The 53,851-nt window shown below is 29.8% G+C and carries 38 protein-coding genes, 1 rRNA gene and 1 other annotated feature; of the genes, 34 read left to right on the forward strand and 5 right to left on the reverse strand.

Annotated elements, in window-relative coordinates; genetic code table 11:
* Positions 1–14: 14 nt before the first annotated feature.
* From rrf to ftsZ, 13 genes are all read left to right on the forward strand, one after another.
* Positions 15–129 (forward strand): 5S ribosomal RNA (rrf, locus tag ACWOBP_RS06535).
* A gap of 118 nt (positions 130–247) precedes the next feature.
* Complete coding sequence (locus ACWOBP_RS06540) at positions 248–1,243, forward strand: hypothetical protein (RefSeq protein ID WP_455337997.1); 996 nt, start codon at positions 248–250, stop codon at positions 1,241–1,243.
* Positions 1,236–2,603, forward strand: a complete 1,368-nt coding sequence (locus tag ACWOBP_RS06545) for a replication initiation and membrane attachment family protein (RefSeq protein WP_455337998.1) — start codon at positions 1,236–1,238, stop codon at positions 2,601–2,603. The genes ACWOBP_RS06540 and ACWOBP_RS06545 overlap by 8 nt, the downstream gene beginning before the upstream one ends.
* Positions 2,603–3,487 carry a primosomal protein DnaI gene (dnaI, locus tag ACWOBP_RS06550; protein WP_455337999.1) on the forward strand — a complete coding sequence of 295 codons (885 nt, stop codon included), beginning with the start codon at positions 2,603–2,605 and terminating at the stop codon, positions 3,485–3,487. The genes ACWOBP_RS06545 and dnaI overlap by 1 nt, the downstream gene beginning before the upstream one ends.
* Before the next feature lie 146 nt (positions 3,488–3,633).
* Complete coding sequence (mraZ, locus tag ACWOBP_RS06555; protein WP_455338000.1) at positions 3,634–4,065, forward strand: division/cell wall cluster transcriptional repressor MraZ; 432 nt, start codon at positions 3,634–3,636, stop codon at positions 4,063–4,065.
* An 11-nt stretch (positions 4,066–4,076) separates the two neighbouring features.
* Entirely contained in the window at positions 4,077–5,012 is a 936-nt protein-coding gene (gene rsmH, locus ACWOBP_RS06560) for a 16S rRNA (cytosine(1402)-N(4))-methyltransferase RsmH (RefSeq protein ID WP_455338001.1), read from the forward strand.
* 15 nt (positions 5,013–5,027) lie between these two features.
* Entirely contained in the window at positions 5,028–5,354 is a 327-nt protein-coding gene (locus ACWOBP_RS06565) for a cell division protein FtsL (protein WP_455338002.1), read from the forward strand.
* Between the two features lie 162 nt (positions 5,355–5,516).
* Complete coding sequence (locus ACWOBP_RS06570) at positions 5,517–7,553, forward strand: penicillin-binding transpeptidase domain-containing protein (protein WP_455338003.1); 2,037 nt, start codon at positions 5,517–5,519, stop codon at positions 7,551–7,553.
* Between the two features lie 9 nt (positions 7,554–7,562).
* Entirely contained in the window at positions 7,563–8,546 is a 984-nt protein-coding gene (gene mraY / locus ACWOBP_RS06575) for a phospho-N-acetylmuramoyl-pentapeptide-transferase (protein WP_455338004.1), read from the forward strand.
* A 1-nt stretch (position 8,547) separates the two neighbouring features.
* On the forward strand, positions 8,548–9,888 hold the full coding sequence (gene murD / locus ACWOBP_RS06580) for a UDP-N-acetylmuramoyl-L-alanine--D-glutamate ligase (protein ID WP_455338005.1): 1,341 nt from the start codon (positions 8,548–8,550) through the stop codon (positions 9,886–9,888).
* Positions 9,889–9,894: 6 nt separating this feature from the next.
* Entirely contained in the window at positions 9,895–10,833 is a 939-nt protein-coding gene (locus ACWOBP_RS06585) for a cell division protein FtsQ/DivIB (protein WP_455338006.1), read from the forward strand.
* 254 nt (positions 10,834–11,087) lie between these two features.
* The gene (gene ftsA, locus ACWOBP_RS06590; RefSeq protein ID WP_455338007.1) at positions 11,088–12,470 is read left to right on the forward strand and encodes a cell division protein FtsA; all 1,383 of its coding nucleotides are present in this window, start codon (positions 11,088–11,090) and stop codon (positions 12,468–12,470) included.
* 20 nt (positions 12,471–12,490) lie between these two features.
* Positions 12,491–13,582 carry a cell division protein FtsZ gene (ftsZ, locus tag ACWOBP_RS06595; RefSeq protein WP_455338008.1) on the forward strand — a complete coding sequence of 364 codons (1,092 nt, stop codon included), beginning with the start codon at positions 12,491–12,493 and terminating at the stop codon, positions 13,580–13,582.
* Positions 13,583–13,737: 155 nt separating this feature from the next.
* Here ftsZ and ACWOBP_RS06600 read toward each other — a convergent pair whose 3' ends face one another.
* From ACWOBP_RS06600 to ACWOBP_RS06615, 4 genes are all read right to left on the reverse strand, one after another.
* Complete coding sequence (locus ACWOBP_RS06600; protein ID WP_455338009.1) at positions 13,738–14,202, reverse strand: OsmC family protein; 465 nt, start codon at positions 14,200–14,202, stop codon at positions 13,738–13,740.
* Entirely contained in the window at positions 14,195–15,370 is a 1,176-nt protein-coding gene (locus ACWOBP_RS06605) for a cobalamin-independent methionine synthase II family protein (protein ID WP_455338010.1), read from the reverse strand. Before ACWOBP_RS06605 ends, ACWOBP_RS06600 begins: the two co-directional genes overlap by 8 nt.
* Before the next feature lie 2 nt (positions 15,371–15,372).
* Positions 15,373–16,197 (reverse strand): phosphate/phosphite/phosphonate ABC transporter substrate-binding protein, encoded by an 825-nt coding sequence (locus ACWOBP_RS06610; protein ID WP_455338011.1) that lies wholly within the window; start codon positions 16,195–16,197, stop codon positions 15,373–15,375.
* Positions 16,198–16,373: 176 nt separating this feature from the next.
* A complete protein-coding gene (locus tag ACWOBP_RS06615) occupies positions 16,374–17,501 on the reverse strand; it encodes an acyl-CoA dehydrogenase family protein (RefSeq protein ID WP_455338012.1) in 1,128 nt (375 codons plus the stop codon).
* Between the two features lie 384 nt (positions 17,502–17,885).
* Here ACWOBP_RS06615 and ACWOBP_RS06620 point away from each other — a divergent pair, with 384 nt between their 5' ends.
* The 15 genes from ACWOBP_RS06620 (at position 17,886) to brnQ (ending at position 34,007) form a co-directional block, all read left to right on the forward strand.
* Positions 17,886–19,325 carry an amino acid permease gene (locus ACWOBP_RS06620; RefSeq protein ID WP_455338013.1) on the forward strand — a complete coding sequence of 480 codons (1,440 nt, stop codon included), beginning with the start codon at positions 17,886–17,888 and terminating at the stop codon, positions 19,323–19,325.
* A gap of 166 nt (positions 19,326–19,491) precedes the next feature.
* A complete protein-coding gene (gene coaE, locus ACWOBP_RS06625; protein ID WP_455338014.1) occupies positions 19,492–20,088 on the forward strand; it encodes a dephospho-CoA kinase in 597 nt (198 codons plus the stop codon).
* Positions 20,081–20,824 carry an ABC transporter ATP-binding protein gene (locus tag ACWOBP_RS06630; RefSeq protein ID WP_455338015.1) on the forward strand — a complete coding sequence of 248 codons (744 nt, stop codon included), beginning with the start codon at positions 20,081–20,083 and terminating at the stop codon, positions 20,822–20,824. The genes coaE and ACWOBP_RS06630 overlap by 8 nt, the downstream gene beginning before the upstream one ends.
* On the forward strand, positions 20,817–22,055 hold the full coding sequence (locus ACWOBP_RS06635) for an ABC transporter permease (RefSeq protein WP_455338016.1): 1,239 nt from the start codon (positions 20,817–20,819) through the stop codon (positions 22,053–22,055). Before ACWOBP_RS06630 ends, ACWOBP_RS06635 begins: the two co-directional genes overlap by 8 nt.
* Before the next feature lie 11 nt (positions 22,056–22,066).
* On the forward strand, positions 22,067–23,467 hold the full coding sequence (locus ACWOBP_RS06640; protein ID WP_455338017.1) for a protoporphyrinogen/coproporphyrinogen oxidase: 1,401 nt from the start codon (positions 22,067–22,069) through the stop codon (positions 23,465–23,467).
* Positions 23,468–23,498: 31 nt separating this feature from the next.
* Positions 23,499–24,923: a leucyl aminopeptidase gene (locus tag ACWOBP_RS06645; RefSeq protein WP_455338018.1), complete on the forward strand. Its 1,425-nt coding sequence runs from the start codon at positions 23,499–23,501 to the stop codon at positions 24,921–24,923.
* Positions 24,924–25,113: 190 nt separating this feature from the next.
* On the forward strand, positions 25,114–25,794 hold the full coding sequence (locus ACWOBP_RS06650; RefSeq protein ID WP_455338019.1) for an energy-coupling factor transporter transmembrane component T: 681 nt from the start codon (positions 25,114–25,116) through the stop codon (positions 25,792–25,794).
* Positions 25,794–27,194, forward strand: coding sequence for an ABC transporter ATP-binding protein (locus ACWOBP_RS06655; protein ID WP_455338020.1), 1,401 nt, complete (start codon positions 25,794–25,796; stop codon positions 27,192–27,194). Before ACWOBP_RS06650 ends, ACWOBP_RS06655 begins: the two co-directional genes overlap by 1 nt.
* Positions 27,195–27,197: 3 nt before the next feature.
* A complete protein-coding gene (locus ACWOBP_RS06660) occupies positions 27,198–27,773 on the forward strand; it encodes an MptD family putative ECF transporter S component (protein ID WP_455338021.1) in 576 nt (191 codons plus the stop codon).
* Positions 27,774–27,827: 54 nt separating this feature from the next.
* Positions 27,828–28,023, forward strand: a binding site (T-box leader).
* A 221-nt stretch (positions 28,024–28,244) separates the two neighbouring features.
* Complete coding sequence (locus ACWOBP_RS06665; protein WP_455338022.1) at positions 28,245–29,066, forward strand: transporter substrate-binding domain-containing protein; 822 nt, start codon at positions 28,245–28,247, stop codon at positions 29,064–29,066.
* A 19-nt stretch (positions 29,067–29,085) separates the two neighbouring features.
* On the forward strand, positions 29,086–29,727 hold the full coding sequence (locus ACWOBP_RS06670) for an amino acid ABC transporter permease (RefSeq protein ID WP_455338023.1): 642 nt from the start codon (positions 29,086–29,088) through the stop codon (positions 29,725–29,727).
* Between the two features lie 9 nt (positions 29,728–29,736).
* Positions 29,737–30,456 carry an amino acid ABC transporter ATP-binding protein gene (locus ACWOBP_RS06675; protein WP_455338024.1) on the forward strand — a complete coding sequence of 240 codons (720 nt, stop codon included), beginning with the start codon at positions 29,737–29,739 and terminating at the stop codon, positions 30,454–30,456.
* A gap of 181 nt (positions 30,457–30,637) precedes the next feature.
* Positions 30,638–30,907: a hypothetical protein gene (locus ACWOBP_RS06680; protein ID WP_455338025.1), complete on the forward strand. Its 270-nt coding sequence runs from the start codon at positions 30,638–30,640 to the stop codon at positions 30,905–30,907.
* Positions 30,908–31,216: 309 nt separating this feature from the next.
* Entirely contained in the window at positions 31,217–32,518 is a 1,302-nt protein-coding gene (locus ACWOBP_RS06685; RefSeq protein ID WP_455338026.1) for an NCS2 family permease, read from the forward strand.
* Positions 32,519–32,675: 157 nt separating this feature from the next.
* Complete coding sequence (brnQ, locus tag ACWOBP_RS06690; protein WP_455338027.1) at positions 32,676–34,007, forward strand: branched-chain amino acid transport system II carrier protein; 1,332 nt, start codon at positions 32,676–32,678, stop codon at positions 34,005–34,007.
* 51 nt (positions 34,008–34,058) lie between these two features.
* On the opposite strand, the gene ACWOBP_RS06695 is transcribed toward brnQ, so the two are convergent.
* Positions 34,059–35,222: a class I SAM-dependent methyltransferase gene (locus tag ACWOBP_RS06695; protein ID WP_455338028.1), complete on the reverse strand. Its 1,164-nt coding sequence runs from the start codon at positions 35,220–35,222 to the stop codon at positions 34,059–34,061.
* A gap of 393 nt (positions 35,223–35,615) precedes the next feature.
* Here ACWOBP_RS06695 and ACWOBP_RS06700 point away from each other — a divergent pair, with 393 nt between their 5' ends.
* From ACWOBP_RS06700 to ACWOBP_RS06725, 6 genes are all read left to right on the forward strand, one after another.
* On the forward strand, positions 35,616–37,112 hold the full coding sequence (locus ACWOBP_RS06700; protein ID WP_455338029.1) for a UDP-N-acetylmuramoyl-L-alanyl-D-glutamate--2,6-diaminopimelate ligase: 1,497 nt from the start codon (positions 35,616–35,618) through the stop codon (positions 37,110–37,112).
* 32 nt (positions 37,113–37,144) lie between these two features.
* Positions 37,145–38,698 carry a peptide chain release factor 3 gene (locus tag ACWOBP_RS06705; protein WP_455338034.1) on the forward strand — a complete coding sequence of 518 codons (1,554 nt, stop codon included), beginning with the start codon at positions 37,145–37,147 and terminating at the stop codon, positions 38,696–38,698.
* A 181-nt stretch (positions 38,699–38,879) separates the two neighbouring features.
* The gene (locus ACWOBP_RS06710; RefSeq protein WP_455338030.1) at positions 38,880–39,314 is read left to right on the forward strand and encodes a GtrA family protein; all 435 of its coding nucleotides are present in this window, start codon (positions 38,880–38,882) and stop codon (positions 39,312–39,314) included.
* Positions 39,314–40,147, forward strand: coding sequence for a Cof-type HAD-IIB family hydrolase (locus ACWOBP_RS06715; protein WP_455338031.1), 834 nt, complete (start codon positions 39,314–39,316; stop codon positions 40,145–40,147). Before ACWOBP_RS06710 ends, ACWOBP_RS06715 begins: the two co-directional genes overlap by 1 nt.
* 137 nt (positions 40,148–40,284) lie before the next feature.
* Positions 40,285–42,579: a protein translocase subunit SecD gene (gene secD / locus ACWOBP_RS06720; RefSeq protein WP_455338032.1), complete on the forward strand. Its 2,295-nt coding sequence runs from the start codon at positions 40,285–40,287 to the stop codon at positions 42,577–42,579.
* Between the two features lie 372 nt (positions 42,580–42,951).
* A partial coding sequence (locus tag ACWOBP_RS06725; RefSeq protein WP_455338033.1) for a MucBP domain-containing protein occupies positions 42,952–53,851 on the forward strand: 10,900 nt, incomplete at its 3' end.

The raw sequence follows: 53,851 nt of genomic DNA on the forward strand, positions 1-53,851 counted from the left end.
ATATGAAGTTTTCGTCTGGTGGCGATAGCGAAGAGGACACACCTGTACCCATACCGAACACAGAAGTTAAGCTCTTTAGCGTCGAATGTAGTTGGGCTTACGCCCTGTGAGACTAGAACGTTGCCAGGCAATAGTGAGGGCCTTCCTTTTGGAAGGTTCTTTTTTTATATAATCTTTACATATATTTTGATTTTATTTTCAAAATAGAGTATCATAAAGTAGTAATATTTTTTTGGAGGTTTAGGGAATGTTTTATTTAGAAGATGAAAAAACATTAGTTCTAACTAGTGAAAATAAGAAAGATATTTTAAGTGCGTTAAAATTAATTAATAATATATCTAATAATAAAAATATAAAAGTTGCATATATTAAAATTTTAGGAAAAGTATTAGAATTTAATAAAGCTATAGAAAACTATTATTATTCACAAAAGCCTGGATATAATGAAATTTATCAAGAAAGAATTGATAATTTTGATAATAGTAGTGATGAGTTTAAGCGTATAAAGGCCTCGTTAAAACCAGATTTTGATGATGATAATTTTGATAAAGAATTAGAAAAAGAATTCAACTTAATTCTTACTAGAATTGAAAGCAGAATTTCTATAATTTTTGAAGATGAGCAGCAGTATAATTTTAATAATTATTTAATTACACTTATTGAAAAAGAAAATCTTGATGAGTTTATTTGGTTAAATACTATTTATAATATTTATAAAGAAGGTAAGAGTTTGAATAGTATTGTTCATGACTATTTAAAACTAAGTGATGTTGAATTTTCAGATCTTTATAAGATTTATTTATTCGTTACGGACTATAATATTAATAAGTTGTTATTAAAAAATGAATCTAAGATTATTAATAATGACTATTTAGAAAACCATGATATCTTCTTTAATTATATGTATAAACTTATTGAAGATTTAAGAACTTTTGTAACAAAAAATGACAAGAAAAATATTCTTAGCTTTTCAACTATTATAGAAAGTCATACTAATATTAGTACACCTAATAAAGAAGAATTTCTTGACTGTGTGTATAAAGTGTTTAATTTCTTAAGAGAACTTTATGAGAATGATAATGCTAAATTATTATTAGATAATATCTATCCTATTTTAGTTAAATCTTTCTTCGCACCTCTACGAAATGATGATAAAATAAAGTATGACTACAATCAAAATTTCATTTTTGCGTTAGAGTATACTCAAATTATTATTGAAGTAATGGATGATAATCATGAATAATAAATTTTCGGTTAAAGATTACTATTGCGTCTATAATGACTATGATATATCTAAACGTATTAAAGAATTACATAACTTATATTTACCACTACTTGGCAATGATGCAATTAGTCTGTATACTTTTTTTGGAAGTAAGATGCTTAGTGATAAAAATCTTTCTAAAAGTTATCTGCATTATGATATACTTGATAATCTTGGTTTATCAGATAATAAATTCTTAATTTCAAGAAAAAAATTAGAAGCTTTAGGCTTGATTCAATCACTGTATTTTGACAATAATGGAGTCGGACAATTTATATACAAAATTAAAGAAGCATTAAGTTTTGAAGAGTTCTTTAATACACCAGTTCTTGCAAAATTATTAGAGAATACATTGGGATCTAATAATTATTCTGAATTAGTTAATTATTATTCTTTAGATAAAGTAAGTTTTAAGAGTTTTGAAGATATTACAGCGAAGTTTTCCGATGTTTTCCGTTTAGAAAACTTAAATGATTTTAGCTTTGATTATATAACAAGTAAAACTATTAATGGTCCAAACTTTGATAAATATTTCTTTGATTTTGATAAATTAAATTTCTATTTAGCTAATAGTTACCTAACTGATGTAATATCAAATGATGAAATTAAAAACAAAATTTTAGGGTTAGCTCATATTTATAAAATGTCTCCAGAGGATATGTCTAGCGCTATAGAAAAATCTGTAAAAATTTCTAATGGAGCTAGTGAAATTAATATTAAGGTTCTTAGTGATTATATAGCTCAATTAAATGTCAATGTTAGAAAGCAAGAGATTCCAACGCTTGATCGTATGGTAAATAAAAACCTTGCTAGTATAAAAGAAGAGCAGTTAACTGAAGATGAAAGATTTGCTAGAGAAGTCGATAACACTAATTTTGTAGAATATTTAAATAAGCAGGTAGGTATAGTAATCTCTAAAATAGATGCTAAAAATATTGAAGAACTACAAAGTAAATATAATTTTCCAACAGGTGTACTTAATATATTGTTAGAGTATTCAATTAAGCAAAGTGGTAATAACTCAGTACCACATATAAATTATATTGACAAAATTGCGAGTACCTGGAGTGCTCAGAAACTTTTTGGAGCAAAAGACGCTATTGATTTTGTTAGAGCTAATAGAAATAAAAAAACTAAAGCTACTAGCACTAATAAGAGTCCGCAAAGAACTTATTCAAATAATAAAAAATCAAATCATGCGCCTTTTCCTGAATATTTACAAAATAGAAAAAATAACTTTAATGAAATGAAGACGGAAGAAGACAGAGTAGTTACAAAAGAAGATGAGGATACCTTTAAAGATTTGATGAAAGTATTATATAATAAAGGGGATGTGTAATGAAAAAATTATCCAACATAGTATCAAGTAATACAGAAACTTCATTTAAGAAGTTTATCTCTGAAAAAGTTTTAACTGATGTAGAGATAATTAAATTTATTCGTGATAATAACTTTTCTAAAGTTGATGTTGAAAATAACATTGAAAAATTTTATCAGTATTATATTTCAAAAGATAGGATGTTGAATATTGAACATCAACCTAAATTGATTTGTAATAATAGAGAAGTTAATATAGTTTATCAAGAGACTGAAGAATATAAACAAAAAGTTGAAAACCAAAAAATATCGAATAAAATTAAGACAGAATTTATTCCGAAAAGAGTATTAACATACACTTTTGATAATTTATCGAAAAATAGTAAGAAAGCAAAATTAGCAATAGAAATTGTCAACTCTTGTATGAGTATCCTTAATAAGAAAAGTACAAGAGGTGCTTATGTGTATGGACCTACTGGAACTGGAAAGACGTATTTGATGGGATGTATTTATAATTATTTTAGGAAAAGTGGAAAAGAACCAACAATTTTATATTATCCTGAATTCATTAGAAAAATAAAATCTAAAATTAGTAATAATAGTTATGATTTATATATAGATTTAATTAGAAATGAAGAGATTTTAATAATTGATGATATAGGTGCAGAAAATATAACGGAATTCATTCGTGATGAGGTTCTTGGACCTATTATAAACTATAGAGAAGCAGAGAGATTACCGACATTTTTCTCATCTAATTTAAGTATAGATGATTTGGCAGAATTACTATCTAATGGAAAAACATCAGTAGATAAAACAAAAGCCTTAAGAATAGTGGAAAGAATACATTCTTTAAGTGTCGCACATTTTCTAGATGGAGAAAATGAAAGAGAATATTATAATTAAAAGAAAAAGCATTTTTAAACATTTTAGTTTGAAAATGCTTTTTCTTTTTTATGGTGAAAAATTCAAAAAAAATTATTTTTTTTTAGAAATTAGTGGAAAAAAGTGGGGAAATGTGGTAAATTATAAAAGTAAGGTGGTGAGAAGTAGTGTTTATAGGTCAATATAATAATAAAATGGATGCCAAAGGAAGGCTTAGTATTCCAATAAAGTTCAGAGATGAACTAGGTGAAAAATTTATTATTACAAGAGGTTTAGACTCTTGTTTATTTGGCTATTCACTACAAGAGTGGCAAAAAGTGGAAAGTAAGATAAAATCACTACCTATTACAAAGAAAAATGCCCGTACTTTCCAACGTTTCTTCTTTTCTGGAGCCACTGAAGTTGAAATAGATAAACAGGGAAGAATTAACATTCCCAATGCTCTTATAGAACATGCTTTTTTAGATAAAGAGTGTGTTGTAAATGGTTTATCAAATAGGATAGAAATATGGGATAAAGCTCGCTGGGAAGACCTACTTGAAGAAAGTGAAGCTAGCGTTGAAGAAATAGCAGAAGAATTAGAAGATTTTGATTTTTAGGATGGGTGAAAATGTTTAAACATTATAGTGTATTATTAAATGAAGCTGTAGAAGGCTTAGATATAAAAGAAGATGGCATTTATGTAGATTGTACTCTTGGTGGAGCAGGTCATAGTTTAGAAATTTTAAAACGCTTAAAAAATGGAAAACTATATGCATTTGATCAGGACAATGTTGCATTAGAGAATGCCAAAGAGAAATTAGCTGAATACAGTGATAAAGTTGTCTTTATTAAATCTAATTTTGTTAATTTGAAAGAAAAATTAGAAGAACATGGTGTAAATGAAGTTGATGGAGTACTTTATGATTTAGGAGTTTCTTCCCCACAATTAGACACACCTGAAAGAGGTTTTAGTTATAACTATGATACAAGATTAGATATGCGTATGGATACTGATGCGGAAATTAGTGCATATGAAGTCGTTAATGAATATAGCTATCATGATTTAGTAAAAATATTCTATCGTTATGGCGAAGAAAATTTTTCTAAACAAATTGCAAGAAATATCGAAAAAAAACGTGAACAAAAACCTATAGAAACTACTTTTGAATTAGTAGAAATAATAAAAGAATCTATCCCTGCTGCTAAAAGAAGAACTGGAGGTCATCCAGCCAAAAGAGTATTCCAAGCAATTCGTATTGCTGTTAATAATGAGTTATCTGTATTTGAAGATTCATTAGAACAAGCAATAGATATCGTTAGTATAGGAGGAAGAATATCTGTAATTACCTTCCATTCTCTTGAAGATAGAATTTGTAAACAAATATTTAACTCTTATTCTAAATCAAAAGATATTCCGAAAAACCTTCCTATTATGCCAGAAGAAAGTTTATCAAAATTAAAAGTAATTACAAGAAAACCTATATATCCTAGTGATATTGAATTAGAAGAAAATAATAGATCAAGAAGTGCAAAACTACGAGTTGCAGAAATTCAGACGAAGTAGAAGGGAGGAAATAAAATGGCTACATTAAAGGTGTATAGTCAAGAGTATGGAGTAAAAAAAGTACAAGAAAAAGTAAAATTTAATTTATTAGAAAAAACAGCTTATGGAGTTTTTGTAGGAGTTATTTTACTTGCCAACGTAGTTATGTTAAACTATAAGGGAGAGATTTATTCACTACGAAGTGCTCAACAAAAAAATGATATTGTAATATCAGAAAAACAAAAAAATAATAATGAACAAAAAGTTATGATAAACAATCTATCATCTTACGAAAGAGTTAAAAAAATTGCTGAGACGGTAGGAATGAAAACTCAAAAAGATAGTATAAAGGTAGTGAGATAATTGATAAAACTTTTTAAGAAAATATTAACTTTAAAGTTTTTGGAAGATAGAAGAAGTTTAGAAAGAAAAGATTATATCTCTCGAGAAAGAACAAAAATTGTATTTTTTCTAATTTTTGTTTTTTTCTTTGTATGGATATTAATATTAAATATAGGACAAATGATGCTAATAGGAACAGTAAGGGGACATAATCTTTCTGAATTAGCGGATAAAAAATATAAAATAGATAGTAATTTACAACCAAATCGCGGTAAAATTTATGATAGAAATGGAAATATACTCGCGGATAATATAGAGTCATATAAATTAGTTGCTGTAGTTTCAGATAAAGCTACAGAAGATGATACTAATCCTAGACATGTAGTAGATATTGATAAAACTGCAAATGAATTATCTAAATTTATAAAATTAGATAAAAGTAAAATAAAAGAAATTCTTACAAAACAAGGTGTTTATCAAGTAGAATTTGGAACTGCTGGAAAAGATATAAGCGTTGAAGATAAAAAGAAAATAGAAGAATTAAAACTTCCGGGAATTGAATTTATAGCCACAACGAAAAGGTATTACCCAAATGGAAGTATGCTTGGAAACTTTTTAGGATTTGCTCAAAATTCTCCAGATAGTGATTTGATTACAGGTAGATTAGGAGTAGAGAAAACTTTTGATTATTACCTTAGAGGAAAAGAAGGACATATTACATATGCTAAAGATGCATGGGGGAAAGTTGTCTCTAATATCCCAAAAGTTGAGATGAAACCAGTGGATGGTGCGGATATTTATTTAACGATTGATAAAAATATTCAAGGTTTCATCGATAATACTTTAAAAGATATTCAAGATAAATATGAACCGGAAAGTGCTTTTGCAATTGCAGTTAGCCCTAAAACAGGAGAAATATTAGGTTTAGGCCAAACACCTGCTTTTAATCCGAATACCCAAGAAAATCTAGCAAATGCATGGTCAAATATTTTCTATAACTCAGCTTATGAACCAGGTTCGACATTTAAAACATTTACAATGTCGATAATGGTAGAAAATAATATATATAAACCAGATAGTTACTATAGATCTGGTTCATATCGAGTGGAAGACGCTACAATTTTTGACTGGAATAAGATTGGTTGGGGAACAATTACTCAACGTCATGGTTTCCAACAATCTTCAAATACTTTAATGTTAACATTATTAAATGAATTGGGAACTGAGAAATTAAAAACAGGCTTAGAAAACTTTGGATTTGGAAAAAGTACAAATTCATTATATGGTAATGAAGCAACTGGTGATTTAGTATTTAATAATAAAGTTTCAGCTTCAACAACAGTATTTGGACAAGGTAGTACGGTAACTGCGATGCAAATGGTTCAAGCAGAAACAGCAATTTTAAATGATGGACAGATGTTAGCACCATACTTTTTACAAAGAATTCATGATAAAACAATTGATAAAGATGTCAATATTGGGCAAAGAACGGTAGTAGGAACTCCTATTTCTAAACATACGGTAGATATAATGAAAGAAGAATTATATGGAGTTGTAAACGGAACTTGGGCCCAAGGTGGTAAAAGATATGCTGTAGACAACTATAGTACGTCAGGAAAAACAGGAACAGCACAGGTTGTAGATTCGAAAACAGGTACATACTATAAGAGTCAATATCAAGTATTACATTCATTTATAGGGTATGCACCGAGTGAAGATCCACAAGTTATTTTATATGTTGGTTTGAAATTACCTTCAAAAAAATTGGGGGAAAGTTATGCTAATGGTGCCTCTGAAATATTTAAACCAATAATGGAAAATACTCTTAATTACTTAAATGTTAAGAAATCAAATGACAATAATAGTGTGAAAAACTATTATATGGAAGATTTTATAGGAGAAAATATTGATTCAACTATAGCTAAACTACAACAAAAAACGAAAAATATTATAACAATTGGAAGTGGGAAAGATATTATTGGTCAATATCCTTCTGGTGGTAATCTAATTCGTCAAGATGAAAGAGTATTTTTATTAGTTTCTGATGAAAATATAGTTTTACCTAATTTTGTCGGATGGTCAAAAATAGATATACTTAACTATGGAAAATTATCTGGTTTAGATATAGAAACTGAAGGAAATGGATTTGTCAAACAACAATCTATTCCAGCGCAAAAAATTGTGAAAAAAGGGGAAAAGATAAAAATAAAATTTAGTTAGGAGAATGAAATGAGTAATTCAGATACAATTTTTGCTATATCGTTATTAATGGTAGCATTCTTTCTGACAGTGTTAATGCTACCTAGATTAATAAAATATTTACACGAACTAAAGTTTGGTCAAGCAATCAGGGAAGAAGGACCACAAAGTCATATGCATAAAAAAGGAACACCTACTATGGGGGGGATTTCCTTTATAATTGCGATAGTTATATCACTAATAGTTGCTAGTTTCTTAGATAGCGCAAATATAAAATATTACATACTATTCATTTATACAACTATTTCATTTTCGATAATAGGATATATTGATGACATGTTAATAGTAGTGAAAAAGAAAAATGATGGCTTAGCACCAAGAAAAAAATTAATGTTACAAATACTATTTTCTGTAATATTTTATATACTAGTAACATTTATCTACAAAGATATTAACTATATACATATTCCAGGATTGGATTATAATTTAAATATCTCATATTTATATATAATTTTCCTAGTATTTTGGCAAACAGGATTTTCTAATGCAGTTAATTTAACAGATGGATTAGATGGATTGGCAACTAGCGTAACAATTATTACAACTACTACATTTGCTTTATTAGCATATAAAGAGAATAACTTCCCTGTATTAGTATTTTGTTTAACAATAGTAGGAGCACTTGTAGGATTTTTATTATTTAATAGAAATCCAGCAAAAATATTTATGGGTGATACTGGATCATTGGCTTTAGGTGGAATTCTAGCAGCAATTTCAGTAATCTTACATAAAGAAGTAGCATTTTTATTTATTGGTTTAGTATATATATTAGAAACACTATCAGTGATTATTCAAGTAGCGTACTTCAAGAAAACTGGTAAAAGAATTTTTAAAATGTCACCATTACATCACCACTTTGAATTATCAGGTTATGGTGAAGTAAAAACTGTATACATTTTTGTTATTATAGCTGTTGTTTCTTCAGCTATAGGGTATTTTGTAGGGGTAATATAAAATGATAAATTTAGAAGATAAAAAAATATTAGTATTAGGATTTGCTAGAAGTGGTTATTCAACAGCAAAAATTTTAAATAAACTAGGTTATGATGTAATATTAAATGCATATGATGATTTAAGTAGTGATGCAAAAGCTATTGAGTTGAGAAACTTAGGTGTTGAGATTGTTGATGGAGGCCATCCTTTAGAACTGTTAGATAATATAGATTTAATTGTTAAAAATCCGGGAATTAAATATGAGATTGATTTTTTACAAGAAGCAATTAAAAAAAATATTGATATTATTACTGAGATAGAATTAGCTAATACATTATTTAATATCGATATGGTTGCAATAACTGGAACTAATGGGAAAACTACAACAACGCAAATGACGTTTGATATACTGAAAAATGCTCAGAAGGATGTTTATTTAGCTGGGAATATTGGTTATCCATCAATAGAAGTTGCATACAATCATCCTAATGCTTTAATAGTTACTGAAGTATCATCATTTCAATTACAAGGAACTAAATACTTTAAACCATCAATTGCAGCTATTACAAACTTAGGAATCGGACACTTAGATTATCATGGAAGTGTGGAAAATTATAGAAATGCTAAAAGAAATATTTACAAAAACCAAACAAAAGATGACATACTAGTTTTAAATATTAAAGAAGTTGAAAAATATAAAATAAGTGAAATTAATTCACAAGTGATTTTTTATGATACTAAAGAAAATCCAGAAGCAGATGTATTTGTAAAAAATAATATGGTAGTTTATAAAGATATAGAATTATTTGATATTACAAAAATATCACTTCCAGGTATGCATAATATAGAAAATGCTATAAATGCAGCATTAATTTCTTATATAAAAGGTGCAGATATTTCTACAATACGTGAAGTACTTTACAGTTTTAGCGGAGTAAAACATAGATTGCAATTTGTAGGAGAACACAAAGGAGTGAAGTTCTATAATGACTCTAAAGCTACTAATCCAGTAGCTACAACCACTGCACTTTCTGGATTTGAAAATAATATAATATTAGTGTGTGGAGGGAAAGATAGAGGAATTGACTTTAAAGAACTTGTTCCATTTTTCCCGAGAATTAAAGCAATGGTTGTTGTTGGTGAAAGTAAAGAGATATTATTTAACTTAGCAACTACTAATGGGGTAGAATGTGAGAGAGCAACAAAAATAGATGATGCAACTTTCTTAGCAAATAAACTTGCAAAAAGAGGAGATATAGTTTTATTATCACCAGCATGTGCATCATGGGATCAATATAGATGTTTTGAAGATCGTGGAGAGGAATTTATAGCAACGTTTGAAAAGATTAGTCAAGAGGATTAAAAAACTATGAACAGGAAGAATAAAAAGTTACTTTCAAAATTAGATAATGAGAAAAGAAGAAGTTCATTAGAGAAAATTAAAAGGAAAAAAAGAAGAGAACTAATATTTATAGTAACTTTATTTTTAATTGTGATATCAGTATTCTTATTACTATTTAGTAATTATTTAAAATTAAAAACTATTAAAATTGAAGGTAATAATCAAATTAGTAAGGAAGAAATACTGAAAGCAGGAAACATAAATAATGATTTAAAAACTTGGGCTATAAAAGATAATGAAATTCAAAATAACATACAATCAAAGTTTGAAATATTTAAGTTCGTATCAGTTCATTCAAAATTACCCTCTACTATTGAGATAAAAGTAGAAGAATATAATTTTATTGCACAAAATAAAAAAGAAGATGGTAGTTTTGAAATAATTATGGAAAATGGAAAACCTTATTCAGGTAATGTAAAAAATAATTATAATTTACCAATTTTAGAAAATTTTAAAGATGATGGCAGTAAATTAGAAGAAATATACAAGAATTTAAATAATTTAAAAGAGGAAGTAAAATCTCAAATTTCAGAAATTATTAATGATGAGAATGATAATATTATTATTTATATGAAAGATGGCCAAAAAGTTAAAGCTCTAAGGTCAAGTTTTTCGAATAAGTTAAATTATTATGAAGAGATATCTAAATATATTGAAGATAAAAATAATACAACTTTAAATTTAATAAATGGTTCATATCTTGAAACTCCAAAATCAGAGCAAAAAAGAAATGATAGTATAAAACAATTATTGACAAGACAAGGTTTAAGGGAAGATTCTACAGAAAAAGATAGTAAATACGATAAAAATAAAAACGAAGTAAAAAAAGATAACAAAGCTGAAAATTCTACTACAAATAAACAAAATAACTCTTCAACGACAAACAAAAATAATACAAAACAATAGGTAAATAATAATATAAGGAAATAGTAAAAAAGTATCCAAAATTTTATATTTTGGATACTTTTTTAGTTAAAAATAATATAAATTTTAAAAAGTTTCAAATTATATTACAAATTGAAAATATTTTAATAAAATTTAATTTTTTTTGAAGTTTTGCATATTTTTTTTTTTGATTTTATGTTATAATTTAGTATGTGTAAATAAAATCAGTGTGTATTTACAATTTTATTATAATAACAAAGTTTTAAAAGGAAGGAGTGTTTGACTTGAGTTCACAATTGTATACTTCAATAGATCTGGGATCATCTAGTATAAAAGTGATTATAGCAGATGTAGTATATGAAAAATTGAATATACTCGGAGTAGGAATTGTAAAAACTACATCCATTAAACGTGGGAACATTATTGATGTAGAATCTGCCTCTAGAGATATTCAAAAAGCGATAGACATTGCAAAAAGTGAAGCTAATAAAGACATAAGATCGTTATATGTAGCAGTTCCAAGTATACACACTCATATAAAAAAAAGTGTAGCGGAAATTAAATTTGATACAAAACATGATATTGATGGTAGGGATATCGAAGAAGTTGTTGAAGAAGCTAAGATTCTACCATTGCCACGTGAAAGAGAAGTAGTTCAAGTAATTCCAGATTACTATCGCCTTGATGATATTGAAAATATAAGAAAACCAAAAGGAATGACTGTTCATAATACATTTGAAGTTACAGGTAATAGAGTTTTAACATCTAAAACTCACCTACACACAATATATAAAAGTATTGAAAATTTACGTTTGGATTGTAATGAAACATTTTGTACATCACATTCATTGGGTGAATTATTACTTAATGAAGAAGAAAAAGATTATGGTTCAGTGATAATTGATATAGGTGCTGGGCTAACGACAGTAAGTTATTTTGAAGATGGAATACTACAGTTGTCACAATCAATAGAACTAGCAGGTGAAGATATTACACGTACAATCTCTGATGTATTGAATGTTCCTTTGAAGAGAGCTGAAGAAATAAAAGTTACGCAGGGACATGCATTTTATGATTTAGCCTCTCCACAAGTAATTGTTGAATTAGATAACTTAGAGCCAGATGAAGAACCATATACTCAAAAAGAGCTTGCCGACTATATTGAGGAAATAGTTGAAGAAATAATCTTACGTTCATTTGATGTTCTTAGAAAAGCGGGAATAAATAGAGTAAAAGGAAATGTAGTACTAACTGGTGGTACAACTTTAATGCCAGGAGTATTAGACTTAGCAAAAGAAATGTTAAGAAAAATGAATGTTAGAATTGGATCTCCAAAGATTATTGGAGCTAATTCTCCGGAACTTTCAGTAGTAGTTGGAACGTTAACTAGCAGTTATAAAATCGAATCATTATTTGGTTACCAAGTAACAGATGAAATACCAACAGTAAAAAATACAAATTCAACATTTGAAAATGTTTCTGCAGTGCAAGAAATTTCGGTAAATAGTTCAAATGTTGATGCACCGGTAATAACTGAACCTCATAAAGAAGAGTTAGAGGAAGAAGTTTATTACGAAGAAGAGAAAAAAGATAAAGACAAAGAAGAGAAAAACTTTTTTGATAAAATAACTAAAATGTATAATTCGTTTTTTGAATAATAATCAGGAGGAAATAAAGAATGTTTGAAGAATTTGATCAATCAGCAGTAATTAAAGTAGTAGGTGTTGGTGGCGGTGGAGGTAACGCCGTTGACCGAATGGTAGAAAGTGGAATTCAAAATGTAGAGTTTATCGCAGTAAACACAGATGCTCAAGCATTAAAACGTTCTAAAGCAGACGTAAGAATTCAAATTGGTGAAAAATTAACTAAAGGTCTTGGAGCTGGAGCTAATCCAGAGGTAGGACGTAAAGCAGCTGAAGAAACTAAAGATAAAATTGAAGCAGCACTAGAAGGAGCGGATATGGTATTCGTTACTTCTGGTATGGGTGGAGGAACAGGTACTGGTGCCGCTCCAATCGTAGCAGGTATTGCTAAAGAATTAGGAGCATTAACAGTAGGTGTTGTTACTCGTCCATTTAACTTTGAAGGTAAAAAACGTCAAGTACAATCTACAGCAGGAATTAACTCACTTAAAGGTGCAGTAGATACACTTATCGTTATTCCTAACGATAGATTATTAGATATCGTTGATAAATCTACTCCAATGATGCAAGCATTCGTTGAAGCTGATAACGTATTACGTCAAGGGGTACAAGGTATTTCTGACTTAATTAACGTATCTGGTACAGTTAACCTTGACTTCGCTGATGTTAAAGCTATCATGGCTGACCAAGGTTCAGCATTAATGGGTATCGGTGTAGCTTCAGGTGAAAACAGAGCTATCGAAGCAGCTAAAAAAGCTATTTCATCTCCATTATTAGAAACTTCTATCGTTGGAGCAAAAGGTGTGTTATTAAACATCACAGGTGGACCATCATTAAGTTTATTTGAAGCTCAAGCAGCTGCAAGTATCGTTCAAGAAGCTAGTGACGATGAAGTAAACATGATCTTCGGTACAGTATTTAACGAAGAGCTAGAAAAAACTGATGAAATCGTTGTTACAGTAATCGCTACTGGATTCGAAGAAGATGGAGTGAGTGTTGAAAGAGATATCTTAGCACAACGTCCAGCTCAACCAGAAGCTAGCTCATTCACAAGTGGATACGGTAAAAACGAAGTAGAACAAGAAATGTACCCACGTCCAAGAAGAAGAACAAGAAGAGAAATCTAATAAATGAAAAAAAGAAAAATCGGGAATTACTCGATTTTTCTTTTTTATGTTGTAATAGACGAGAATAAAAACTAAGAAATATAGATAAATTAAAATGATAGGGAGTGATACTACAAAATTACTAAGATCACAATTTTTTAATCACTCCCTGTATTCTAATCAATTAGAGTAAATTTTATTTTAAAATTGATTGCATTTTTTAGTGTATTGTAAATAAAGGATTTATTTAGTGATGAATTACAAAATTCTATAAGATTATTTTCATCAATATCTGCATATAAATAATACGTGATTAAACAGCTATCAATTTTTGGTTTTTCGTTATAACCTTTAACATTTAAAAGGGTTAGAGGATTTTTTAATACTAGATGAATTTTTCCCTCAAGTTCTTCAATGACTATATTAGAATGTTTACTTTCATTTATTATAGTATGGGCTATCCCACCTAATATTGAAGATGCTAAATAATTTATGCTGCTTCTATAATCTGCATTAATATCAAAGTTAATATCACTTGAAACTAAAATAGTATCATTATTAGTATATAGTTTAAAATCATTATTAGATAAAATCCCTCTAAAGCTAAGGTCATAATTATTTGATTCGTATAAATTAGTCATATAGCTGCCTCAATGTGTTTTTAGCCTCATTTAGACGAGCTAATTTTTTATCAATAATCTCCATTGTACTTACGGGTCTATTTGCAAATGTAGCAAAGCCACAGTCGGGATTTAACCAAATTCGTTCCTTAGGAATATATTTCATAACCTCTTCTACACGTGCTAAAATATTCTCTAATGGCTCGATATCATCGGTTCTTGGATTCATAACTCCTAATCCTAATATACAATTGTCTTTTATTAAAGTACTACTGAATAATGAAGATATTTCTCCAGCACGAGGAGTAGAAAATTCTAATGTAAGTATATTAGGAAGAGTTTCTTCGAATAATGGAAGTAGAGGAGTATACGGTCCAGTAAGGAGAATACTTTCATCACGACTCCAATTACCACGACAAACATGAAGAGAAACTAATATTTCTTTTTCTTTGGCATAATCTATTACAGATTTAATTAATTTAGTAGCAAATTTTAATTCTTCAGTAGGATCTTTTTTCTCAGATAATGCTGCACACATAAAAGATCTTGTTTTTCCTTCAGAAAATACTACTTCGGTTAATACAGGCTCATCAAATTGAATAACATCTACTCCTATTTTTGCTAATGAATCAATTTCTTCTTTTAATATTTTAATAATATCTTCACCTAGAGAATCCTTGTTATCGTAATATTGTTTTGATAGAGCAGGTAACCACATAGATCTAGTTATTAAATAGGGACCTGGTAATGTTGCTTTGATTTTCTTATCGGTTAATTTTTTTAGTTCAATCATTTCATCAGCAACCAAAGGTTTATTATATTTTACTTTTCCAGTACAAATTGCATTTTTTATACTAATTGCAGGAACGTCTAGTATTTCTAATATTTGTTCAAAGCCTTGTTTGTCTTCAATATAATCAAACATATCAGCCATACTCATCATTGTAACACCGTCTAAACGCTCAGCAATAAATGAAACATAATTATCTCGATTTAGTTCACCGCTAGTTATTATATCAATATAATTATTTTCTTGAAGTTCAACTACATATTTTGTTTCTTCATCTAAGATTTCTTGATATGTTTTTAAGTCGATATTTCCTTTATTTAATTTTCGTTTTGCGGTTAAAAGTTTTTTACTACGAGGCATACTACCAAGAAGAGAAACTACGAAAGATGAATTAGTCATAATTATTCACCATAAAACTCTTTAAAAAAATTTAAATATTCGTTGGCTTCAGTAAGTTGTTTAAATCCAGAAGTGCGACCAGAGATCCATTCTTTTAAGCCTTCCATATCCATCATTTCTTTATGATCTGGATTATTGTAATCCATTTTATGTAATACTTCTATAAATTTTTCAAAACGAGCTACGTCTAAATCTGGATGTCCTGAAAAGATACAGTGATCAAAGAAATCTGTTTTTGATAAGATTTTAACCTGATTTTCATCTAGAGTTCCATCTGCAATCCATGCATTATAGTTTAAATCTAACATCCACGTAGCTGCTACTTCATCATTTTTTAAAGCAATTGCTGAATCAAGCTCTCCACCAACATGGTCACCATGAAGCCCAACACCGATATCAAATCGTTTTTCAGTATAATCTTTTCCAAATTCTAAACCAAGTTTGTGAAGATGGTTAATAGGAATTAATCTGGCTTGTGGTGAATCAATTGCACCGAATCCAATTGTTTTATCTTTTAAGTCTTCAATAGAATTTATGTTACTGTTAGCTTTTACTACTAAATATGAACTACGATCGCGGTCTGTATCACGCATAGAACCGTTTAGTGCAGTACCTTTAGTACGTATATTTGTATCTAACCAGGCTAAAGGAGAATTCCAAGCCACATCAATTTCTTTAGCTAATAAACCATCAACTTGACCTTTGTAATCCTTGTAATAAACTGGTTCGATAGGGAAGTTTTCATCTTCAAAAAATTTTGCAATAATTCCCCAGATTACAGTAACCTTAGGATCATAAATAACAGCTCCAACTTTTAATTTTGTCATAATAATATACCTCTTCTTAATTATATTTTTTAAAATGAGAGGTGACCCAAAAATCGTGATTTCTGAGAATCGATTTTGTGGAGTCACCCCTACAAAGCTTATAAGTTCTCATACAAACTTTTGAGAATTTAGAACTTTTGAGGTGTCCCTCAAATGAGTTATTTTAGAAAAATGTTCTATGGCAATTGTTGACCTGTGATTGCTTTTCCTAACCAGATAGTAAGCACGTCAACACTAGGTGCCATAATATGACTTGCGAATGCATCTCTTAGATAGCGTTCCATATTTCCAACACGGTTATATGCTTTACCACCACCAACACGCATTCCAAGACGAGCTAATTCAATAGCAGCTTCACTAGCAAAGATTCTAGCTGATAAAATTTTTGCTAGTATATCGGTATCTTTTGCTAAGAAACTACGAGCTGCTTCGTTTGTTCCAAGAACTGCTGCATTAGTTTGGCTATAGATTTTAGCTAGATGAATTTGTACAGTTTCAATTTCACTTAGAGATTTTCCATCAGGATATTTTCTATTAGTAGTATGTGCCACAGCTTCTTCTAGTATTGCTTCGCAAAGACCACTATAGACAGCAGCCAGACCTGTGATAAAGTATGTTGCAACAATAGTAAATACTTGGTCAACTCCTGATCCAGCTTGACCAATACGTAATTCTTTATTTAACTCAACATCGTTAATTGCCATTTGACAAGAAACATTACCACGCATTCCTAGACCATGCCAAGTAGAAGGTTTGAATTCTAGACCTTTGCTACCTAGAGGAAATACCCAGTTGTCAATTCCACCTTCAACATCGGAAGGAGTAAGAACAAGATAATAAGATGCAAATTCTGCAGAAGTCACCATACTTTTTAGTCCATTAAATACTACCGAATTATCTTTAAATTCAGTTTTGACATCTGAGATATAGAAGTGTGTCCCAGTTCCTAATTCACTGTACGCAAGTGCCATAAATTTTTCATTTTCAACAATGTCTTTGCAAATTTTTGATTTTAGATTATCGTCAGCATAAGAGAGAACACAGTTTAGTGCAACATTATGCATCATATAACATAGACCTACTGTAGCACTTGATTTAGCAAAAGCACGGCAAGCATCTACATGTTCTTGCATATCTTTTCCTAACCCTCCAAGTTCAGTTGGAATCATTAGTTTAAAATATCCAGCTTTTCCTAACTCTTTAAATACTTCTTCAGGAAATCTTTCTTGTTCGTCTATTTCTTTTGCAATAGGATCTATATATTTTTTTGCAAACTCCCTAGCTTCTTTGTAAAATGTTGTCATAATAATGCCTCCTAATATTAATATATCTAATATATTTTTTATACAAAAATTATACCACAAAGAATAACTCTGTAAATGTTTTCTATAAAGTACTTAAAAGGACATGTAAAAAATAAATTTATATAAAATATATAATAAATATTTCATAATTAACTAATCTAAAATGATATATTTATAACCATTTTAATAAATATATTATATTTTGAAATATAAAAATAAATCCCAATAAATGATAGGTGATATCATTTTCAAAAATAATGAAACTAAATTTAAAAAATAAAAATTGAAAAAATTATCTAAAAAAGTCTGAAAATTTATTTACAAATTGTATTAAATCTTGTATAATCTATATTTATATAATTAATTAATGAAAGGATGAAAAGAATGGCAGATTCAAAGATGGAAAGAAAACTACAAGCTCGTCATATTAGTATGATAGCTATAGGTGGATGTATAGGTACGGGATTATTTATGGCTAGTGGTGCAGTAGTTAGTAAAGCAGGTTCTTACGGAGCAGTTTTAACATATGCATTAATTGGAGTTATTATATACTTTTTAATGGCTTCTATAGGAGAATTGGCAACATTTTATCCAGTTTCAGGTTCATTTGGAGCATATGCAACTAGATTTATAGATCCAGGAGTAGGATTTGGAGTCGGTTGGTTGTTTTGGATACTGTGGATTTTAGTAGCAAGTGTTGATATAATAACATTATCGAAAATATTACATTACTGGGAATTCTTTAGACAATTTTCAACGTTTTCGATTTGTATTGTTTTTTTAGTATTTTTATATTTATTAAACTTAGTAAGTGTTAAAGTATTTGGTGAAGTTGAATACTGGATAACAATAATAAAAGTCATGACAGTTGTCGCATTCTTAATAGTAGGAGCTGCAATCATCTTTGGAGCTACTGGGAATAGTGAAGCTGGTATTCATACATTTATTCAAAATGGTGAAAAAACAAGTAGTGCAGGTGTGTTGGGATTATTTGGTGTTCTTTCAACTGCAGCATTCTCATTTGGAGGAACAGAAGTTGTAGCAGTTACAGCAGGAGAATCTCCAAATCCTAAAGAGACAATGCCTAAAGCAGTTAGACAAGTTTTCTGGAGAATATTAATATTTTATATAGCTACAATGTTAATAATTTCTTCAATAGTATCAGCAAATGATCCAAGATTATTAGACACAAATAATGTAACAGCCTCTCCATTCACAATCGTATTTCAAAACATTGGTTTAGAAGTGGCGGCAGTTATTATGAATGCTGTAATTTTAACTTCAGTTTTATCAGCAGCAAATTCAGGTATGTATGTTTCTAGTAGACAGTTGTTTTCGTTAAGTTCGCATAATTACGGTCCTAAAGCATTTAAAAAATTAAATACTAATTCAGTACCAGTGTTTGCTTTAACTTTCTCGGCAATATTTATGGTATTATGCTTTATTTTTGAAAGATTAAATCCAAGTGGATATTATATGTTACTTTCTATGGTTGGTATTATAGTAATGATAATTTGGATGGTTTCATTAATATCACAAATTCGTTTAAGAAGAGCAATTGTTAAGCAAGGGAAAAAAGCTGAAGATGTTCTTCCTTACACATCTAAAACAGGTGTTGTAGGATCATACATTGCACTATTTTCTTTTGCAACAATAATATTACTACAATTAGTAGCTGATTACGCAACAGGTGGTTTTGTAAAAATGTCATATAACTTAGTTTGTCCGGCTGTCGGTGTAGTAATGTATATAGTATTTAAATTAGTAACGAAGAAAAAATTTGTTAAATTAGAAAAAATGGATATACATCCATATAAGGGATAATTAATATTGAAAAAGATTAATGAGTTATAAACTTATTAATCTTTTCTTTCATATTAAACTATATTCTTTAGTTATTTAGTAAAGAGACTGAATAGTTTTTAAACTATGGTAAATGCTTGCAGTTTATGATAAAATTGTATTTAAGTAATTTAATGGAGATGATAATTTGAATATTGGAATTACAGGAAGTATAGCATGTGGAAAAAGTACTGTATCAGACTATTTAATAGAAAAGGGGTATACTATTATTGATGCCGATAAACTTGGACATGTTGCGCTTACTAGCAATGATGTAAAAAGAAAACTAACTGAAAAATTCGGTGATAATATTCTAGAAAATAATGAAATAAGTCGCGAAAAATTAGGTAGGTTAGTTTTTGGTAATGATGATAATTTAAAAATTTTAAATAGTATTATTCATCCTAAAATTAGAGAATTAATTTTAAAATTACAAAAAGAACATAAAGATGAAAATCTTGTCTTTTTAGATATAGCCTTATTGTATGAAGCAAATTTTGTAGATTTAGTAGAAAAAGTTGTGGTCGTTTATGTAGATGAAAAAGTTCAATTAGAAAGACTAATGACGCGGAATTTTTTATCTATGGAAGAAGCTCTCATGCGTATAGAAAGTCAAATGAAGGCGAAAGAAAAAGCATCATTAGGTGATTATGTTATTAATAATAGCTATAGTAAAGAAGACACATTTCGGCAAATTGATAAAATAATAAAGAAGCTAAAAAGAGGAGATAAACATAATGACTAATGTATTAGAAATTAGTAATCTTGGTGGAGGTTATAATCGTAGAAAAATTATAGATAATATCAACATACAAATACCGAAAGGTAGTATAACAGCTCTAATTGGTCTTAATGGAGCTGGTAAAAGTACTACAATTAAGCATATACTGGGATTACTTAGACCTATGGAAGGTGAGATAAAGGTTAATGGTATTACAATTACTCGTGATAATGAAAAATATAGAAAGAGTATAAGTTATATTCCAGAATCACCCATTTTATATGAAGAATTAACACTAGAAGAACATATAAATCTAACAGCGATGGCCTATGGATTAAGTATGGAAGATACGTGGAAAAAAGCTGAAAAATTACTAGAGTTGTTTAAACTAAGTGATAAGAAGAAATTTTTCCCGGTACACTTTTCAAAAGGAATGAAACAAAAGGTAATGATTATATGCGCCTTTTTAGTAGAACCAAACTTATACATAATTGATGAACCATTCCTAGGGTTAGACCCTATAGCAATAAATGATCTAATTAATTTAATGTGTGAAAGAAGGGATGCTGGAGCTAGTTTGCTGATGTCTACACACATACTAGCTACAGCGGAGAAGTATTGCGATAACTTTGTTATTATTCACGAAGGAAAAATTCTTGCGAATGGTAATCTAGAACAACTAAGGGCCGAATTTAATATGGCAGGTGCGTCTTTAGATGAAATTTATCTATCATTAACGGTGAGAGATAGTAATGAGTAATATAGAGAATATTTTTGCAGATAGACGTAAGCAAGAGCAGGAGCTAAAACTAACATATAGCAAGTACATTTTTAATTCGCACCTAATTATGTTTCTTATTATTGTGTTAGGAGCAGCGCTTATTAATTACTCGAAGTGGATTTTCATTGCGAGTCAATTTGAATTGTATTCGGTGTTTATGGCCACATCATTAGCATTTAGCTATTATTTGATAAGTACAAAGATAAAGACCTATATTAAAGAAGCTGATGCAGTATTTTTATTACCATTAGAGAAGTATTATAAAAATGTTGGAAAAAAGACAGTTATTAATATATCGGTAATGCACATTATAGCATTTGTCATTTTTTATTTTACGGTGAAACCTATTACTAGTATTATAGGTAATGTTGATAAATTAGCTATATGTTTATTGATTATAGTAATTGTATTAAACAATTTATTAAAATACGTTCAAGTTATTCACTATAAAGAAATTGTTTGGATTAAAATTTTACAACTTGTAGTGACTTTCGTACAAATCATTGCAGTATTTATAATTAATTCTTATATTCTTATTATTGATATAGCTGGAATAATTTGTTTATCTTTTTGTACATATTATATTCTTAAGAATGCAGTGAATACAAAAAGTTTAGAAGATCAAGAGAAGCTAGTTGTTAAATGGAATGAAGCGGCTGAATACGATAAACATCGTATAGAAAGCTACTTGAAATTCGTTAATATGTTTGTAGATGTTCCGTTAAGTGAAGTAAAGGTTGCTAGAAGGAAATATTTTGATACACTTTTACCTAGATTAACTAATGATAATTTCAATAAAGACAATAGCTTTAAGTATTATTATTATAGAGCCTTTTTAAGACAGGAAAATACTATATTTTTAGCTTTAAGACTTATGTTATTAGCAGGATTATTAATTTTTAGTTTTAAAAATCCGTACGTAAGTGCAGTAGCTATTATATCTTATAGTTATTTAACAATTATACAACTTGTTCCTCTGTATAAACAGATGAGTAATAATATTTGGCATAGTATACTACCAGTTGATGAAAGTATTAAAGTCGGTAGTTTTAAGAAATTATTAACTGTTGTAATGTTAGTAACTACAATACTACTTGCATTATTTGCAGTATTATTTAGTAATTTTGAAGGAATACCGATAGCAATAATCACAGCATCATTAGTGTTTGCTAATATTATAGCTAAGATTTTTATTGAAAAAGTAAAATAGAAGGAATTGTCATGAAAAATATAGCAATAATAGGAGGAGATTTATCGGGAGTGAGTTGTGCTTATTTCTTAGATAAATTCTCGGGAGTAAATTCAAAAAAATTTAATATAGATTTGATTGAAAGAGAATTAGAGTTTGTAAATGATAGGTTTGGAAAATTTCAATTTGGTCAAGAAATTTATGATAATGGGTGGCATAATTCAATTAGTGAACAAGGAGTATTATTTTATCTAATGATAGAGCTTGGTCTACATAGATATCTAATAAAGAGTGGAAGTACGAAGAAAGTTTTTTTTACAAAAGAAGGAATAAAATACTTACCAGAGAAAATACTTTATGGTGTCCCTTTAGATAAAAGAGAGTTATTAATGTCAGATTTGTTTACTTTTAAAGAAAAATTATCTATTTTATATAATATGTATAATACTCTAGAAGATGAAGATATAAAGGAATTGACAGTCGAAAAATTTTTTAAAACTATTATTAATGAGCGAATATATGAAAAACTAATAGAACCATTATTAACAAGTCACTATGCTTGTGATATTTCTAAGCAAAGTATGATAAGTTTAATGCCAGAACTATCATTTTTAACAATTCAAAAAGAAGATATTAATAAAATTTTAGAAGATATGTATGATAGAAATGTTATTGATAATATAACAGTAGGTTCTGAGTATAGATTAAAATTCACTTTAAAATCTTTTATAGAAACATTAGAATCTAATTTTTCTGATAAAGTATTTTTAGAGTTAAATCGCAAAGTTGAAAAAATAGAAAAAAAAGGTGATAAGTATTTAGTTCATTCAAATGGTAGTATCTATTATTATGATTATATAATACTTACATTAAATCAAAAAAACTTCTTACCATTATTTAATGGAGATGAAAAAATAAATGAATTTTATTCAAGTATGAAGTATGTGTCTAATATTGTTGTAACTCTAGTGTACAAAAGAGATGAGTTACATATTAATCGTGAAATAGGAGAAATTATTTTCCAAAAAGATGATAGTGAATATATAACAAAGTTAGAATATGTAAGTAATAAATGGATTGATATTAAGATGAGTGGAATACAAATCGTAAGAGCCTATATTGATAGAGAAGAAGCGGTTAGTAAATTAATGAATAAAGATGATGATGAAATAAAAGAAATAATAGAAAGTGAACTGAGAAAAGTTCATGGCTCAGTAGGAAAACTAAGTAGATTTTATGTAAGTAAGATTAAAGACAACTATAGATTCCGTTGTAAGAATTATAATAAGAATATAAATAAGTTCAATGAATATATGAAAAAAGAATATCCAAATGTATTCATTATAGGGAAATCAAAAAAAGGCACAACTTTAGAAAATACAGTATTAGAAGCTAAAGAAGTAGCTAAACAAATATTAGAAAATATAAGATAAGAAAGGACGTACATAGTACGAAGTAAAGCAAATGAAATTTTTCACAAATAAAAAAGCAGGTGTAAAAGTAACACCAATATTTGAAAATGAAGCATACGAAAGTAAGTTATTAGAATATACAAAAGAAAGAGAATTATTCTCTGGAAAACTTAATGAAATATACGCTAATCTCCCTTTTAATGGAGAAAAAGAAATACTTTTAGGATTAGGAAAAAAAGAAGAACTAGTAGAAGACAAGGTACGAGAAGTATTCTTTAAACTAGTTAAAGTATTAGAAAGTAACAAAGAATTAGAAGTATTTATTACTTTACCTAAAGTTAAGAGTGTTTCAACTGAAAAACTTGTAAATGCTGCAGTCGAAGGTGCATTACATGCAACTTATAAATTTGATAAGTATAAATCAGATAGAAAAGAATCTCCAGAAATTACGATTAATTTATCTACAGAAGAAAATCTAGAGAATTTAGAAGAGGTAGTAAATGAAGCTCGTGATATTATGAGCGGAGTATTCTTCTCACGTGATTTAGTAAATGAAAGAGCAGAGTACTTATATCCAGAAACTCTTGCTAATATTGCTAGTAAGGAATTATCAGCATTAGGTGTTGAAGTAGAAGTATATGATGAAAAACAATGTGAAGAGTTAGGATTAAAAGGTTTATTAGCTGTAGGTCGTGGATCAGATAGAAAACCAAGATTTATTGTTATGAAATACTTAAATAATCCAGAAGAAAGTGAAGTAATTGGATTAGTAGGTAAAGGTGTAACTTATGATTCAGGTGGTTACTCAATTAAACCTACAGCTAATAGCATGGATATTATGCACTGTGACATGGGTGGTGCAGGAACTGTAATTGGAACAATGAAACTAGTTGCGACTAGAAAATTAAAAACTAATGTAATTGCAGTTGTTGGTGCATGTGAAAACATGATAGCTGGTGGTTCTTATAAGCCAGGTGATGTAATTTCAACACTTTCAGGAAAAACTGTAGAAGTATTAAATACAGATGCAGAAGGACGTATTACTTTAGCAGATTCAGTATACTACGCTACTGAAAAATTAAAAGTTAGCAAAGTAATAGACTTAGCGACATTAACAGGGGCATGTTTAGTAGCATTAGGTGAATTCTACACAGGTGCAGTAACAAACAACCAAGAATTCTATAACGAACTAAGCAAAGCTGCGAAAGAAGCGGGAGAAAGAGTATGGCAAATGCCAGCTGATGATAGCTTCAGAGAATTAAATAAATCTTCTATAGCTGATGTAAAAAACACAGGAGGAAGACTTGGAGGAACAATAACTGCGGGACTATTCATAGAAAACTTCGTAGCGAACAATGTTCCGTGGATTCACTTAGATATAGCGGGAACAGCATATCTATCTAAACCAGAAGGGTACTTACCAAAAGGTGCAACAGGTATACATGTTAAAACATTATATAATTTAATAAATAAATAAGATATTAAAAGTTCAAGGGTATAAAATATTATATTCTTGAGCTTTTTTATATAATATTGTGAATTTGTTGGTAATTATATTAAGATTTTGTAAATAATTCGCAAATGTAAAAAGAGATATTTCAACAGTAATTGACATTGATAATTATTATTGATAAAATAAATATAAGTAGAAAAGAAAGGAGGATACAATGATAAAGTTAAATCCATTAACGCTGGTAATATTAAACATTTTATTTCCAGTAGTTATCTTTTTAGGGAAAGGTATAATTTATGAAACTATTTGTCTATTGATTGCAATTGTAGTTTTATCTATATACAAACGCTATTTACAAATATTAAAATTTATAATTTGGTATATATCTTTTTCAATACTAGCATATTTAATATCAATTAGTAATATAATTTGGATTGCAGATTTATTTGGAACATTAGTTTACATTTTCCTCAGAATGACACCGGTTATGATGATTGCTTATATTTTAGTAAAAGACATAAAAAGTAATGAATTATTATCTGCATTTGAACAAATTTATTTACCCAAAAAAATTATGTTAAGTATTACAGTAGCTTTAAGATTTTTCCCAACATATAAATTGGAAATTAGAATGATTAGAGAGTCATTAAAGATGAGAAATATTAATTTAAAAATTACAGAACCGCTAAAATTTTTAGAGTATTGGCTAGTCCCAGTTTTAATGAGGATGAATCTTATTGCTGAAGAAATGACAGCAACAGCTATGACAAAAGGGGTAGAGTCACCAATGAGAAGGACCTCATTTTATAATGTGAGAATGAGGATAATTGATTATATTTTCTTAATTATTGTCTTTATAATTTTTGTATTTCTATTAATAGGGGGCATTAAATAATGTTAGAATTTAGAAATGTGTCTTTTACTTATAAGAATTCAGAAGAAAAAGTGTTAAATAATGTGAGTTTTAAAATTAATGAGGGTGAGTGTGTTTTATTAACAGGAGTATCTGGAAGTGGGAAGTCAACTATTGTTCATTTAATGAATGGGCTTATACCAGCTTTATATGAAGGAGAATTAACTGGGAAAATATATTATAATAACACTTCTTTAGAAAGTATAAAAACATATGATATAGCAAAAGATATTGGTTATGTTAGCCAAGATCCAAGAGGACATTTTTTCACTACAAATACAACGAGTGAACTTGTATTTGCTATGGAAAATTTTGGAATTTCTCTAGATGAAATGAAAAAAAGGTATAATGCAGTTGTTGAATTATTAGAACTGGAAGAAATTGTTGATAAGAATATTTTGTATATTTCTAGTGGGGAGCGTCAAAAAATAGCGATTGGGTGTAGTTTAACATTAATACCGAGAGTAATAATATTAGATGAACCATCATCTAACTTAGATTTTCGCATGACAAAGAAATTAACAATATTAATTGAAAAACTAAAAAATAAAGGTTATACAATAATTATTGCAGAGCATAGAATACATTATATTCAAAAATTAATAGATAAGGTTTTAATTGTAAATAAAGGTATGATTAAGGAAATAACAATCGATGATTTGAAAAATACCACTGATTTTCCTTTAAGAACTCTAGATGTATTTAATTTACAGCTAGAAAATATTAGCTCAAAAAATAATGACTTACTACTGCAGATTGATAATGTAAGTTATGGAGATATATTATTGAAAATTTCAACATCTATAAATAAAGGTGATGTGATTGGTTTGATTGGAAGAAATGGTGCAGGGAAAACAACATTATTAAGGATGCTTACCAATATTATGAATCCAACTAAAGGAAAAATTTTAGGAAATGTTAAACCATTTTTAGTGATGCAAGATATGGATTATCAATTTTTTACAGAATCAGTTTTAAGTGAAATACGTTTTGGAAACGAAGGAGTTGAGAATGATAAAATTAATAATCTATTAGAAGAATTGGGATTAAATAAATTTAAAGATAAAATTCCTTTTGAATTGTCAGGAGGGCAAAAACAAAGGTTACTCATTTCTATAGCTGCAATATCTAATGTAAATTTATTGATGTTTGATGAACCAACTAGTGGTCTAGATTATATAAATATGGAAAAGGTTAGTAGTGTGTTAAAAAATCTATCCAAAGAAAATGCTCTAATAATAGCTACACATGATATAGAGTTTTTATATAAAACATGCAATAGAATAATATACTTAGATAATAAGACGATAAAAAAAGATTTTTATTTAGATAATGAAAGTAAATCAGAAGTTCAGAATATTTTTATAAATATGGAGGGATAAAAAATGAAATTAAAAACAAAAGATTATATTTTTTTAGGAATGGCAACAGTATTGTCATTAGTAGTTTACATGATAGCAATGGTTATCTCAAGCTTCTTAGGTGCATTTGGTCATAGTATATCACCTGGGATATGGGGATTATTAGCAGGAACAATCTTTGTATATATATGCTATAATCACAAAAAGTTTGGTATATTTACTGTTTTTATAATTATACATATGATTATATTTTCAATAATGGGAGGAGCGTATTTACCATGGTGGATATCTTCGATTACTGGTGCCTTTTTAGCAGATTTTGTATTAAAAACATTTGGTTATAATAATGTTATTTCTCAATGTGCAGCATTAAGTTTGATAAACATAGGAAGTGCGTGTGGTGCATGGATACCGATAATATTTTTTGCTGATTCATATAAAAGTGATTGGATAGCAAGAGGTCAATCAGCTGAAGCAATGGAGACCTCAATAAAATATGGTTCAGGACCATGGTTAATCCTAGGTATAGTATGTATAATAACGTTAAGTTGTATAGGTGTATTGATTGCAAGAAAAATTTTGAAAAAATATCAAAAATAATAATTTTTTACTTGACAAGAAAATACTTAAGGTGTAAAATAATTAACAATAAAACTAAAACCTTAGAAAAGAATAGTAATTTGGTAAAAAATTTTTAGCGAGCTAACGTTGGTGTGAGGTTAGTAATTTTTCTAGATGAACGCACTTTTTAGGCAATTATTAAATAATTGGTAACTCTGCCTTAAAGAGATTGAGTGGGTATGCTAAATACCAAGAAAAGTGGCAACGCGGAATTGAATTCGTCTTTTTATAGTTTCTTAGGAAATTATAAAAAGACTTTTTTATTTATATCGAGCCTCTACATACAAGCCATGGACTGTATATTTCTTAGATTTAGTACATCAAAAAGAGTGGCACCGCGAAAATTCGTCTCTTTGTAGCTAGGATAACTAGCTGCAAAGAGTTTTTTTATTTATAATTTGTTCTTTTCTAACATTATATAATATAATAAAGAAAAAAGGAGACAAGACGATGAAAAAATTATTATTATTCATTACATCAATTATTACAGTAGTTACATTAACAGCATGCTCAAGTAGCAACACAAAAAATAAATTACAAGAAGTTAAAGAGAAAAATAAAATAGTATTAGGAGTTTCTCCAGACTATCCTCCGTATGAGTTTTTAACAACAGAAAATGGTAATAAAAAAGTTGTTGGTGCTGATATTTACTTAGCAGAGCAAGTAGCTAAAAAATTAGGTGTTCAAGTTGAAATTCAACAAATGGCATTCGATTCATTAATCGCAGCATTAAATGCTAATAAAGTTGACATGGTAATCTCTGGAGTTAACCCAACAGAGGAAAGAAAAAAAGCAGTTGATTTCTCAGATGTTTATTACACAAGTAAAGGTATTTTCGTAGTAAATAAAGATAGTGAAGAAATCAAATCTGTAGCTGATCTTAAAAACAAAAAAATCGGTGTTCAAAAAGGTTCAACATATGAAACTTATGCTAAAGAACAACTAAAAATGGATGATAAAAATATCCAAGCTTTAACTGATGTACCAAGTTTACTACAAGACTTAAAAAATAAAAAAATAGATGTAGTATTAATTCCAGATGACGTTGCAAAAATCGCTATGAATAAATATACTGATATTAAAATTAGTACATTTACTGCAGATAATGATCCAGAAGCAACTGGTATGGCAATTGCCTTTAAAAAAGGAAAAAATGATAGTAACAAAGAATTATTAGAACAAGTTAACGCAGTAATTAAAGAAATTCAAGATCAAAAAGCATTTGAAAAAGAACTTGATAAATATGCTAAAGTTGCTGCACAAAGCGAATAAAAGAGAGGTATAAAATAGAATGTTTGATTTTCTTCCAAATTATTACACAGCGTATTTAGAAGCTACGGTAACAACTTTAAAAGTTTCACTTATAGCTTTACTAGTAGGATTAATACTTGGAATTGTAATATGTTTAGCAAAAATTAGTACTTTTAAAGTGCTTAATGTAATTGCAGCAATATATGTAGAAATTATTAGAAATACACCAATACTAGTGCAAATTATGATTATCTATTTCGCACTACCAGAAATTGGTATTTCATTCACGCCATTTATGTCAGCGATAATTGCTCTTTCAATTAACTCTGGTGCATATGTTAGTGAAATATTCCGTTCAGGAATTTTAGCAATTGATAAAGGTCAAATGGAAGCAGGTCGTTCATTAGGACTTAGCTACTTCCAAACTATGAAATTAATTATTTTACCGCAAGCATTAAAAAATAGCTTACCAGCTTTAGGTAATGAGTTTATTTCACTAGTAAAAGAATCTTCAATAGTTTACTTCGTAGGAGTAGCAGATATTATGTTTACAGCAAACACTGTAAAAAACGCTACATACCAAACATTTGGACCATACTTAGTAGCTGCTGCAATATATTTTATAATTACATCAATATTATCACTATTGGTAAAACGTTTAGAGAAAAAATTAACGAAGTAGGTGAAGAAATTGTTATTAGAAATAAAAGATTTACATAAGAAATTCGGAAAATTAGAAGTATTAAAAGGTGTAAACATCAGTGTTGAAAAAGGGGAGAAAATCGTAATTTTAGGTTCGAGTGGTAGTGGTAAGAGTACAGCGTTACGTTGTGTAAACTTACTAGAAACACCTACAAGTGGACAAATTTTATACAATGGCGAGGATATTATAAAACAAAATATCAATAAATATAGAAAAAAAGTAGGAATGGTATTCCAAAACTTTAACCTATTCCCAAATATGAGTGTATTAGAAAATATTACACTTGCTCCAAAAACGTTCGGTGACGACACTGCTGAAAACATTGAGAAAAAGGCAATTGAGTTGTTAAAACGTGTAGGACTAGAAGATAAAAAGGATGTTTATCCGAATAGCCTTTCGGGGGGACAAAAGCAACGTGTAGCAATTGCGCGTGCCTTAGCTAACTCACCAGAAGTATTACTATTTGATGAACCAACAAGTGCCCTTGATCCAGAGATGGTAAAAGAAGTACTAGATGTAATCAAAGAGCTTTCAGAAGAAGGATTAACTATGTTAATAGTTACTCATGAAATGAACTTCGCAAAAGAAGTTGCGGATAAAGTAATATTTATGGATGGGGGAGTAGTATTAGAAGAAGGAACTCCATCGGAAATATTCGATAATCCAAAAGAAGAAAGAACAAAAGAGTTCTTCTCGAAAATATTATAATATAGTAAATATCACTAAGGAATTAAAAGGATTCTTTAGTGATATTATTTTATATTGAACTAAATATATATGCTCTATGAATGTAAACGTTTCACATTATGTTAACTCTTTGATATAATAGGAGCTAGTATAGAGGTGTTATAAATGAAGGATACGAATTATATTATGTGGAGGTAGTATTATGGATATACTAGAAAATTTAGCAAGATTGAGTTTATTTCCTATTGTTATTATATTTTTGAATATTAAAGTATCAGGAGAAAAACATTTTAAGATAGCTTCTGTTTCACTATTATTCGTAATTTTTCTAAGATTTTTCTTTTTAGATTATCATGATTTTCCAATTACAAAGATGGTTTATCTATTTTTAGCACTATATGCTTTGCAGATGCTTTTTGAATGGGATAAATTGCTAAAATTAATGGGAGTTATTCCAGAGGATAAAGAATAATATAAAAAGTTCTTTAAATGATTATATTTAGTTATGAGAGTATAGTGTTTAAAGAATTTTTTATTTATTTTAATCGAATTTTTATAGATGGAAATAAACTTAAAGTTCGTTTATAACGAATATTACTTTATGTAAACTCTCATATTTTTTAAAAAGAGAAGGTGATTTTTGTCTGAATTAATATAAAACATAAAATATTTACGTAAAATATGAACTTTAAAAACAAAAGTTCTTGACTTTTAGAGATAAAACATATATTATTATCTATGTGCTTCGGCATTAATAAAAACTAAGGAGAATTTTCTATTTATGTTAGAACGTCTTTTTAAATTAAAAGAGAACAATACTAATACTAGAACTGAAGTAGTTTCTGGTTTAATTACATTTTTCTCTATGAGTTATATTTTAGTAGTAAATCCAGCTGTACTATCAGCAGCAGGTATTCCATTAGATAGAGTATTTACAGCGACTATAATTGCGATTTTAGTAGGTACTTTAATTATGGCATTAGCAGCAAACTATCCAATAGTAGTTGCACCTGGTATGGGTATAAACTCATATTTTGCAACATTAGCAGCTACATCAGGGTATAACTATAAAACTTTATTAGCAACTTGTTTTTTAGGAGCAGTTATTTTTGTAATATTATCAGCAACAAAATTCCGTGAAAGTTTAATTGATTCAATTCCTAATAATTTAAAATATGGGATTTCAGCAGCAATTGGATTATTTATCGCATTCTTAGGGCTTAAAAACTCTGCTCTTATTGTGGCTAATCCACATACAATTCTTTCATTAGGGGATTTAAAAAATCCAGTAGCTTATATGACAATCTTAGGTATCTTTATTATCCTTGTATTATTAGCTTTAGAAGTAAAAGGAGCTATTTTCATTGGAATGGCAGTAGTTGCGGTTATTTCATACTTTACAGGAATGTTAAAAGTTGAAAAAGTATTTGGTATTCCTCACATGGATTTAAGTTTATTATACAATCCAGTCAGTGAAAGTATTAATGCCTTACAGTTAGGATTATACGGAATAGTATTCACATTCTTAATGGTTACATTATTTGACACAACAGGTACAATGGTTGCCGTAACTACACAAGCAGGATTAGTTAAAAATGGAAAAATGGAAAAAGCAAAAGAAGCTTTATTAGCTGACTCATTTGCTTCACTAGCAGGATCATTATTTGGAACTACACCAACTTCAGCTTATATTGAATCTTCAGCAGGGGTTGCAAATGGAGGACGTACAGGTCTTACAGCTTTAACAACAAGTTTCTTGGTTGTAATATCAATTTTCTTATTCCCATTAGCGAGTAGTTTAGCTTCAGTACCAGCGATTACATCACCAGCATTAATCATCATTGGTTCATTCATGATGGAAAGTATTGCTAAAATTGATTGGAGTGACATTACAGAAGCTTTCCCAGCATTTGTAACAATTGTAGGAATCCCACTTACAGGTTCAATTAATGATGGTATTGCATTTGGATTTATCTTTTATGTAGTATTAAAATTATCAAAAAAACAATGGAAAGATATTCATCCATTAATGTATTTATTCGCAATATTATTTGTAATTCAGTTACTTTGGTTACATGTTTAAAAAAAAACGGATTCGAAAACATTTTTCGAATCCGTTTTTACAATTATTTATACTATTATCAGAAAACGTTATATTATTTTTTAAAAAATGTTTGCCTTTTTTATTAAGGTATAGTATTATGAGTATACTATATAAATTAAGAAAGGAAATATTATATATGAAAAAAGGTTTATTAACCGGATTGTTATTATTTGGTATATTTTTTGGTGCTGGAAACTTAATCTTTCCACCAGCGCTAGGAGTAAGTGCAGGAGGAAACTTTTGGCCAGCAATTTTAGGATTTGTTGTATCTGGAGTAGGTATAGCAATTGTTACATTAATTGTAGGAACACTAAATCCAAATGGTTATGGAGCAGAGATGGATGAAAAAATTTCACCATTATTCTCAACTGTGTATTTAGTTTTACTTTATTTATCAATTGGACCACTTTTTGCGATTCCGAGAACTGCAGCAACTGCATTTGACATTGGAGTAGCACCAGTTGTAGCTGGAAGCAGTTTACCATGGTTATTAATTTTTACAATTATTTATTTTGTATGTGCGTTCTTATTAGCGGTAAACCCAACTAAGATTTTAAATAGTGTAGGTAAGATATTAACACCTATTTTTGCGTTATTAATCGTAATTTTAGTAATCTTAGGAGTTTCTAAATTCAACTCAACAGGAGGAGCTGCTAAAACTTATGCTACTAGTGGTTTAGCATTCGGAACAGGATTTATCGAAGGATATAACACTCTTGATGCATTAGCATCAGTGGCATTCTGTATCATTGCGATGAGTGCTTTAAAACAATTAGGGTTTAAAGATAAAAAAGAATTTTTATCAAGTGTATGGATTGCTGGTATTGCAACAGGAATTGGATTCAGTATCCTATACGTTGGATTAGGATTATTAGGTAATAAATTTGCAGTACCTGCAGAGGTGCTTGCTAATCCTAAAGTTAACAAAGGTGCATATGTACTATCCGAATCAGCTCGTCAATTATTCGGTAACTTCGGAAGTATATTCTTAGGAATCATGGTAATTCTTACATGTTTCACTACAACAGTAGGATTAATCGTGGCAACTTCAGAATTCTTTAACAAAAAATTCCCACAACTTTCATACAAAACGTATGCTACATTATTCACAGTTGTAGGATTTGCTATCGCAAACGTTGGATTACAAAGTGTTATCCAATTCTCAGTACCAATGCTATTATTCCTATACCCAATCACAATTGCATTAGTATTAATCGTTATTGTTAACAAATATGTTGCACTATCTAAGTTAGGAATGCAATTAACAATGGCAGTAGTTACACTAATCTCTATTCTTTCTGTAGTAGGAAGCACATTTAAAGTAGCAGCTTTAAGTGGTTTAATCGCAAAACTTCCTCTAGCAGCTCAAAGTTTAGAATGGTTAGTACCAGCAGTAGTTTGTTTAGTAATTGCAGCTGTATTACCAAATAGACAAAAAGGTAAAGTTTACGACTTTAGTGAACTATAATTCTTAGTATAGCGAAAAGCATTAGCTCGAAAGTAAGAGCTAATGCTTTTTTTATATTAATTTTTTTGCTTCATCTAGTAAGAACATCTTCACATTTAAAGATGTTGTAAATTCTTCAATAGAAGATAATTTATCTTTGTCGATATTATTTGTCATTTTATAAGCTCTGATAAGTTGATTTTTAGGTGTATTTTCTGCAGAGATAAACTCAACAATATCAGATTTATATCCAAATGCTTCTAAGACTTCACTACGAACAGAATCGGTAAGAAGTGTAGAGAATTTTTCTTTTACGATTCCATGTTTTAACATAAATGGTAGAAAATCATCATTAAGTTGACTATTAACTTCTTTTTGACAACAAGGAACTGCGAAGAATACTTTTGCTTCCCAACCAAGAGATTTTAGAATAGCTATATCAGTCGCAGTGTTACATGCATGAAGACTTATAACCATATCTATCTCATCTTTATTTTCATAGTCGATAACATCACCATAAATAAAGCTAAGATTAGAAAAACTAAGTTTTTCAGCTATATTGTTACAATGTTCAATAACTTCTTTTTTTAGATCTATTCCAATAATTTTTACATTCATATTAAGAACTTCAGTTAAATAATAGTAGGTAGAAAATGTTAGATAACTTTTACCACTACCAAAATCTAGAATTGTAATCTGTTTATTAGAATCTAATTGAGTAGTAGCTTGCTTAATAAATTCAAGATATTTATTTATCTGTTTAAACTTATTGTATTTACTTTTAATAATCTTACCTTCCTTATTTTGAATACCAAGCTCAATTAAAAATGGGTATTTTTGCTTTTCATCTAAGAAGTAATCTTTTTTCTTATTATGTTCAAATGAAATGGTTTTAGTAGCTGTTTTCTTTCTATTTACACTTATTTTAAATTTCTTTGAAATTTTAATATTGATATTTTCATCTATGGTAACCACATTTATATCTTTTGCTAATTCGAAAAGTTCTTTGATCGAATTCTCAATGTTTGAAGAATCTGTAGTAACTATATTTGCGTGTTTTATTATTCTTTTATATCTGTATTCTAGCTGTAGATTAATGCTTTCTTTAATACTAACTAATTTACCAATAACTTTATCAAGTTCTAATTCTTTATTGCGAATATTAGAGAAAGTTATTTTATTAATGTTGTTATTAGCTATATGAGTCAAAATTTCTGAAATAATTTCGTGTTCCATTGTAGCTCCTTTTAGTTTCTTTTATAAATGATTTCTTATATATATTACACTAGATTTTATTAATTCGCAACATAACGATAGGAGTTTGTTAGTATCTTGGTTGATATTTTCATAGGAATGGGAGTGACTAAAAAATCGTGATTTCGTAGAAATCGATTTTTTAGAGTCACCTCCGCATAGTTTATAAGATATCTAAAAAGCTTTTATAAAGCGAATTTAGATATCAATAAACCACTGCGTCTATGAGTTTTCATGTGAACTATTTTAAATCTAGTACTTTTGAGTAACTCCCTAAACAAATAGAATAGGTAAAATTATTATCGTTGTTGGTTGAGTATTAGTATCATGCGTGGTATAATTTAGTAGTTAGAAAATAAGAAAAAGGTAGATAGTATGAATATATTAGATATTATTGATAATATAAAAGTAAAAACTATTTATGGAAATTTGCCAGAATGTGTAAATAATATATCTCAAGACTCTAGAAAAATAGGTAAGGGAGATGTATTTGTCGCTATTAAAGGTTATACGGTAGATGGACATAATTACATAGAGAAAGTAATTGAACAAGGTGCAGCATTAGTAATAGCTAGCCGTTATGAAAATTATAATGTAGAAAACTGTGCTGTGATTGTTATTAAAGAGCATGAAATTGAAAAAATTGCTAGTATGATAGCTAAAAAAATCAATGGGGGTTCTAACATATATACGGTTGCGGTAACAGGGACAAATGGAAAGACTAGTATTTCAACATTAGTACATAATACGTTAAGAATTTTAGGAGAAAGTAGTGCTTATATAGGAACGAATGGTTTCGGGAAAAATGATGAAGAACCTGTTTACTTCGGGAACACTACGCCTGATGTAGTAACTCTACATAATCAGATAGGAGAATTACGTCGAGATAATATAAAAAACCTAGCATTCGAAGCGTCATCACATGCGATGGCGCTAGGACGTATTTATAATGTAGATATCGATGTTGCGATATTCACGAACTTAACACATGAACATTTAGATTTCCATGGGGATATGCAAACTTATGCTTATGATAAGAGTTTATTATTCTCAACATTAGGAAATAATCTATCAGAAGCAAAATATGGAATCTTGAATAAAGATGATAGTTACTATAAAGTTATTTCAAAATGTTTATATCAACAAGAAATAAATTATTCAATAGTAGATGAAACAGCAGATTTTTATGCTTACAATATAAAACAATATAAAGAAGATAAGATTTATAAAACAAGCTTTATGCTAAATTCTCCAGAAGGAACATTTGAATGTACTACTAATTATATCGGAGACTTTATGGTAAGTAATGTTCTTGCTGCTCTTATTGCTGTGTGGGTAAAAGGTTATAGTGTTGAACAGTTAGTTGGCATCTTACCTAAGCTTGGAGCGCTATACGGTCGAATGGAAATCTTAGGAGATGAACTACCGATTGATATTATAAGTGATTTTGCACATACTCCAGATGGATATGAAAAATTATTAGAAGCCACTCGTGAGATGAGAAAAGGAAAACGAACTCTTCTTGTAACTGGAATGGGTGGTGGACGTGATATTTCTAAAGGACCATTAATTGGTGAAATTATCTCAGAAGCAGATTATGTTGTTATTACAACTGATAGCCCTCGTGATGAGGACGTAGAAGTTCTTATGGGGTCAATTGAAAAAGGAATGACTCATAAAAATTATGAAAAAGTATGGTTTAGAACTGATGCTGTTAAACGAATAATTGAACTGTCTGAACCTGGAGATGTAGTAATTTTAGCATCAAAAGGACGCGAAGATTATGAAATTCTCCAAGGTGGTAAAAAAGTTTGGCACTCAGATCCAATCGTTGCAGTAGAAGAAGCGAAAAAGAAATTTAATATTAAATAAAAAATTGAAAGGAAAATAACGTGGTAGAAAAAATTAGAGAACAAGTAGAAAAAAGAAGAACATTTGCGATTATCTCCCACCCCGATGCTGGTAAAACAACATTAACGGAGAAATTACTATTATTCGGTGGAGCTATTCGTGAAGCAGGAACAGTAAAAGGTAAAAAGACCGGAAAATATGCAAAAAGTGACTGGATGGATATTGAGAAACAACGTGGTATTTCTGTAACTTCATCAGTAATGCAACTTGATTATGATAACAAAATTATCAATATCCTAGATACACCGGGACACGAAGATTTCTCAGAGGATACATATCGAACGCTTATGGCAGTAGATAGTGCCGTAATGGTTATTGACGGTGCTAAAGGGATTGAGGCTCAGACATTAAAACTATTCAAAGTATGTCGTATGCGTGGTATTCCAATCTTTACATTTATCAACAAAGTTGACCGTGAGATTAAAGATCCATTAGAATTATTAGAGGAAATTGAAGAAAAATTAGAAATAGAAACATATCCGATGAATCTTCCTGTAGGTATGGGACAAAATTTCTTCGGTATTATGGATAGAAAGAATCATTTCATAGAGCCGTTTAAAGAAGATAGTGATTTCGTAGAATTAGATGAAGAGTATAATATTGTGGGTGATAATTCACTTGCTCAAGATACTATGTATCAAAAATGTGTAGAAGATATGATTCTTATTACTGAAGCAGGTGTTGATTACGACTATGATAAACAACTAAAAGGTGAACAAACGCCAGTATTCTTTGGATCAGCATTATCATCATTTGGAGTAGAAAGTTTCTTAAACTACTACGTGGATAATGCACCAACACCAAAAGGTCGTCGTGGAGTAAATGAAGAAGATATTCAACCAACAGGTGAAGACTTCTCAGGATTTATCTTTAAAATCCAAGCCAATATGGACCCTAAACACCGTGACAGAATCGCATTTTTACGTGTGTGTTCAGGTGAGTTCAATCGTGGTATGGATGTAAACCTAGCAAGAACAGGAAAAAAACTAAAAATTTCACGTTCAACTAACTTCATGGCAGATGATAAAGCCACTGTAGATGTAGCTTATGCAGGAGATATTATAGGGCTTTACGATAGTGGAAACTATCAAATCGGTGACACACTTTATCAAAATAAAAAAGTTGAATTTGAAGCACTTCCTTCATTCACTCCAGAAATATTCGTAAAAGTTTCTGCAAAAAATGTACTGAAACAAAAACACTTCCACAAAGGTGTTGAGCAACTTGTACAAGAAGGAGCTATTCAATACTATAAAACATTACATACGAACCAAATTATCTTAGGGGCAGTAGGTCAATTACAATTTGAAGTATTTGAGCACCGTATGAAAAATGAATACAATACTGAAGTAATAATGGAACGTATTGGACAAAAAACTACTCGTTGGATTGAAAATGAAGAATCAATTAATGAGAACATGTCAAGTTCAAGAAGTATCTTAGTTAAAGATTTATACGATAATTACGTATTTTTATTCGAAAATGATTTCGCAATGAACTGGTTCAGCGATAAATATCCAGATGTAAAACTGTTTAGTAAACTTTAATATAAAAAGAGTATCTCAATCATTTTTAGAGATACTCTTTAATTTTTTTAATTATATCGATGTATTAGTTAAACAAAAAAATGTTGCTTAGTTATAATAGTTTTATATGTAAAAATTTGAAAAAAACTGCTTATAGGTATATAATTAAGTGTTGGCAAAATTTTAATATAAAGAGGATAGCATGAGAAATTTAATAAAGAAAATGCTGGATCTTTACAAAGAACCTAAATACAAAAGTATAGTTAACTACATATTCTTTGGAGTTTGTACGACACTAGTAAATGTTGTTACATACTTTATTTTGTATTACTATGGTATGGAAGTTAGACCAGCGAATTTAATATCTATAACATTATCGATTTTATTTGCATATTTTGTTAATGCTAGGTACGTATTTAATTCGAAGGCTGTAGGATTTAAGAAGGTATTTTATGAACTTAGTAAATTCTTTACAGCTCGGTTATCTACGCTTGTTATAGAAGTATTTGGAGTAGAATTATTCATTTACTTAGGAATGAATGCCTATCTAAGTAAATTTATTATTCAATTCGTAGTACTTGTTGCTAATTATGTTATTAGTAAATTTTTAGTTTTCACAAAGGAGAAAAATAACTAATGAAATGGTTTATTACTGATATGGATGGAACTTTTTTAAATGATAAAAAAGAAGTTGCACCAAATGCGAAAGATGTAATAGTAAAACTGCAAGATAAAGGAAGTAAATTCATAATTGCCACAGGAAGACCTGATATTGCGGTTAAGCATTATTATTACAACTTAGGAATGAACGATGTAGTTATTTCTAATAATGGAAGTTTAATTAGAAATCTATCAACAGGTGAAATAGTTTATCAAAAGAGTTTTAAAATAGAAGAAATTGAAAAAATTTACAGTATGTTTAAAGAACTAAATGATGATGAAATAGAATTTCACGTGTATACATTAAATTATATTTATTGCACGCACTTATCGTTTAGTATGGCTAGAATGAAAAAGTTTGAAGCGGATATGCCAGACGAACTGAAAACACCAATGTATATTCATGATGACATTATAGGTGAAATCAAGAAGAATAATGAAGATTGTCAAAAAATTATGATGATTGCTAAAGATCATGATAAAGTAGTGAATTTCTTTAATGAGGTAAGTAAAGTTCTAGAAGTAGATGGAACATTTTCAGCGACTGATTTCTTCGATATTATGCCAAAAGGATGTAATAAAGGAACAGCAATTGAAAAATTAGCTGAATATTATAATTCTCCAATTGAAGATTGTGTAGTATTTGGTGATAATTTTAATGACAAAGAAATGTTCGACGTAGCAGGATGGAGTGTTTGTCCAAATAATGCTAAAGAAGAAATTCAAAATATGTGTGATGAAGTTATTGGAAATAATAATGATTTTTCTGTTATTAAATATGTAGAAGATTATTATAAAAAAATTAAATAAATACTTGATAACTTAGCGAAAATTTGATAAATTAGAAGGTAGCGTATTAATTACCTATATAGCGATTTACATATAAATAATTTTATATTTGATTACTATAAATTGTACAATGAAAAATAAAATAAAGGAGAACTTTCATGAGAGGAAGAAGAAATGAGAAGAAAAAGTTCAGTAGGATACTTGCTTTCTTGTCATTAGTTGTTATTATTCTTACTTCAATAGGATTAACATCGAAATCTAATGCACAAAAAGTAAATCTTGGACTGGATCTTCAAGGAGGATTTGAGGTACTATACCAAGTAGAACCTCTTAAAGAAGGTCAATCTATAGATGAAGCAGCTGTTAAAGCAACTGCTGATACTATTAGTAGACGTATTAACATACTTGGGGTAAGTGAACCTGTTATCACTGTTGAATCAGGAAACAGAATTCGTGTCGAACTTGCAGGTGTGAAAGATCAAGAATCAGCTCGTAAAGTATTATCAACACAAGCGAATTTAACTATTCGTGATATTGAAGATAAAGTATTGTTAGACGGTTCTGATTTAGAAGAAAATGGAGCTTCTCAAGGATTTGATCAAAACAATAAGCCAGATGTTAACTTGAAGTTAAAAGATGCTGATAAATTCGGTAATATTACATCTGAAATTAGCAAACGTGGTCAAGGACAAAACTTAATGGTTATTTGGATGGACTTCAATGAAGGAGATTCATTTAAAGCTGAAGCGGCTAAAGAGAAACCTAAATACGTTTCTGCACCACAAGTTGCTCAAACTATTAACTCTAAAGATGTTCAAATAACTGGTAACTTTACTGTTAAAGAAGCTAAAGAAATGGCAGCTTTACTAAACTCAGGTGCATTACCAGTTAAATTAACAGAAATTTACTCTAACTCAGTAGGTGCTCAATTCGGTGCTGATGCATTACATCAAACAGTATATGCAGGTGCTATCGCTTTAGCTATTATCTGTTTATTCATGTTAGTTATTTATCGAGTTCCTGGATTCGTAGCGAGTGTAATGATGGTTGCTTACGTGTATATTACTGTGGTATTCTTCAATATGATTTCAGGGGTGTTAACACTTCCTGGTATTGCAGCTTTAATTCTAGGGGTAGGTATGGCAGTCGATGCTAATATCATTATGTACGAAAGAATTAAAGAAGAAGTACGTGCTGGATATCCATTGAAGAAAGCATATTTAGATGGTGCTAAACAGTCGCTATGGACAATCTTTGACTCACAATTTACTACAGTTATCGCGGCAGTAGTACTATTCATCTTTGGTACAAGTAGTGTTAAAGGTTTTGCGACAATGTTATTACTATCAATACTTGTCAGCTTTATAACTGCGGTCTTTGGTACTAGATTATTACTAAGTTTATTGGTAAACTCTAATATCTTTAATAAATGCCCAGGGTACTTTGGTGTTAGCAAGAAGAGTATTCACGAAACTAAATTCGGTATCAATTCACTTAACTTAAGTACTAAATTTGAATGGCTAAGCTTTACTAAGCACATGAAGAAATTCTTTGCATTAAGTATAGCAATCATGATTGCAGGATCTATTTCTCTAGGAATGAATAAACTAAATCTAGGAATTGATTTCTCGAGTGGTACTCGTATTGATGTAGCAGCAAATACTGAATTATCTGTAGAAAAAATTCAAGAAGACTTAAATAACTTAAAAATAAAAGATGAGAAAATAGTTTTATCACCAGATAAAAAACAAGCAACAGTTCACTCTAAAGAGAGTTTTGAACAAGATAAATCAATTGAAATAAAAGAATACTTTGCTAAAAAATATGAAAAAGATGCTAACCTAAGTGTTGTATCTCCGGTAATCGGAAAAGAGTTAGCTAAGAATGCATTATTCGCATTAATGTATGCTTCAATAGGTATCATTATTTATGTAGCATTCCGATTTGAATGGCGTATGGGACTTACGAGTGTTGTTGCTTTACTGCACGATGTATGTATAATTATCTTCATAACAAGTTTATTACGACTAGAAGTAGATATTACATTTATTGCAGCAGTACTGACAATTGTAGGTTACTCAATTAATGATACAATCGTTACATTTGACCGTATTCGTGAACATATGCGTCATGAAAAAGTACTAACATCTAAGGAACAAATCTATAAACTTGTAGATGTATCGTTAAGACAAACATTAACACGTTCTATTAACACAGTATTAACGGTTATTATTACTGTAGTAGTAATGCTGTTATTAGGAAGTAGTTCGATTTATTCATTCAACGTAGCTTTACTTATTGGATTAGTCTTTGGTTTATATTCATCACTATTTATCGCAGCACAATTATGGGCAGTGTTAAAAGTACGCGAATTAAACAAAAAAGGAAAAATTGAAGTAAGTGTACGTCAATCTTCAAAAGAGAGAAAAGAAAACGATAAAGTTTTAGTATAGAAATATATAGACTCAAAATTAAGGAAACTTAGTTTTGGGTCTTTTTTTATTACAAAATGTATTTAGTTATACATAGTAAATAAGTTTGAATTTCAAAATATAAACTAAAAATATATTATATATACTATTTATATTAGAAATATAAAAATAATCGTAGTGAAAGTGAAAAAAATTTTTTTAATAAAAAGCATTTCAAAGTGAAATTTTAGGTAGAATTAATAAGATTATAATTAATAAATTATATAAATTTAAATAATAAAAGATAATTATAATTACTTTATAAAATAGAGTTTTTATGGTAAAATAATTTACAAATATAAATTTAATTGGTTTGAGTTTATGAAAACTATAGAAAGAAGGAAAAAAAGTTATATGATAGGAAAAAATAATATAAAAAAACAACTTGAACGCCGTGGTGAAAAAGTAGAAACCTACTCTATAAAAAAATTCAAGGTAGGAGCCGCAAGTGTTCTAATTGGGGTAGGATTATTCTTTGGAGCTGGTGCTGTAGAAGCAAGTGATAACGTTGCTCAATCACGAGAAGCTACTAATAGTCCAGATGAAGGAGTGAATACTGCTAATATCGTTCCAGAGAATTCAGTAAAACCAGTAGCTAATAAAATTGAGAATACTCCTGCAAAGGTAGCTGCAGCTGTTGCGGAAAAAATAGCTAGCCAATCTAATGATAATAAGAAAAATGAAGTTGAAGCAGAAGCAGAAGTTGTAGATGATTCAGTTTTAAATTTAAAAATTGAAGAATTGAAATCTCAATTAGAAAGAGTTAAAAATAATACAAAACAAAAATCATTGATAGAAGAAGCTACTAAAAAATTAGAATCAGCTGAATCTTTATTAAAAAATAATCCTACTAAACAAGAAATAGATAAAAAAGCAAAAGAGATTAGTTCATTAATTTCTATTTTAAAATCGATTAAGACTGAAGAAACACCTAAAGAAAATAAAAATCAAGATAGTCGTAATGGTAAGAAGATGGAAGAAGGAACTGGTTTCCGTACTGGAGTGACAGATCAGGCTTTAACAGGGTCAATTCATTTCGATACATCGAAAGGTTCAACTGAAAAGAAAATTCCAGTTGCAAATAATGGTGACGGTGAACGTGTCATTAATATGGCGATTACTTATTCAGCGTCTTCGAGTGAAACGGTTACAGATGGTAAAGTTCGAGTTACTATTCCGAAAGCTTTTCTACACTCTAAGAAAAAACCAGTATTTACAAATTCATCTTTTGTAAAAAGTATTGATGATCGATCTACAGATACTGATTATGTTTATGATTTAAACTTAAATCCAATGTCTGGTGGATCTGTTGCTGAAAGTTTATTAAAGCTTTATGTAGGAACATCTAGAACAAATGCACCATCAAAGGATGATTCACTGACAGTGAAGACAGAGTTTATAAGTGGTGATAATGTATTATCTACAAAAACAGCAACAGCTACTTTTGACTATTTATCAGAGATTATTTATCGTGAAAAGGACACAAGAGAAAAGTTAGTAAAAAATTATGTATCTCAGGAACAACGTGAATATAAAATAGGTTCAGTTGTTGATGGTAAGTTAGTTCCTGTAAGAAGTCCATTTAGAATCCCATTAATTATGACAAATGATCCATTCTTCAATAATGGAGAAGCTGATGATCATAATCATAATGGTAATGGTCGATTAATAAGTTATGATTATACGATTAGTGGCATTCCAGATTTTCTAGAATTAGATCCTACTTCTCCTAGAAATTCAAAATGGACATTAGAAAATGGAGTAGCTACCTTACATCCAGATCAAACTCGTGGAATTGATCAAATGTTATACTATGCCGGACCTGTATTAAGATTAAAAGAGGGAGCATTAAGTACACCTGAACAAATTGCAAAAGTTATTGAGACGAATGAAACAAAAGGTTATAGTGCTAAAATTGTTTATAATGCTGTAGGACATAGACCAGATGGTTCATCATTCACGCAATCTCTAGAAAATCCAGATGGTTTTAGAATCTATGCAGGCGATGGTTTACCTTCGATTGGAATGATGGAAGATCGTATAAATGCAGCTACTAATCAAAGACTATTTTCAAACGCCAGTAATGTAGATACTTTTGCAGCAATTTATAGAGTTCCATTTAATAAATTAAAAGCTGATGGAGGGACGTTACCAAGTCAATATTTAAACTATTTCATTCCAAAAGATCAAGCGGGAAATTATTTTACTAAATTCAAAATAATAGAAATTGCAACTAATGAATTAGAAAATGGGAATGCTGGAGTAAAGGGATACCATGCAGGTTATAAAGATTTACAAGGGCAATTTAAAGAAAACTTTAAATTATATGGAGTTAATGAAAATAACCAACCTGAGTTAATTAAAGAATTTAATTCTGTTGATGAAACATTTGATGAAGTTGCTATTAATCCTGAAAAGAAATTTACTCATTTGATTTTAAAAACGCCTGGAATTGTTGATGAGGTTCAAGATAGAAAGAAAGCTTTTAAAACGATTCTTGGAATGAGAGCAGATTTAGATGTAACGGTAGATACTTGGAAAGAAAAAGCAAAAGATGCTACTATTCAAAAATATGAAAATAAAATTTCTCAAGTTTTAGCAGCTAGTAATACAATTGAGAGTGCTGTAGCTACAGAACGACCAAATACTGGTAGTAGTACCCCTGCTGTTCATACTAAAGAACCAACAACTTTAAGTTTAGGAATGCAACAAATTGGAGACCAGGAGTTAACGAAAGATAACTTAACAAGAGGAAAGAAAGTACCAATTACAGTTCTATATACTGCAACGGATTATTTTAAATTAGCTGAATCTGAAACAAATGGTATTAAAGTTTATGATTTAAGTAAATTAGATTCTAATATTAATAAAACAAGTGTAATGTTATTAGCTGATCCAAAGCTACCTATAAAAGATTTCAGATTAACTGCTGATAATCGCTTATTATCAAAAAACACCTTATATTTTTGGGGGACAAATGGTAGTGCTGCAAAAGATGGCTATAATCAGATTAAAGAAACTTATGATACTGTTAATCCAACACGTATTATTGAGAATTATAAGGGAACAGGTAAGCGTGCCTATATTTTCGACTCAAAAGATTTAGGATTATCTAGTTATGATTTAAATAGAGATGGGTGGATTAAAGGTGGAACATATACTCCAGTAGCATTAACTTTTGAAGTAGAAAATAATGGTCAAATCGAAAGTGGAACTTATAATATTGAATCTTATCTTGTATGGAATAGTAATTCTGAAACTTTATTTGGTAATGATCGTTCTTTAAATGCAAATTATGTAGAAGGACATGAACCTGGTGCAACTATAGCAAAATCAAATATTAATGTAACAATGAATAATGTTATTGAATATTCTACATCATTAACGATTTCTAAACCTGGAACAACAGGAACTAGAGGAATTATCGATGTGAAGAATGGACAAGAAGTTATTTTATCACCACGAGTTGAGAACTTAACAGACACACCTCAAAAAATCAAAGAAGCAGTTGTTTTAATTCCTAAGAGTGAAGCTGTAACCTATTTAGAAGGACCTATTGTTGAGAATTCAGATGAGTATGATGTAGAATATACGACATCAACAGAAAAAGATAAAACTACGGGTACTTATGTAACTGCTGATAAAATTAAAAATTGGAAAGATGTTACTGCCGTTAAATATGTATTTAAAAATGATTATACGGTAACCAAAGAACATGCCTTTACCCATAGCTTTAATCTTAGAGTTGATGCTGATAATCCAAACTTTGTAGAAAGTACATCACAAATTTTCTTGAAAAATAATCAAAATGTTTGGTTAGAATCTAATATTGTAGGATTAAGAACAGAAGATGTGCGAGGTAAATTAGAAGTTCGTTATATAAATAATAGAAAAGATGACATTCTACCAAAAATTTCTGAAAAAGATTTTGCAGGACAACCATATACTACGACAAAAGAAGATGTCATTCCTAGAGGTCATTGGTCGGGATTACCATATTTATTTAAAGAAATCCAAGCAGATTCAGTACCAGAAACAGGAACTTATGAAAGACAAGTAACGAAAAAAGTTACTTATGTATATGAGGAAGCAACATTTAAAGAAGAAAGCAAAACGATTACTCGTGCAATTAACTATCTAGAAAAGGATAATGAAAGTAATGTACTTGCTAATCCAGCTGTACAAAATATTACAGTTAAGAGAAAAATTTATACAGGTAAAGAAACGGGACGAGTAGTAGAAGGACCGTGGGAATATAGAACAGACGCTTATCAACCAAATTGGCCAAGAACAAATTCACCTAAAGTAGCTAATTTTGAAGCTCCAGATAGAGAAATTATCGATAGAGTATTGGTTTCTCAAGAATTAGTTAATAATGGGAATGTAGTTGAAAATGTATATTACGAAAGAATTATGCCTATAGGTGGAGATGTAGTAGCAAAATACGTTATCGAAGGTACAACAACTGAATTAAAACCAGCAACAGATGTAGCTAAGGGATTAAAAGTTGGAAAAAACTATACTTCAACAGCTCCAGTAGCAGGTGAAGAATTAACAGCTACTGATGGAAAAGTATATGTATATAAAGGACATAAAGCTACATCAGCTGCAGAAACAGGAAAAATAACAGCTGATAAACAAGAAGTAGTTTATGAGTACGAACCAAAATTAGGTGGAAACGTTGAAGTTAAATACGTTGTCGCAGGAACAGAAGAAAATCTAAAAGATCCAGTAACATTAGTAGTTAATGGTCAAGTAGGAAGTGATTATACTGCAACGAAAGATGCAACTATTACAAAAGAAGATGGAAGAGTTTATAAACTTGTTGAAGCAAATAATGGATTGAAAGAAGGTTCAGCTGGAGAAACAGGTAAAGTAACTACAGAAAAACAAACAGTTACTTATGAGTATGAGTTACAAAAAGGAAATGTAACAGTAAACTATACAGACACAGAAGGAAATGCGATTGAAGGTAAGAGAAGTGTAGTAGTAGAAAATCAAAGTCCAACAGGTAAAGATTACAATACAAATACACCTGATTTGAAACCAATTACAATTACAACACCAAGTGGTAAAGTTTATAAATTGGTTCCAGACCAAACAGTTGGTAAAGAAACTGGTAAAGTAACAGTTGACCCAATTGAAGTAACGTATAAGTACGAACTTCAAAAAGGTGATGTTACAGTAAACTATACAGACACAGAAGGAAATGCGATTGAAGGTAAGACAAGTGTAGTAGTAGAAAATCAAAGTCCAACAGGTAAAGATTACAATACAAATACACCTGATTTGAAACCAATTACAATTACAACACCAAGTGGTAAAGTTTATAAATTGGTTCCAGACCAAACAGTTGGTAAAGAAACTGGTAAAGTAACAGTTGACCCAATTGAAGTAACGTATAAGTACGAACTTCAAAAAGGTGATGTTACAGTAAACTATACAGATACAGAAGGAAATGCGATTGAAGGTAAGACAAGTGTCAAAGCTGAAAATCAAAGTCCTACAGGTAAAGATTACAACACAAATACAACTGATTTGAAACCAACTACAATTACAACACCAAGTGGTAAAGTTTATAAATTGGTTCCAGACCAAACAGTTGGTAAAGAAACTGGTAAAGTAACAGTTGACCCAATTGAAGTAACGTATAAGTACGAACTTCAAAAAGGTGATGTTACAGTAAACTATACAGATATAGAAGGAAATGCGATTGAAGGTAAGACAAGTGTAGTAGTAGAAAATCAAAGTCCAACAGGTAAAGAGTACAATACAAACACACCAGAGTTAAAACCAGAAACAATCACAACACCAAGTGGTAAAGTTTATAAATTGGTTCCAGACCAAACAGTTGGTAAAGAAACAGGTAAAGTAACAGTTGACCCAATTGAAGTAACTTATAAGTACGAACTTCAAAAAGGTGATGTTACAGTAAACTATACAGATATAGAAGGAAATGCAATTGAAGGTAAGACAAGTGTCAAAGCTGAAAATCAAAGTCCAACAGGTAAAGATTACAACACAAATACAACTGAATTGAAACCAACTACAATTACAACACCAAGTGGTAAAGTTTATAAATTGGTTCCAGACCAAACAGTTGGTAAAGAAACAGGTAAAGTAACAGTTGACCCAATTGAAGTAACGTATAAGTACGAACTTCAAAAAGGTGATGTTACTGTAAATTATAGAGATACTGAAGGTAATGAAATTGAAGGTAAACCAAGTGTTAAAGTTGAAAACCAAAGAGCAACTGGTACAGATTACAATACAAATACAACTGAATTGAAACCAACTACAATTACAACACCAAGTGGTAAAGTTTATAAATTGGTTCCAGACCAAACAGTTGGTAAAGAAACTGGTAAAGTAACAGTTGATCCAATTGAAGTAACGTATAAGTACGAACTTCAAAAAGGTGATGTTACAGTAAACTATACAGATACAGAAGGAAATGCGATTGAAGGAAAAACAAGTGTAGTAGTAGAAAACCAAAGTCCAACAGGAAAAGAATACAATACAAACACACCAGAATTAAAACCAGAAACAATCACAACTGAAAGCGGAAAAGTATACAAACTAGTACCAAGCGCAACAGTAGGAACTGAAAGCGGAAAAGTAACAGTAGATCCAATTACAGTAACGTATAAATACGAACTACAAAAAGGTGATGTAACAGTAAACTATACAGATACTGAAGGAAATGAGATTGAAGGTAAAACAAGTGTTAAAGCTGAAAATCAAAGTCCAACAGGTAAAGATTACAATACAAATACACCTGATCTGAAACCAACTACCATTACAACACCAAGTGGAAAAGTGTACAAACTAGTACCAAGTGCAACAGTAGGAACTGAAAATGGTAAAGTAACAGTAGATCCAATTACAGTAACGTATAAATACGAACTACAAAAAGGTGATGTAACAGTAAACTACACAGATACTGAAGGAAATGAGATTGAAGGAAAATCAAGTGTTAAAGTTGAAGACCAAAGTGCAACAGGTAAAGAGTACAATACAAACACACCAGAGTTAAAACCAGAAACAATCACAACACCAAGTGGAAAAGTGTACAAACTAGTACCAAGCGCAACAGTAGGAACTGAAAATGGTAAAGTAACAGTAGATCCAATTTCAGTAACGTATAAATACGAATTACAAAAAGGTGATGTAACAGTAAACTACACAGATACTGAAGGAAATGCGATTGAAGGAAAATCAAGTGTTAAAGTTGAAGACCAAAGTGCAACAGGTAAAGAATACAATACAAACACACCAGAGTTAAAACCAGAAACAATCACAACTGAAAGTGGAAAAGTATACAAACTAGTGCCAAGCGCAACAGTAGGAACTGAAAATGGTAAAGTAACAGTAGATCCAATTTCAGTAACGTATAAATACGAACTACAAAAAGGTGATGTAACAGTAAACTATACTGATACTGAAGGAAATGCGATTGAAGGTAAGACAAGTGTTAAAGTTGAAGACCAAAGTGCAACAGGTAAAGAGTACAATACAAACACACCAGAGTTAAAACCAGAAACAATCACAACACCAAGTGGAAAAGTGTACAAACTAGTACCAAGCGCAACAGTAGGAACTGAAAATGGTAAAGTAACAGTAGATCCAATTTCAGTAACGTATAAATACGAACTACAAAAAGGAAACGTTACAGTAAACTATACAGATGTTGACGGACAACCAATTGAAGGAAAAACAAGTGTAGTAGTAGAAAACCAAAGTCCAACAGGAAAAGAATACACTACAAACACACTAGAGTTAAAACCAGAAACAATCACAACACCAAGTGGAAAAGTGTACAAACTAGTACCAAGCGCAACAGTAGGAACTGAAAATGGTAAAGTAACAGTAGATCCAATTTCAGTAACATATAAATACGAACTACCAAAAGGTGATGTAACAGTAAACTACACAGATACTGAAGGAAATGCAATTGAAGGAAAATCAAGTGTTAAAGCTGAAGACCAAAGTGCAACAGGAAAAGAGTACAATACAAACACACCAGAGTTAAAACCAGAAATAATTACAACACCAAGTGGAAAAGTGTACAAACTAGTACCAAGCGCAACAGTAGGAACTGAAAATGGTAAAGTAACAGTAGATCCAATTTCAGTAACGTATAAATACGAACTACAAAAAGGTGATGTAACAGTAAACTATACAGATACTGAAGGAAATGCGATTGAAGGAAAAACAAGTGTAGTAGTAGAAAACCAAAGTCCAACAGGAAAAGAATACACTACAAACACACTAGAGTTAAAACCAGAAACAATCACAACACCAAGTGGAAAAGTGTACAAACTAGTACCAAGCGCAACAGTAGGAACTGAAAATGGTAAAGTAACAGTAGATCCAATTTCAGTAACATATAAATACGAACTACAAAAAGGTGATGTAACAGTAAACTATACAGATACTGAAGGATATGCAATTGAAGGAAAATCAAGTGTTAAAGCTGAAGACCAAAGTGCAACAGGAAAAGAGTACAATACAAACACACCAGAGTTAAAACCAGAAATAATTACAACACCAAGTGGAAAAGTGTACAAACTAGTACCAAGCGCAACAGTAGGAACTGAAAATGGTAAAGTAACAGTAGATCCAATTTCAGTAACGTATAAATACGAACTACAAAAAGGTGATGTAACAGTAAACTATACAGATACTGAAGGAAATGCGATTGAAGGAAAAACAAGTGTAGTAGTAGAAAACCAAAGTCCAACAGGAAAAGAATACACTACAAACACACCAGAATTAAAACCAGAAACAATCACAACTGAAAGTGGAAAAGTGTACAAACTAGTACCAAGCGCAACAGTAGGAACTGAAAATGGTAAAGTAACAGTAGATCCAATTTCAGTAACGTATAAATATGAACTACAAAAAGGTGGCGTAACTGTTAAGTACGAAAATGAAGCAGGTGAATCAATCAAACCTGATAACCACTTAAAATCTCAAGTTCCAACAGGAGATGAATATAATACTACAACTGTAAAAGATTTAACTATCACGAAAGATGGAAAACTTTACAAACTTGTAGAGAAAAATGGTGGATTAAAAGAAGGTTCTCCAAAAGAGAATGGTAAAGTAAGTGATACACCAACTGTTGTAACTTATGTTTACTCTGAAGTTAAAGGTGAAATCATTCAAAAATTTGTTGATGAATCTGGAAAAGAAATCAAAGATCCAACAAATACCGGTAAGAAATCACTAAATGAAAAAGTAAACTTAGAATATCCAAAACGTATTACAGATAAAGATGGTAAAGTTTATGAATTTGTAAAAGTAGATAAAATTCCAACTAACTTCACTGAACAACCTCAAACAGCTACTTACACTTATAGAGCGGTTAAAGGTCAAGGGGTAACAGTATCTTATGAAACAACTACTGGAGTAACATTAAAAGAAACTCAAACAGTTCAACCAAAAGATACACAACTTGGAACAGAATACGATACAACAACATCTAACTTTAAACCTGAACGTATCGAAAAAGATGGTAAAGTATACATTCTAACTGCAACAACTAAATCAGGTTCAGCTGATGAAACAGGTAAAGTAACTGAACAACCACAAAATGTTACTTATGTTTATAAAGAGGTACCAGAACGTGAAACAAAACAAAAATATGGTAATGTAATTGTTACTTATGTTGATAAATCTGGGCGTCCATTATCAGGAACAACTGAAAATGGTGTTAAAGTCGATAAATCAGTAATCGATACGCCAGCGTCACTAGTGAAAACACCATATGACACAACAGATAATAAACCACAAACTATTACAACAGCTGAAGGTAAGGTCTACAAATTCGTAAAAGTAACGCAACATTCAGATGCTGAAACATCAGATGTAAAATCTAGAACATCAGTCATTACTTATGTATATGAATTGCAAAATACTACAGAAGAATTACCAGAAGCACATATTGGATTTGTAGTTGTTAACTATGTAGATGAGAATGGATTACCAATTTCAGGTATATCTGAAGGTAAAGAAGTTCCTACAACAGTGATGGATGTTAATGGTGATTTAGTTGGAACTCAGTACAATACAACTGATCATAAACCAGCAACAATCATTACTGAAAATGGTGATGTATATGAATTCGTTAAGAAATCAGAAACATCAGATCCTGAATCAGGAGAATTAAAAGAAGGTGTTACAACTGTAGAGTATGTTTACCGTAAAGTAGTAACAACATTTGTAGATGAAGAAGGCAAAGAAATTAACCCTTCAGACAAAGGAACGAAAGATAAGAAAGACATTCCAGAGTACATTTACAAAGAAACTAAGAAAGACGAAAAAGGAAATACAATACATGTATACCGTCAAGTCGTAACAAGTTATGTAGATGAAGAAGGTAAAGAAATTAACCCTTCAGATAAAGGAACGAAAGATAAGAAAGATATTCCGGAGTACATTTACAAAGAAACTAAGAAAGACGAAAAAGGAAATACAACGCATGTATACCGTCAAGTCGTAACAAGTTATGTAGATGAAGAAGGAAAAGAAATCAATCCTTCAGATAAAGGAACAAAAGATAAGAAAGATATTTCAGAGTACATTTACAAAGAAACTAAGAAAGACGAAAAAGGAAATACAACACATGTATACCGTCAAGTCGTAACAAGTTATGTAGATGAAGAAGGAAAAGAAATCAACCCTTCAGATAAAGGAACGAAAGATAAGAAAGACATTCCAGAGTACATTTACAAAGAAACTAAGAAAGACGAAAAAGGAAATACAACGCATGTATACCGTCAAGTCGTAACAAGTTATGTAGATGAAGAAGGAAAAGAAATTAACCCTTCAGACAAAGGAACGAAAGATAAGAAAGACATTCCAGAGTACATTTACAAAGAAACTAAGAAAGACGAAAAAGGAAATACAACACATGTATACCGTCAAGTCGTAACAAGTTATGTAGATGAAGAAGGAAAAGAAATCAATCCTTCAGATAAAGGAACGAAAGATAAGAAAGACATTCCGGAGTACATTTACAAAGAAACTAAGAAAGATAAAGATGGAAATACAACACATGTATACCGTCAAGTCGTAACAAGTTATGTAGATGAAGAAGGAAAAGAAATCAATCCTTCAGATAAAGGAACGAAAGATAAGAAAGACATTCCAGAGTACATTTACAAAGAAACTAAGAAAGACGAAAAAGGAAATACAACACATGTATACCGTCAAGTCGTAACAAGTTATGTAGATGAAGAAGGTAAAG

Source organism: Gemella parahaemolysans, assembly GCF_053758945.1.

Excerpts from the sequence above, each read along its gene's own strand:
- secD (WP_455338032.1), top strand. The coding sequence starts at position 40,285 with ATGAGAGGAAGAAGAAATGAGAAGAAAAAGTTCAGTAGGATACTTGCT.
- dnaI (WP_455337999.1), top strand. The coding sequence starts at position 2,603 with ATGAAAAAATTATCCAACATAGTATCAAGTAATACAGAAACTTCATTT.
- ACWOBP_RS06640 (WP_455338017.1), top strand. The coding sequence starts at position 22,067 with ATGAAAAATATAGCAATAATAGGAGGAGATTTATCGGGAGTGAGTTGT.
- ACWOBP_RS06585 (WP_455338006.1), top strand. The coding sequence starts at position 9,895 with ATGAACAGGAAGAATAAAAAGTTACTTTCAAAATTAGATAATGAGAAA.
- ACWOBP_RS06630 (WP_455338015.1), top strand. The coding sequence starts at position 20,081 with ATGACTAATGTATTAGAAATTAGTAATCTTGGTGGAGGTTATAATCGT.
- ACWOBP_RS06715 (WP_455338031.1), top strand. The coding sequence starts at position 39,314 with ATGAAATGGTTTATTACTGATATGGATGGAACTTTTTTAAATGATAAA.
- ACWOBP_RS06545 (WP_455337998.1), top strand. The coding sequence starts at position 1,236 with ATGAATAATAAATTTTCGGTTAAAGATTACTATTGCGTCTATAATGAC.
- ACWOBP_RS06655 (WP_455338020.1), top strand. The coding sequence starts at position 25,794 with ATGTTAGAATTTAGAAATGTGTCTTTTACTTATAAGAATTCAGAAGAA.
- ACWOBP_RS06660 (WP_455338021.1), top strand. The coding sequence starts at position 27,198 with ATGAAATTAAAAACAAAAGATTATATTTTTTTAGGAATGGCAACAGTA.
- murD (WP_455338005.1), top strand. The coding sequence starts at position 8,548 with ATGATAAATTTAGAAGATAAAAAAATATTAGTATTAGGATTTGCTAGA.
- ACWOBP_RS06620 (WP_455338013.1), top strand. The coding sequence starts at position 17,886 with ATGGCAGATTCAAAGATGGAAAGAAAACTACAAGCTCGTCATATTAGT.
- ACWOBP_RS06650 (WP_455338019.1), top strand. The coding sequence starts at position 25,114 with ATGATAAAGTTAAATCCATTAACGCTGGTAATATTAAACATTTTATTT.
- ACWOBP_RS06645 (WP_455338018.1), top strand. The coding sequence starts at position 23,499 with ATGAAATTTTTCACAAATAAAAAAGCAGGTGTAAAAGTAACACCAATA.
- ACWOBP_RS06540 (WP_455337997.1), top strand. The coding sequence starts at position 248 with ATGTTTTATTTAGAAGATGAAAAAACATTAGTTCTAACTAGTGAAAAT.
- ACWOBP_RS06610 (WP_455338011.1), bottom strand. The coding sequence starts at position 16,197 with ATGACAAAATTAAAAGTTGGAGCTGTTATTTATGATCCTAAGGTTACT.
- ftsZ (WP_455338008.1), top strand. The coding sequence starts at position 12,491 with ATGTTTGAAGAATTTGATCAATCAGCAGTAATTAAAGTAGTAGGTGTT.
- ACWOBP_RS06605 (WP_455338010.1), bottom strand. The coding sequence starts at position 15,370 with ATGACTAATTCATCTTTCGTAGTTTCTCTTCTTGGTAGTATGCCTCGT.
- ACWOBP_RS06685 (WP_455338026.1), top strand. The coding sequence starts at position 31,217 with ATGTTAGAACGTCTTTTTAAATTAAAAGAGAACAATACTAATACTAGA.
- ACWOBP_RS06635 (WP_455338016.1), top strand. The coding sequence starts at position 20,817 with ATGAGTAATATAGAGAATATTTTTGCAGATAGACGTAAGCAAGAGCAG.
- ACWOBP_RS06670 (WP_455338023.1), top strand. The coding sequence starts at position 29,086 with ATGTTTGATTTTCTTCCAAATTATTACACAGCGTATTTAGAAGCTACG.
- mraY (WP_455338004.1), top strand. The coding sequence starts at position 7,563 with ATGAGTAATTCAGATACAATTTTTGCTATATCGTTATTAATGGTAGCA.
- ACWOBP_RS06665 (WP_455338022.1), top strand. The coding sequence starts at position 28,245 with ATGAAAAAATTATTATTATTCATTACATCAATTATTACAGTAGTTACA.
- ACWOBP_RS06600 (WP_455338009.1), bottom strand. The coding sequence starts at position 14,202 with ATGACTAATTTATACGAATCAAATAATTATGACCTTAGCTTTAGAGGG.
- ACWOBP_RS06570 (WP_455338003.1), top strand. The coding sequence starts at position 5,517 with ATGCTAATAGGAACAGTAAGGGGACATAATCTTTCTGAATTAGCGGAT.
- ACWOBP_RS06700 (WP_455338029.1), top strand. The coding sequence starts at position 35,616 with ATGAATATATTAGATATTATTGATAATATAAAAGTAAAAACTATTTAT.
- ACWOBP_RS06565 (WP_455338002.1), top strand. The coding sequence starts at position 5,028 with ATGGCTACATTAAAGGTGTATAGTCAAGAGTATGGAGTAAAAAAAGTA.
- ACWOBP_RS06615 (WP_455338012.1), bottom strand. The coding sequence starts at position 17,501 with ATGACAACATTTTACAAAGAAGCTAGGGAGTTTGCAAAAAAATATATA.
- rsmH (WP_455338001.1), top strand. The coding sequence starts at position 4,077 with ATGTTTAAACATTATAGTGTATTATTAAATGAAGCTGTAGAAGGCTTA.
- ACWOBP_RS06695 (WP_455338028.1), bottom strand. The coding sequence starts at position 35,222 with ATGGAACACGAAATTATTTCAGAAATTTTGACTCATATAGCTAATAAC.
- brnQ (WP_455338027.1), top strand. The coding sequence starts at position 32,676 with ATGAAAAAAGGTTTATTAACCGGATTGTTATTATTTGGTATATTTTTT.
- ACWOBP_RS06710 (WP_455338030.1), top strand. The coding sequence starts at position 38,880 with ATGAGAAATTTAATAAAGAAAATGCTGGATCTTTACAAAGAACCTAAA.
- ACWOBP_RS06680 (WP_455338025.1), top strand. The coding sequence starts at position 30,638 with ATGGATATACTAGAAAATTTAGCAAGATTGAGTTTATTTCCTATTGTT.